Below are 57,671 nucleotides of genomic sequence, written 5' to 3' on the forward strand. Positions count from 1 at the left end.
TTTGTAATACATGATGGTGAAAAATGCATTTTTCAGTTTATTAAAAACCATTACAGGTAAATGGAAATATTTCAACTAATATATCTTAGAATGTCCTATATTCCCCTTCTCTGAAGGGGTGGCTTTTTTGCAGAGCAAAAAGATGGGGTAGTTAAACTGAAACAAATTTCAATCAAAAACAGGAACTACAATCTTTCACAAACGCAGCCTGTCTCCAACCTCCAATCTATTAGCCTTCTCATCTCAACATAAAAAAAACCACTTCAAAAATTGAAGTGGTTCTTATATTGTGAGAAATTCTCTGTTGCTTATTAAGCTTCTTCAGATTTAGCTTCTTCCTTCTTAGCAGCAGGAGCAGCTACAACTGGAGCGTCAGATACGATATCGAATTCGAAATTGTATTCAACGTTTCTGTGTAATCTGATGTTTGCAGTTACTTTACCAGTTCTCTTGATAGTGTTACCTGGGATTTTGATATATTTCTTCTCTACAGAAACTCCAGCTTTAGCAAGAGCAGCAGAAAGATCTGCATTATTGATAGATCCGAATAATTTATCACCAGAACCTACTTTTGCAGGGATAGTAACAGAAGTTTTCTTCAATTGCTCAACTACAGCGTTAGCAGCAGCGATTAATTTAGCTTCTTCTTCTTTTCTAGCTTCTAAAGTAGCTTCTAAAGCAGCTTTGTTTTTAGGTGTAGCTAAAAGTGCAATTCCTTTAGGTAGTAAGAAGTTTCTTGCATAACCTGGCTTTACACTTACTGTATCAAACTCAAGTCCTAAGTTTTCTACGTCTTGTTTTAGGATGATATCCATTGTTGTTGTCCTTTTTTTAGATTTTAGAGTGATCCAAAATCAAGTTAGAATTAATTATTTATTCAGCAACAAAAGAAGAGATTACTCTCTTCTTTTATTTATTTTTTGTCTTATTTTAATAAGTCAGCTACGTAAGGTAGTAAAGAAAGGTGTCTTGCTCTTTTGATAGCAGCAGAAACTTTTCTTTGGTATTTTAAAGAAGTTCCAGTGTATCTTCTTGGTAAGATTTTACCTTGCTCGTTTACAAATTGTAATAAGAAATCAGCATCTTTGTAATCAACGTGCTTAATTCCGTATTTTTTGAATCTACAATATTTCTTTTCAGATTTTGTATTGATATCAAGTGGAGTAAGGAATTTTACTTCTGATTCTCCTCCAGCTGAGGCTTGTTTAGCCATTTCATCTATTGCCATGTCTTGTCTTTTTTAAAAAATAGGGTTAATTAATTAAGCTTTAGCTGATTTTACTTTAGCTCTTCTAGTTACAGCGTACTCAACAGCGTGCTTGTCAAGTTTTGTAGTAAGGTAACGGATTACTCTCTCGTCACGCTTGAATGCTAATTCTAAGTCAGCTACTACAGAACCTTCTCCTTTAAATTCGATTAAAGTATAGAACCCATTCTTTTTCAATTGGATTGGGTAAGCTAATTTTTTTAATCCCCAGTTTTCTTTAGCAACGATTTCGCAGTTCTTTTCTTTGATAAGATCTACATACTTGTTCACTGCTTCCTCTACCTGTGACTCAGATAGAACGGGAGTTAAAATGAAAACAGTTTCGTAATTGTTCATAATGTTAAATGAATTTGTTAATTATTTCGAGGTGCAAAATTAGAAATTATATTTGTAATATGCAAACGTATTGATGAAATAATGGAGTGTTAATCGTTGAAGTTTGAGTATTGATGGCATTTTTTATACCTTTACTGGAAGAATTTTTTATTTCATGAAAACTAAAATTTATACGCTGCCGCTGTTGCTGATGGGAATTGTCTGCTATTCACAGGATAAGATTTCCAAGAAAAATGGAACTTCTTTTGATGCTAAAATTATAGAAGTCGGAGCTTCAAATATTACTTACAAAGAATTGGATTATCTGGATGGGCCTAGCCACTCATTAAACAAATCAGAAATTTACAAAATCACTTATGCTAACGGAAAGGAAGATCTTCTGGGAAAATATCATAATGTGGATGAAGTGAAGGCTTTTATTGCTGATAAAATTAAAGTATTTGGAGCAGATAGGGATAATGGAATGCTAAGACTTGCTGCTGAATTCGAAGGAAATAATATTAGAGTAAATTCGGTAGATAAAAATGGGAAACTCTATTATGAAGGAGATTTGTGGGATTTGAGCAAAGTTGTAGAGTTTCATAAAGTATCCAAAAGGAAAAATGGGGATGCATTTTTAAATATAGTAACCTACAAAGTGAAAAGATCAAGTGAAAAACTGGATAAGCTGGTGATTAGAGTCATAAATTATGAAATAGCTGAAGAACTATCGGAAGCCTTTAAAGACCTAAATATAATGCTAAAAAAAGATCTGTAAACAACAGGTCTTTTTTATTATAGGAAGTTTAGTCTTTTCTGAGTTCCGTTAAAAAATTCACTTTCAATACATCGTACAAAGAATGTCTGCTTACTAAGATAGAAGCAATGGAAGAAACCATGCCGGCAAGCATCAGATGAAAAATCAATGAATGCCTGTCAGTCATTTCCAGTACAATAATGGCTGATGTAAATGGAGCTCTGGTAATTCCGGTAAGAAAAGCAACCATTCCCCCTAAAACGACTACGTTGGTTTCATTGGGAGTTAAATGAATCACTCCTGAAATAACAGATCCGATACTTGCTCCTGCGGATAAAGCTGGAGCGAAAATACCACCGGCACCTCCGGAAGTAAAGGATAGGGCAGGACCAAGCATTCTTAAAATAGGAACATACCAATCTTCATGTTTATCCTTTGTAAAAAGTACCCGTTCCATGATTTCCTTTCCTGAACCCAAAATTTCACGATTAATGAAATAGGCGATAGAGGCAATAATTAAAGCACATACAACCAGAAATGCAACATTAGCTCTATCTGTTTTCAGCGTTTTCCTTTTCCAGCCATTGATTTTAAGCATAATTACGGAAAGCTGACTTGCCATAATTCCGGCAGTAGCTGCTACCAGTATGATAGGAAACATCACCATGAGAGAAACATCATTGGTTTTTGGATACCCTAAATACAAATAAGATCCGGCTAAAGTTTGGGCTGTAAGACCAGCGATAATGACCGCTGTAAATAAAGCTGTTTTAAAGTAATTGATATGTGTTTTTGATAATTCCTCTACGGCAAAAACAATCCCGCCAAGAGGAGTGTTAAAAGCCGCCGCAAGACCTGCTGCTGCACCTGTCATAATCATATTCTTCTTAGATATTTTCGGCCACCAATCTGGAAGGTATTCATTTACTTTTCTGAAAACAGAGCCTGCAATCTGGATGGTAGGACCTTCGCGGCCTACGGCACCACCACCAATCACCAAAATTACAGACGAAATAATTTTGAAAATAATGATTTTTAAGCTTAAAAGGCTTCTGATCTTTTTATGCTCTTTCGGATTAGCGAGTTCTACTGCCGCCATCACTTGGGGAATGCCACTTCCTTTAGCATTGGGTGCAAATTCCTTTACCAGCCACCACGAAAGCACAAATCCTATGGGAGCAATAATGAAAATCATCCATGCATGCCACTCAAAAATAAAGTTCATGAGATGTTCACCCCAGGCAAATACCTCTGCATACAATACTGCAAAAAAACCGGTAATCACAGATCCAATCCAAAAGGGAATGGCTTGCAAAAGATTGTGCTTCAGCTGTTCATTCCGGATGTTGTCAAAGGATTTCTTTATGGATTGGCGAATAAGGATGAGGATTTTCAGCATTTATTATTTTTGAGAGATGAAATTACAGCAAATTTTTGAGAATTATATTTCTTTTAAAGATTTTTGAAATGATTTAAAATATAATCAGGAATATAAAAATACATGATTTTTTTATAAAGTTTATAATTGTTGAAAAAAGTTTGGGAAAATAGAAGGCCTTGACTTTTAGTCAAGGCCCCCTATTTTTAGACTCAATATTTTAGGACAAAATTATTTCTTTTTCGTCAGATCCTCTATTTTATTAATCATTTTTAGAGCATTGGTATTTTCCGGATTTAATGCTAATGATTTTTTATAATTTTCTAATGCTAAAGCATAATTTTTGGCTGAAAAATATCCTTCACCCAAACTGTCAAAAGAATTTGCTGATTGTGGATTTTCCTTAACGTTGATTGCGAAAACTTTAACTGCTTCATCAGTTCTTGAGTTTCTCAATAAAATATAACCTATGTCGTTCAGTGTATTTTCAAAATTCCATTTTGGATTTTTGGCTTTTAGGGAATAATAGATTTTCTCAGCATCAGGATTGTTTTTTTTAGAAAACTCGGAGATGATGGTTTCTTCTGCTGATGAATAGTCGTCTGTTAAAGTTTTATCAATCATAGCAGCAATGTGATTAATAATGCGGTATTGGATAGGGAATAAGCTGTACCCATTAGACATCATAACGATTGCCATATTATTTTGTGGATAAATTTTATAAGCACTTACATTTCCACCAGAAAAATTGTATGAGGCTATATTATTCACTCTACTGATGTCCCATCCATAGGTGAAAACATCTTTTTTATTACCAAAGTCAAAGGGCTGCCACATCATGTCTTTTGTTTTTTGATGGAGGAAATCGTTTTTACTAAGGTGGCTGCTCCATTTTAAAAATGCCGGAAGGGTTATGGCTATTCCATTGGCAGAATGTGCTCTTGTTCCACTAATGTCCGTAGATTTTTCATATTGTTTTCTTTCAGAATTGTAGTTGTATTTTACAACACGGTGAGGAATTTTTTCAAGAGCATTTGAAGAAAAAACAACTTGTTTTTTAGAATCTGAAAACTGATTGTTCATAATGAAGTTTTCAAAAGACTGTCCCGTTATTTTTTCAATAATCATGGTAAGAAGAAAATAGTTCGTTTGATTATAACTGAATTGATTTCCTGTTTTAAATTCCATTTTTTCCTTAGCCAGCCGTTCAATAACCTTGGTATTAGAATCATCTATGGAGATCTCATTAAAGGCGATAAGGTTTGGAATTCCGGAAGAATGGGTTAACAGGTTTTTTACTTTAACCTCCTGCCATTCTTTAGGCAGGTTTTCAATATATTTTGAAATATTGTCTTCCAAAGATAATTGACCTTTTTCAATCAGTTGAAAAGCGCCAACATTTGATATTAACTTAGAGGTTGAATATATCCTGAACATTGAATTGGAATCAACCTTTTTATCATTTTCCAGAGTTTCCTTACCATAATACTGTTGAAAAACGATCTGGTCATCTTTGATAATTCCAATAGCCAAACCTGGGATCTGATTGATTGTCATCACTTCTTTCACGTACCGATCAATTAATGCAGATTGTTCAGTTTTCTGTGTGTAGGCCATTATCGAAGTGCTTAAAGCAAATGTGGTTAAAATGAATTGTTTCATATATAATTTGGTTCTGTTTTATAAAAGACAATTTGAACCCAGGTTATATTACCTCGTAATTCAAATACACACAGATTAGTCCACAAAAAAACCTCCGATTAAAAATCGAAGGTTTTATATTTGTTATAGAATCAGTGGTAAGAAATTACTTATTGCTGATTACTCATGACTTATATTTCTGTGTTCAGATCCCAGTTTTCTAGGTAGTCATGAACATGTTTCAGCATCATTCCACCTAGAGAACCGTCTACCACTCTGTGGTCATAAGAGTGAGACATGAACATCAGGTTTCTGATTGCAATTACGTCACCATCAGCTGTTTCAAGAACTGCAGGTTTCTTAACGATAGCTCCGATAGCAAGGATTGCAACCTGTGGCTGAGGAATAATTGGTGTTCCCATAAGGTTTCCAAAGCTTCCAACGTTAGAGATGGTATAAGTAGCTCCCTGAGTATCTTCCGGTCTTAATTTCTTGTTTCTGGCTCTGTAAGCTAAATCATTGATTGCTTTAGCAAGACCTGAAAGAGATAACTGGTCTGCATTTTTAATTACAGGAACAATAAGGTTTCCGTCTGGTAGAGCAGTTGCCATACCGATGTTGATGTTTTTCTTTTTAATGATGTTTTCACCACTTATAGAAACATTAATCATTGGGAAATCCTGGATTGCTTTTACTACAGCTTTCACAAAAATAGGCATGAAAGTAAGCTTTTCTCCTTCACGTTTTTCGAAGACCGCTTTGTTTTTATTTCTCCATTTTACAACGTTGGTAACGTCTGTTTCAATGAAAGAAGTTACGTGTGGAGCAATTTGTTTTGCTTTCACCATGTTTTCAGCGATGATCTTTCTCATTCTATCCATCGGAATGATTTCGTCACCTGCAGCGGCAGTAATTGTTGCAGCTGGTGCTGAAACAGGAGCTGGAGCAGAAACTGTTTGCTGAACCGGAGCAGCCTGTTGAGCAGGTTGGCTTCCTCTGTTAGCAACGTAAGCTAAAATATCTTCTTTAGTAATCCTTCCTTCTAAACCGCTTCCTTTGATAGATTTCAGTTCAGCTTCAGAAATATTTTCCTGTTGTGCAATTGATTTTACAAGTGGAGATAAATAAAGGTCTCCTGAGAATTCTACATTGGATGCAGCTACAGTTTGTAAAGGCTGCTCAATAGTTGTTAAAGTTTCAGTATCCGGAGTCGCTGCTGGTGTTTCAGAGGTTACTTCCTCAGAAGCAGAACCTTCTCCTTCAATTTCTAAAATAGCAATGGCCTCACCTACTTTTGCAACTTCATCTTTTTGCTTTAAAATTTTTACGATTTTTCCCGAAACTGGTGTCGGAACGTCTGAATCTACTTTATCTGTTGCAATTTCTACTACAGAGTCATCCTCTTTTACGTTATCACCTTCATTGAATAACCAAGTGATAATTGTCGCTTCCATAACCCCTTCTCCCATGGAAGGAAGCAATAATTTGTATTCTGCCATTTTTGATTTTTAGATTTTGACAAATATATAAAAAAAATCGGTTTTTTTATGAAATATATAATTTTACGTGAATTCAATGTAGATATTTTCTCCTACATTCAGTCCAAACAGGCTTTTAGCTCCGTTTTTCTTGCTACCTTTATAGATAGTAAGCTCCAATAACTGACTGTCATTGAAGATTGCTGCGGACTGCCCATGGAATTCCGTCTCCCTTTCCCAGTCTGAAACTACTTCCGTGTGGCTGGAAAAGATCCTTGAAAGACTCAGGTTTCTGAATTTTATGGTAAATCCATTGTATCCTTTGCTGATATTTTCAAAGAAATCTTGATTGATATTTGAGATTATATTTCCGAAATTATCAATATAAGTAACTTCACCAATAATCATTCCTTCAGATTCATTATAAACAGCTCTTGGGAACATGAGTTGCTTAACAGTATCTATTTTTCTTCCGATTACTTCCGGAAGGCCGCCATTCGCCAGATGTACAGCAGCAGGAACAAAAATGTCTGTAGAAGTGAAATTGATGACATCATCAAAACGATTGTTAAGTGTGATCTCATAGATTGCTTCCGGTTTAATATCAAAAAAGATTAGGCTTAAAAGACCGTTGTCTGCTGTCAAAAAGTAAGAGCCATCAGCTTTATAAAGGATATTTTTTCTCGATTTATGGTAAAAACTGTCCACAGAAATAATATGGATGCTTCCTTTTGGAAAATATTTATAAGCGTTTCTTACAATATAAGACGTTTGTATAAGATTGAATGCCTGGATGTCGTGGGTTATATCAATAATATTAACCTCAGGATTTAGAGACAGAATTTTGCCTTTCACAGCGGCAACTCTGTAATCTAAATTTCCGAAATCCGAAGTAAGGGTAATAATTGACATGAGCAATTTATAGAATAGTGTAGTCTTGCAAAGTTATTTAAAATAAAAAGAAAGCCCGAAAGATTGTTGAAAAGAATTTGATATAAATTTGAAAAAAAGCTTTAATTTTAAAATCTAAAATAAAAATACTGCATGTTTGAATTGACCTATGATCTGGAAGATATCGATGCGAAAATCTTCTATGGAGTTAATAACCAATATTTCAACTTAATAAAATCAAGTTTTCCTACCATTAAAATTACTGGAAGAGACCATTATATTTTTGCAATGGGAAATCAGGAAGCTTTAGATATACTGAAACAAAAACTGAATGACATTGTAAAATTTATCTCAAAAAACAATTCGATAGCTCTGAAAGACGTTGAAAATATCCTGAATATTAAAGATGAAAATGAGAAACAACTGATTTTTGATCAGGATATCATCGTAAAAGGAGTCAATGGAAAAGTTATTAAGGCTAAAACGACCAATCTTAAAAAACTGGTAAAGGAAACCGAGAAAAAAGATATGGTATTTGCCATTGGCCCTGCAGGAACCGGAAAAACATATACCAGCGTTGCATTGGCCGCAAGAGCTTTAAGAGATAAGGAGGTGAAAAGGATTGTTCTGACAAGACCGGCGGTAGAAGCAGGGGAGAGCCTTGGATTCTTACCGGGAGACCTTAAAGAAAAGCTGGATCCGTACTTGCAGCCATTGTATGACGCGCTTCGTGATATGATCCCGCATGAAAAACTGGAAGGATTTATGGAAAAAAAGGTCATTGAAGTGGCTCCGTTAGCTTTTATGAGAGGGCGTACTCTTGATGATGCCTTTGTAATTCTTGATGAAGCACAGAATACAACCCATGCTCAGATGAAAATGTTCCTGACAAGGATGGGAATGAATGCGAAGTTTATTATTACAGGAGATCCAAGTCAGATTGACCTTCCGAAAAACCAGCAATCCGGATTGAAAGAAGCTATGAGAATATTGAATGGCGTGAAGGAAATTGGTTTCGTGCATCTTACAGAGGAGGATGTAGTGAGACACCCTGTCGTAAGAAAAATTATCTTAGCTTATAATGATGAAGAAAAAAGACAGAGAAATGAATAATCCTGAATGGATAAAAGTTCCGTTAACCTTTTGTTAACCTTAAATTTTCTCTTAAAATTTGTTAATTTGAAAAAATTAATTAGTTTTGCAGTCCTTAAATGTATAACTAATTAACAATGAAAAAAACATTACTTATTGCAGCGGTAGCTGTATTGGGAATCAACGCAAACGCTCAGGAATTTAAATTTGGACCTAAAGCTGGTTACTCTTTATCAATGCTTAAGGCAACTGGTGAAGGAACTACTTACAAATTTGATGCAAAATCTACTTTCTATGCTGGTGCAATGGCTGAATATAAGTTCAGTGATAAATTTGCTGTGCAAGGGGAGGTTTTATATTCTCCACTTGGAGGTAAGCAAGAAGAAGCTGTTGCTTTTACCGAAGCAGGAGTAAATGTAACAGGTACTGAAAAAACAGACTGGAAACTGGGAACTGTACAAATTCCTATCAGTGCTAAATATTATGCTACTGAGAATTTAGCTTTCGGAGTAGGTCTTAATGTAGGTGTTATCATTTCTGCAAAAGTGAAATCAACATTAGAATTATCGGGATCAGCTCTAGGAGAAGCATTTTCTGAATCGGAAACAACAACTACAGATGTGAAAGATAACATGAATAAGCTAAATTTAGCTCCATTTGTTGGTGCTGAATATACACTTGAAAACGGATTGTTTTTTGATGCAAGATATAACTTAGGTGTTTCTAACCTTGCTAAAAAAGAAGACGGAGAAAATGGAACATTAAAAAACAGCTTCATTCAAGTAGGTGTAGGTTTCAAATTTGGAGGGAATTAATCCTAAAGATTTAAGAAATAAAAGCATATAAAAAAACAGGACATAATTTGTTCTGTTTTTTTGTTTTTAATGAATGGAATATGTCTGGATATGTTCTTTTGATAAAAATAATTAGTACTTTTGGACCGTAAAATTTAAACTTAAAAAATGAAAAAGCTATTATTAGTAGGTGCTTTTGCACTTTTAGGAGGTGCTGCGCAGGCGCAGGAAGGTTTAAAATTAGGAGGACACATTGGTGTTCCTGTATCTGATGCAAGCAATGTATCTTCATTTACACTAGGAGTAGATGGAGCTTATATGTGGAATATTGCTAAAGGTTTTGACCTTGGGGTAGCAACAGGATACTCCCATTTCTTCGGGAAAGATCACTTTGATGATTTCGGATTTATTCCTGTAGCAGTTTCTGGTAAATATAAATTTAAAGGAGCGCCTATTTTTGTAGGGTTAGACTTAGGATATGGAATTTCTACTAAAGACGGTGTAGATGGTGGTTTCTATGCACAACCTAAATTCGGATACCAGATGTCTAAAGGAGAATTGTACATAGGATATCAGTCTATCAGCAACAGACGTGATCACGGTTGGTACAGAGAAGACTGGAATGTAGGTGCTGTTAACTTAGGATACAACTTCTATATTAAATAAGCACATATTGCAATAATATAAGAAACTCCGGTCAAAAGCCGGAGTTTTTTTATTAGACCATGCTGTATAGGTATTATAGAATTTAGCTATGTGGCTCTGTTGTACCACTTTGGGACGGTAATATTAACTATAATTATAAACATTTGTTTGATTTTTTTAAGTTAATTCCTTAAAAATTAACATTTTAGCAAGACTGTTTTTGCTGTATTTTGCCAATTTAAGCTGATTTCACTAAAGTCTTTATATTTTAAAAATCAAACATATGAGGCTCTGGGTGTCAAATTGAGATTTTTTTATTCATAATATTGTGAAAAACTCAAAAGACTCTCCTTGATATGATTTATTATTATAAAACCTTAAATTTTAACAATGATATTAATCACATTAACAAATTTTAATATTAGTGGATACCACTGTAAATTTGCCTCCAGAAAGTATTAAAATTTTTTAAAATGAAAAAAATATTATTAGCGGGTGCTGTTGCACTTTTCGGATTATCAAATGCTCAGATTGCTAAAGGTACTACATATGTTTCAGGACAATTAGGGTATACTCAAAATGAAAATAACAATACAGATGTTAAAGTTGAGAGCTTCAAAATTCTTCCAACTGTAGGTTATTTCGTAAACACTAACCTAGCTGTAGGTGTAGGTGTAGGTTATAAAAACGATAACACTAAAAAAACTGAATCTACAGGAACTAATCCTTTAACTATTACTGAAGGTAAAGTAACTGAGTCTGCAATCGTTGTAGCTCCTTTCGTAAGAAAATACTGGACTATTGGTGAAAAATTATATATCTTCGGACAATTAGAAGTTCCAATGGCATTTGGTCAAAATAAAGTTGAAGGTACTTCAACAACTACATTGACTACACCAGCTGGTACAACTACTTCAGTTTCTTCTGTATCTGATAAATCTAACTTCACTTCAATCGGAGTTAACATTAAGCCAGGTTTAGATTATTTCTTAAACAAAAACTGGACTATCGAAGCTACTATCGGTGAATTCGGATACAACACTTACAAGCAAAATGTTGACGGAGCTAAGAGAGTTAATGATTATAACTTCGGTTTAAACTTAACTTCTGTAACTTTCGGAGTTAAATATGTGTTTTCAAAATAATAAACAAAGCATATAGTAATATAGAGCCCTAGGATTATTATCTTAGGGCTTTTTTATTTTACACTATTAAAAATATATAATAATCCATGAAAAAGATCTTATTAGCATCTGCAATCGTTCTGTTTGCAGGGCTTAATGCACAAACAAAATTCGGAGTAAAAGCAGGATATGCTTTATCAACATTAAATTCTAACAGTGATAGTTTTGAATTTGAAGGGTTAAAGGCTAATCTAGAATCAAAATCCGGCTTTTATGTTGGAGGGCTGGTTGAGCATAAACTCAATAATAAGTTTGCATTGCAGGGAGAAATTGAATATGCAAATCTGGGTGGTAAGGCTGTTGTGAGCGCTAATGGTGTTACCGTTACAGAAAAGCTTAACTTCAACAGAATTGTAATCCCTGTGTCAGCAAGATATTATGCAACACCGGAATTAGGGCTTTATGCAGGTCCATATGTGAGCTTTAGAACCAATACAAAAGTGAAGATGGAGGTTAGTGGAGCGGTTTCTAATCAGGAAGCTTTACATGAAGGAGAAAAATACCTTGAAAAATACTTTGATGATGGTCTTAAGTCTACAGAGTTCGGTTTATTCCTTGGAGCGGATTATAACATTTATAAAGGTCTGTTTTTAGATGCTCGTTATAGCTTTGGTCTGACGAATATGATTAAGGATCCTGTAGATGGAGAAAAACTAAAAATGAACTTCTTACAACTTGGAGTAGGATATAAATTTTAATCATTCAATTAATAATCATGAAAAAACTATTATTAGCGGGTGCAGTAGCACTTTTCGGGCTTTCTAATGCCCAAATGACTAAAGGAGACTGGGTAATCAGCGGAAACACAGGAATGGGTTTTAACAACACTACAACGACTGTAAAAGTAGGAGGTAACTCTACTGATGGCCCAAAAGTAAACACATTTTCAATTACTCCTTCCGTAGGGTACTTTGTCATAGACAAATTAGCGGTTGGTATTGATTTAGGATATGTTAACACTACAACTAAATATCAAGGTCTTAAATCTACAAATTCTACTTTTTCTGTAATGCCTACGGCTACTTATTATTTTACTAATTCCAGTAAGTTTGTACCCTTCTTAGGGGCAGGGATTGGATATGCATCCAATAAGACAAAGTATTCTTTTTATAATGACATCAATAATGAAGGGCTTGATCCTTTATTAATGAAAGATACAGAGGCTACTACAGATGGTTTAGCGTGGAAAGTAAAAGGAGGGGTAACTTATATGGCTACTTCGTCTTTAGGAATCAATTTAGGAGTTTCTTATGACCAGTTTTCAAATAAGGAAACTATTATGAATACAGATGTTAAAACGAATATTAAAACTTTCGGGGTTAATGTTGGTTTTTCTTACTTTATCAAGGGGAAAGCTCAGAAATCTGATAAATAATAAGCCTATTTAAAGATAAAAAACAAAAAAATCCGACTCAAAACTGAGTCGGATTTTATATGTAACGGAATCTGGTTCTGAATTATTTTCCAAACATTCCACCCATTCCGGGCATATTTGGCATTTTGCTCATCATCTGCATCATCTGCTTTCCTTGAGGTCCTTGCATCATCTTCATCATTTTACCCATCTGATCGAATTGTTTCATCAATTGGTTCACATCTTCAATCTTTCTTCCTGCGCCTCTTGCAATTCTGTTTTTTCTCTGAGTATTGATAATAGAAGGTTTTCTTCTTTCTTCCGGTGTCATGGAGTAGATAATTGCTTCAATATGCTTGAATGCATCATCACTGATCTCTACATCTTTGATGGCTTTTCCAACCCCAGGAATCATTCCCATCAGGTCTTTCATGTTACCCATCTTCTTGATCTGGTTGATCTGCTTTAAGAAATCGTCAAAACCAAACTCGTTTTTAGCGATTTTCTTGTGAAGTTTTTTAGCTTCTTCTTCGTCAAACTGCTCCTGAGCTCTTTCTACTAAGGAAACAACGTCTCCCATTCCTAAGATTCTGTCGGCCATCCTTTCCGGATAGAAAACATCAAGGGCTTCCATTTTTTCTCCTGTAGAGATAAATTTGATCGGTTTTTCAACTACAGAACGGATCGTTAAAGCGGCACCCCCTCTTGTATCACCATCTAATTTGGTAAGAACAACCCCGTCAAAATTCAATGCATCGTTGAAGGCTTTAGCAGTATTCACAGCATCCTGACCAGTCATGGAATCTACTACGAAAAGAGTTTCCTGTGGTTTGATGAAATAATGTACGGATTTGATCTCGTTCATCATCTGCTCATCAATTGCTAAACGACCTGCGGTATCCACAATTACTACATCGTGGTTGTTAGCCTTTGCAAAATTGATTGCATTTTCCGCAATAGTAGAAGGGTTTGTAGCTCCTTCTTCAGTATAAACAGGAACATTAATTTGCCCTCCTAATACTTTCAGCTGGTCAATCGCAGCAGGACGGTAAACGTCACATGCCACTAATAAAGGCTTTTTATTTCTTTTTGTTTGTAAATAATTAGCAAGTTTTCCGGAGAAAGTAGTCTTACCAGAACCCTGAAGACCTGCAATAAGGATTACAGATGGTTTTCCTGAAAGATTAATCCCTTCCTGAGAACCTCCCATCAAATCCACAAGCTCGTCATGAACAATTTTCGTCATCAGCTGTCCCGGAGTAAGGGAAGTAAGAACGTTTTCTCCTAAAGCTTTATCCTGAACTCTTTTAGTAAGATCTTTTGCAACTTTATAGTTAACATCGGCATCTACCAATGCTCTACGGATCTCCTTTACGGTTTCCGCTACATTGATTTCGGTAATTTTTCCACGTCCGGAAATATTATGTAATGCCTTGTCTAATTTATCCTGTAAACTATTAAACATATTTATTGTAAATTATAGGTTTGCAAAAATAAGGAATTTTTAAGAAACCTGAGTATGATAGACTTAATATTATAGGGATTTGATTGAAGTTGTGTGCTGGAAGCGGGGATAAATAAGTTTTTTTGGGTCGATAAAACCCAATGAGATTCTTTAATAAGGTGTTTTTTTAAAATCTAAGAGTTACAAAGTCACTTTTAATAAAATGAATTAAAAGTGTAACTCTATGCAATAGTGCTTCCTTCTTCCAGCTCCCTACCTTATATATAAGAATTCTTTTGTTTCAAAAATTATAATCTTATTTTTGCAGCATGAATTTTCTTGATAGTTTTATTATTATAGTATTAATAGCATTCCTTAATATAATAGTATATACAATATTTAAAAAATATTTGTACGGTAAACAGGATGCAGGAATGAAATTTCTGGTCATTAACCTCTCTAAGGATTTAATATGGCTTATTATTTCTTTAATTATAATTGAAAAGACGAAAGCTAATTTTCTCTTTATAGTGATCTGTTTTCTTATCGCATCTTTCCTTATTTATTTACCCATAATAAAACTCATTAATAAGTCTTGATTTTTTTGATGATAAAAATCAATTTTTAGTATTGGTAAAGTTTAATAAAATCGATATATTTGCACACGATTAAAAAAGAGATATGAACAGAAAAATTTCTTCATTATTTTTCACATTTTTATTTGTGTTTATAAGCAGTTTAGCTTCTGCTCAGCACGAATCTGAAGGAGAGAAATCAGCGGAAAAAGTAGAGAACAAAGAAGTGAAAGACGGCTTCAATGCGACCACGATGATCATGGAACACATTGGTGATTCTAATGAATGGCATTTATGGACTACAAAAGATGACAGTGGTGAAGAACATCACGTTTCTATCCCTTTGCCTGTTATCATCAAAGATAATGAAGGCTGGCATACTTTTCTTTCTAGTAGTATTGCTCACGGACACGAACATGATGGATATACTTTAGAACACGGGCAGGTAGTTTCTACTAAAGGTGTTGAAAAAGCTACATTATTTTCAATCATCAGTGGGAAGCAAAAATCAAACGAAGTGTTTTTTGATCTTTCAGTAACAAAAAATGCAGCTTCAATGTTCTTGTCAGTACTTTTTATGGCGGTAGTGTTCATAGGAATGGCAAGAAACTATAAAAAATCACAACTTCCAAAAGGTATTGGGAGATTTATGGAGCCAGTGATTGTGTTTATCAGAGACGAGGTGGCTATTCCAAATATCGGGTCTGTTAAATATAAAAGATATATGCCTTATTTATTAACTGCATTCTTCTTTATCTGGATTAACAACCTTTTTGGATTAATTCCATTCTTCCCTTTCGGAGCAAACCTTACAGGTAACATTGCAATCACAGCAGTATTGGCAATTATTACATTATTAATTACATTATTCAGTGCAAATAAAGATTACTGGAAGCACATCTTTATGCCGCCGGTTCCCATCTTATTGTACCCAATTATGGTTCCAATTGAGATTATCGGAATCTTTACAAAGCCTTTCGCTTTAATGATGCGACTTTTCGCTAACGTTACAGCGGGACACATTATGATCTTGGCGATCGTTTCATTGATCTTCATTTTCAAAACTCCATTATTAGGATTTGCATCTGTACCATTAGCATTATTCGTTTCAGTATTGGAATTATTGGTAGCAGCATTGCAAGCATATATCTTCACTGTATTATCCGCACTATTTATCGGAATCGCAGTTGCAGAACACGAACATGAGCACGGTCACGAAGAGCACGCTCACTAATTAAAAGAAAGAATTTAAAAATAATTTTTTAACTAATATAATTTATTTATTATGGATTTATCAACAGGAGCAGGATTAATTTACGTAGGTATCGGTTTAGCAGTACTAGGTGTAGGTCTAGGTATCGGTAAAATCGGTGGTCACGCAATGGACGCTATCGCTAGACAACCAGAACAAGCTGGTAAGATTCAAGGAGCAATGCTTATTGCTGCTGGTCTTATTGAAGGTGCTGGTCTTATCGCGATCATCTTTGGTGCTTTCATCAAGTAATCTATCCTCAAAAAACATTCTTAGCAGTAAAGCGGTTGGCTGCTGCTAAGAATTTTTAAAAAAACAATCCATAAAATAACATTTAAAAAAAGAATTTACAGATATGGGAATTATTGAACCTGGAATTGGACTTTTGTTTTGGATGACCCTTACTTTTGTTATCCTATTATTTCTTCTAGCTAAATTCGCTTGGAAACCGATTGTAAATGCTGTTAATGAAAGAGAAACTTCTATCGTTGATGCATTGAACCAAGCTAAATTGGCTAAAAAAGAGATGGAAGATCTTAAAGCTGACAACGAAAGAATCATTCGTGAAGCTAAAATCGAAAGAGACGCTATCCTTAAAGAAGCTAGAGAAATTAAAGACAGAATCGTAGGTGAAGCTAAAGATGTTGCTAAAGCTGAAGGAGATAAACTTATTGAAGCTGCTAAGCAAACAATCAACGCTGAGAAAAATGCTGCAATGGCAGACATCAAAACTCAGATCGGTGCTTTATCTGTAAACATTGCAGAATCTATCTTGAAACAAAAGCTAGATAACACTGAAGCTCAAAACGAATTAGTTCAAAATTATATCAACAAATCTAACCTTAACTAAGAATGCTTACATCTAAAGTAGCGAAAAGATACGCACAGGGTTTACTTGATTTCACTAATGAATCAGGTCAGACAGCTGCCGTGTTTTCTGAAATGAAAGATGTAGTGAAGATCATGATTGAATCTAAGGATTTAAACAAATTCTTCCTTACACCTTACATTGATGCAAAAAAGAAAATAGAGGTAGCAAACGAAATTTTCAAAGGTTTATCAGCATCTTCCCAGAATTTGATCAAATTGGTTATTAAACACGGACGTGAGAACCAATTAAAAAATATCGCTCAGGAATTCATCAAGAAAGTTGAAGATATCAACGGAGTACAGAGAGTAACGCTTACCACGGCTACTCAGCTTTCTAAAGAGAATATTGATCAGATTCTAAGATCCACCAACTTGGTGAATGCCAATTCAAACTTCGATTTGAAAGTAAACATCAACCAGGATATTTTAGGAGGATACATCCTAAGAGTAGGAGACCAGCAGGTAGACGCGTCTGTAAAGACCAAATTGAACCAAGTTAAAAAAGATTTCCAATTAAATTAAGAAAAACAACCATACAATGGCAGAAATAAATCCGGCAGAAGTATCTGCGATCTTAAAACAGCAATTGGCCAACTTCGATACTCAATCAAATGTTGAGGAAGTAGGTACAGTTTTAACCATCGGTGATGGTATTGCTCGTGTATACGGGTTAGAAAACGTACAATACGGAGAGTTGGTGAAATTTTCTAGTGATGTAGAAGGTATTGTACTTAACCTTGAAGAAGACAACGTAGGTGTTGCTCTACTTGGTGAAAGTAAATTAGTAAAAGAAGGGGATACAGTAAGAAGAACAAACAGAATCTCTTCTATCAAAGTAGGAGAAGGTATGTTAGGAAGAGTAGTTGATACTCTTGGTAACCCTATCGATGGTAAAGGTCCTATCACAGGAGATTTATACGAAATGCCATTAGAAAGAAAAGCTCCTGGAGTTATCTTCAGACAGCCGGTAACTGAGCCTTTACAGTCAGGTATCGTTGCAATTGATGCGATGATTCCTGTAGGAAGAGGACAAAGAGAGCTTATCATTGGTGACAGACAAACAGGTAAAACTACTGTTGCGATTGATACGATCATCAACCAAAAAGAATTCTTTGATGCAGGTAAGCCTGTATATTGTATATATGTTGCGATCGGTCAGAAAGCTTCTACAGTAGCACAAATCGTTAAAACTCTTTCTGATAAAGGAGCTTTAGCATATACGGTAATCGTTGCAGCTAATGCATCAGATCCAGTTCCAATGCAGGTATATTCTGCAATGGCAGGAGCTTCTATCGGTGAGTTCTTCAGAGACACTGGTAGACCAGCATTGATCGTTTATGATGATTTATCTAAGCAAGCTGTTGCTTACCGTGAGCTTTCTCTACTATTAAGAAGACCACCGGGCCGTGAAGCTTACCCTGGAGACGTTTTCTATCTTCACTCAAGACTATTGGAAAGAGCTGCAAAAGTAATTGCTGATGATAACATCGCTAAGCAAATGAACGACTTGCCAGAATCTCTTAGACCAATCGTGAAAGGTGGAGGTTCATTAACTGCTCTTCCAATCATTGAAACTCAGGCAGGTGACGTTTCTGCGTATATCCCAACTAACGTAATCTCTATTACTGATGGACAGATCTTCTTGGAGTCTGATCTATTCAACTCAGGGGTTCGTCCGGCGATCAATGTAGGGATCTCTGTATCAAGGGTAGGAGGTAATGCTCAGATCAAATCAATGAAAAAAGTATCTGGTACATTGAAACTTGACCAGGCTCAATATAAAGAACTAGAGGCGTTTGCTAAGTTTGGTTCTGACCTTGATGCTTCTACTTTAGCCGTAATCTCTAAAGGAGAAAGAAACGTAGAAATCCTTAAGCAGCCGGTAAATGCTCCGCTTCCTGTAGACAGTCAGGTAGCAATCGTATATGCTGGAACAGAAAACTTAATGAGAAACGTTCCATTGAACAAGATTAAAGAATTCCAACACGAATATATCGAGTTCCTAAGATCTAAGCACCCTGATACTATGGCGGCTATTAAATCTGGGAAAATTGATAACGATATTACTAGCGTTCTTAAGCAGGCAGCTAATGATTTAGCTTCTAAATACAACTAAAAAAATTCAATGTTTAAGGTTTAAAACATAGCTTTTAAGCCTTAAACTTTAGACCTTAAACTTTGAACCCAAATTAATGGCAAACTTAAAAGAAATACGAGGCAGAATTACGTCAATTTCATCTACGATGCAGATTACACGTGCTATGAAGATGGTTTCCGCTGCGAAACTTAAAAAAGCACAGGACGCAATCGTAATGTTAAGACCTTATTCTGAAAAATTACAGGAGCTTATCCAGAATGTAAATTCTAGCTCAGATCCTGATCAGATTTCTGTATATGCTCAGAAAAGAGAGGTTAAAAGAATACTTTTCATCGCTGTTACTTCAAACAGAGGTCTTGCGGGGGCTTTTAACTCTTCAATTGTAAAAGAGCTTAACCTTCAGTTTCAGAACAATTCTCAGTACGAGATTGAAGTTCTTCCTGTAGGTAAAAAAGTATATGATGCTGTAAGAAGAAATCGTTCAGTATATGCTAATGGAAGTTCTGTGTATGATAACTTGAACTTTGATGCTGTTGCTCATATTACAGAAGGAGTAATGGCTAGCTTCAAAGAAGGTAAATTTGACGAAGTTTACGTTATTTATAACAAATTCGTTAATGCTGCTACTCAGGAAGTGACTACAGAACAGCTTCTTCCCATCTCAATGCCTGAAGAAACTACAGAGCCACAGGTTGAAACAGATTACATCTTTGAACCTAACAAGACTGAGATCTTAGATAACTTAATTCCAAAGTCTATCAAAACTCAGGTTTTCAAATCAATCTTAGATTCTGTAGCATCTGAGCACGGAGCTAGAATGACTGCAATGCACAAAGCAACAGATAATGCAGAAGCTTTGAGAAATGATCTTAAGATCTTCTATAACAAAGCAAGACAGGCTGCAATTACCAACGAAATCTTGGAAATTGTTTCCGGAGCAGAAGCTTTGAAAAATTCGTAAAGAATTATTTTAACATACAACCAAAAGCATCGATTTTATCGGTGCTTTTTTATTTTTAAAGGTTAAAAAACACAATTAAGCGCCCAAAAATCTCCCTTTTCGTATAGAAATGAAAGGTATGTCCAATTATTTTTTTTATTGCAATATAGATGGACTTTAAGAAGTTGTTTTTCTTCTCAAAAATTCCTTTATTGAAATAATCTATCCCAGATTCAGGTTATTTTTATTTTGCATATCTTTGTACCTAATAAAATTTATACAACTTCTAAATGGACTCGGACATAGTCAGGCTTTTGCTGGCCTTATTTCTTGTATTACTAAATGGCTTCTTCGTAGCCGCAGAATTTTCAATTGTTAAAGTTCGTTACTCTCAAATTCAATTAAAAGCCGCAGATGGGGATTCTATGGCAAAACAAGCAGAACATATCATCAAGCATTTGGATGAATATCTTTCGGCTACACAATTAGGAATTACATTGGCATCCCTTGCCCTTGGTTGGGTAGGAGAGAGTGCCCTGCATCATGTTGTTGAAAATATTTTTCACTCTTTAAATGTAGAATTAACCCAAACAACAATTACCACCGTTTCAGTGGTGACTAGCTTTGTGTTGATTACCATTATGCATATTGTATTTGGTGAACTTATCCCAAAATCAATAGCCATCAGAAAATCAGAAGCTACAACAATGGCTACAGCTGTACCATTGAGAGTTTTCTACACAATTTTTAAACCGTTTATCTGGTTGATGAACTCCATGTCTAATGGTTTCTTAAGACTGATAAAAATTCATCCTGCTTCAGAGCAGGAAATCCACTCTACAGAAGAGCTTCAGCTTTTGGTAAAACAAAGTGCAGACAGTGGTGAAATTGAAGAAGAGAACTACGAAATCATTAAAAATGCATTTGATTTTACAGATCACTCTGCAAAACAGATCATGATTCCAAGACAGAATATTACTTCCATCGACTTTGAAGAAGATGTGAACGATATTATCAATACAATTATGGATAGCGGTTATTCCCGTATTCCTGTATATCTTGATTCTATTGACAATATAATCGGTATTTTCTATACAAAGGAAATTATAAGAGAATTTGTTAAAAGAAAAGGAGCTTTAGATCATGAAGATCTTAAAGACCTGATGCGTGATGCCTTTTTCGTAGTGGAAAGCAAGAAAGTTTCAGACTTATTGAAAATTTTCCAACAAAAAAAACAACACCTTGCCATTGTTATTGACGAATTTGGTGGAACAGAAGGTATTATTACGCTTGAAGATATTCTGGAAGAATTGGTAGGAGAAATTCAGGATGAAGAGGATGAAGAAGAGAAAATTGTTGATAAAATTGCTGACAATACCTACTGGGTAAAGGCAACACAGCCTCTGGATGAAATCAATGAATTCTTGCCGAAAAGGCTGCCTCTTTCTGAAGAAAGTGAATACAACTCATTAGCAGGATTTATTCTTTATGAATTGGAAGATATTCCCGAAGAAAACCAGGAATTTGATTTGGATGACTATCATTTTAAAATTCTGAAGATGAACAATAAGAGTGTGGAACTGGTTGAATTGATATATCAGGAACCCAATGCTATTGATAGTTTAGCAGAAAAAATTGGTGAAGTTTAAAACAACTAAGAATGAATTTTTATAATACGATAAAAGACTATGAAGATCCGAAACGTCAGTATGAAGAAGACGTTCTGGTACTGGACGATACGGATGATGTCTACAAGTTGGTTTTGCATAATGATGATATTCACACCTTCGATTATGTTATCGATAGCCTGATTGAAATATGCAAACATACATGGGAACAGGCAGAACAATGTACAATGCTTGTCCATTATAAGGGCAAATGTACCGTAAAAACAGGCTCATTAGATCTTTTGAAGCCTATGCACGAAAAATTACTTTCACGCGAATTAACAAGTGAAATCCTATAAAATAAGAACCGGCCAATACATTGGTCGGTTTTTTTGTGAAAATCTTCAATCAGTATTCAAAGATAATCCACTGTCATTCCGAGGCAGAAGGAATTCAAGAATACAAAGCATGGAGTCAATTTCATTCATTTCTCTGAAGCAAAAGCATACCCATATCACTTCATCAGCGACAAAGTTGTTGCCTTGGCTCACTAAAGTAAAGCGTCAGATTATTTTTCTTTTGCGTTAAAAAATAGAATTACTGTTTTAAAGACGAAAAAAGATTGATTTTTTATCTTCAAATCAATCCAAATTTTGGTATTATCATAATTTTTTAGACTATTTACTTTAACTTCAGGATGTACTAATTTCTTAATTGGTCAATTTCTCTCTCCGCATTGCCACATTTTATCTAAAATAGTATATTTGTACCAACTATAAAGAAACAAAAAACAATGCTTGTAATAGGAATTGCCGGTGGGACAGGATCCGGCAAAACTACAGTTGTTGATAAGATACTTCAGCAGCTTGATATCGAAGGAATGAATATCCTTTCACAGGATAATTATTATCACGACAACCAAGGTCTTACACTGACAGAAAGAGAGGCTTTAAATTATGACCATCCGAAGTCAATAGATTTTGAACTGTTGATAAAACACGTAAAAGCTTTAAAAAATAATGAGCCGATAGAACAGCCGATTTATAGCTTTGTGACGCATTCCAGAACAGGAGATCACGTAACTGTAGAACCTAAGAATGTATTGGTAGTAGAAGGAATTCTGGTTCTTACCAACAAAGAATTACTGAAAGAATTTGATCTGAAAGTATTTGTTCATGCAGATTCTGATGAAAGGCTGATAAGGAGAATCAGGAGAGATACCCAGGAAAGAGGAAGAGATCTGAGCGAAGTATTACACCGTTATCAGACCACATTAAAACCAATGCACCAGGAATTCATTGAGCCATCTAAAAATGATGCAGATCTTATTATCCCAAATATGAAACAGAATTCCGTAGCGATTGATTTTTTAACTACTGTTATTAAGAACTCGTTGAAAAAACATTAAAAAAATGGAAGAAAATAACCTTATCAAAGACATTCAGCCGAAATCTGAAACATTCAAACTTATCCAAAAATATGTGTTGAATAAGTATACCATTACGATCTGTCTGTTTTTGGTATGGATGATTTTCTTCGACAAAACCTCATTTCTTGTAATTAACGAACTGAATGGTGAGATTCATAAATATGAAGATCAATTGGAGTATTACAAAAAAGAATACGAAAAGAATGATGCTTTCTATAAAAAATTGATGAACAACAAATCAGAAAAGGAAAAGTACGCAAGAGAAAACTATTTTATGAAGAAACCGAATGAAGAAATCTTCATTTTGGTGGTCGACAGTACAAAAGTTGATAAGAAATAATAATAGGATACGTCAATAGGGAGAAGTTCATCAATTCGCCATTGCCCATTCACAATTTAAATAAAACTAATGTCAAATACAGTTACACTTCCAAATTGGGAAAATCTAGTAAAAAAACAGCTTAAAACAGAGGATATTTACTCAATTCTGGAAAAGGAAAACCTGGAAGGAATAGAAGTGAGACCTTTTTATACGGATGTTAAAAAGCCTTTGGTAAATCTGCCAAGAGTTGAAGAAAGTACTCATTTGGTAGCCCAATATCACGAAAGTCTGGAAGAAGAAGTATTTGCATTTTTACTTGATCAGAATGTAGAAGATCTGAGCGAGAAAACCCTCTTCATCAACAATAAAGAACTTGCAGGACATATTACACCTCAGGATGAAGACCAATATTTTTCTTTAGTTGACGTCTTCAATGAAAAAGATGCAATGATTGACGATCAATTGGCAAAGGAATTATTGGCAAAAGGATTCAAAAGAAGTATTTGTGTAGATATTTCACTGCATCAGAATGCAGGTGCTGCAATTTATCAGCAACTAGGGATTGCTTTGGCAAAAACAAAAGAGCTGATAGAAGTATATGGAGCTGAAATTCTCAATAAATTAATCTTCAGAATTGCTGTAGGAGGTAATTACTTCTTTGAAATGGCGAAGTTAAGAGCCTTTAAAATGGTTTTTAACCAGCTTTCTAAAGAATATGGTATGGACGAAATTCCTTACATCTTTGCAGAGACTTCCCTTAGAAATAAAGCGGTTTCTGATAGTGAAAACAACCTGATCCGTTCTACGTTGGAGTTGGCTTCAGCAATGATTGGTGGGGCAGATGCTGTTTTTACTAACAATTATCTTGTAGCCAGAAGTACTGATAACTCTGAAGAAATTTCTTTCAAACAACAGATTGTATTGGCTTACGAAAGTATTATCAATGTATTTGAAGATGCTGCTAACGGGAGTTACTATATTGAAGATATCACTCAACAGATTGCAGACAAGTCATGGGCATTATTTGTTGAAATGGAGGAAGCAGGAGGTTATCTTGAGCTTTTAAAGCAGGGAGTTGTTCAGAAAAAAATCTACAATCATGCCATTGAAGAGCAGCAATGGATTGAAGAAGGAAAAATAAAACTGATAGGAGTTAATTTATACCCGAAATTAGACGTTAAAAAGTCCATCAGTGAGCTATACAATGAAAAAGAAATAAAAGCCGTTCGTTGGGCAGAAATGTTCGAATAGAACGCTTTAAAATAACTGAGATCCTTCGGCTCCGCTCAGGATGACACTGTTAAAATATACTGTATTAATTTCCAAAACGGTAATTAAATATCTGGTATTAGCGCTGTCATGCTGAGCGGAGTCGAAGCATTTTAACCAAATGAATGTAAAATCTGAGATAATCAGTGGGAAATAAACTACTAAATAAAGAAGTTCAAAACTATATTAATGCAAATCTAAAGACAGATTTGCACTCATTACTATTAAAAAAATCCCCATTTCCTGAGGTTTCTATGCAGGAAATTGTGCAGCAGATCAAAGGAAAACAGGTAGCAGAGAAAAAGTTTCCTTTCTTATTGAAGGATGGAATTATTTTTCCGCCACAGCTCAATATGGAGCAATCATCATCCGAAAAGACTGCTCTTTATAAATCAGAAATTTTAAAAGGTAAAAAGTTTATTGACCTAACCAGCGGTTTTGGAATTGACGCCTATTATTTATCTCAAAACTTTGAAAATATTACTTTAATAGAGCAAAATGCAGAGCTTTTAGAGATTGTTGAACATAATTGGAATACCCTTGGGAAGAAAGCAAGATTGATTAATCAGAAAATGGAGGATTTTTTGAATGAAAATCAGGAAAACTTTGATACCATTTATCTTGATCCGGCCCGAAGGGATCAGAATAAAAACAAAGTTTTTCTTTTGGAGGATCTTTCCCCCAATATCCTTGAAATCCAGAAAAAATTGATGTCAATATCAGATCAGGTGATTATTAAACTCTCTCCATTGATTGATCTGAAGTATCTTGTTTCAGTTTTGCCTCATATTTTCAGACTTGATATTATTGCTCTTAAAAATGATGTAAAAGAGGTGGTAGTCTTTTTATCTGAGGAAAATAATAAAGGGATTATTTGTAATTGTGTAAACCTGGAAAGTGGAGAATCTGACTTTAGTTTCACATTTGGGGAAGAAGAAAATGCACAATCGGAGTACGCTGAACCCGAAAAATTCATTTACATTCCCAATAATTCCATTTTAAAGGCCGGAACTTTTAATTTAATTTCAGAGAAATTCGGGGTCAAAAAATTACATCCCAATACTCATTTATATACTTCTTCTGAACGGATTACCAACTTCCCGGGAAGAATTTTTGAAATGGAAGTGGTTGATTCTAAAAAGATTAAAAAGAAAGAGCAATACAATATTATTTCAAAAAACTATCCCTTAAAACCTGAGGAAATCAAAAAGAAATACGGATTGAAAGATGGTGGAAATGACTACCTTATTTTTACACAGTCCAAAAAAGGGAAAATTATTTTAAAATCAGTATAAAAATGTTGCCAAAAGAAACAGGATTTCTTAATTTTGGGCAATCAAAAATTAGAGCATGAAATCGCTCGCTGTTTAGCTTAATAAAATAGACTAAAATAGTGCGGTTCCATATGACATTTAAAAAATAAATTTTACATATGAAAAAATTAGTTATATGTTTAGCGATTGCGACGGTAGCTGTAAGCTGTAAAAAAGTACCGCAGGGTGGAAATAAAGGTACTTTGAAACTTGAAGAAGGAGTAGAAAGATATTCTGACGATGCTCAGGGTGGTGAAGCTCATGCTAAACATGAGGCTGCTGCTGAACACAAGGAAGAGGCTGCAAAACCTGAAGCTCCTAAAACAGATAGTACTGCTGCTGCAAAGCCTGCTGAAACAAAAGAAGAGGCTCCAAAAGCTGGACACTAATTAATTAGTATACAATATAAAAATGCTCTGTTTTGTACAGGGCATTTTTTATTTTTGAAAATGACTAATGGGGCAATCATCAGGAAATAATCTTTTTCTTTAGAAAATCCTGTGTTTTTACTTGGTCCAGCGGTGCATTTTTTTTAATTTTAACAAAATAAAATTTTACAATGCAAGAGACATTAAATTACATCAACGAAAACAAGCAGCGTTTCGTGGATGAATTATTTGAGTTATTGAGAATCCCTTCTATTTCTGCAGATCCGGCATATAAAGATGATGTATTGAAGTGTGCGGATGTATGTGCAGAATACCTTAAGAATGCAGGAGCTGACAATGTTGAAATATGTGAAACTAAAGGTTACCCTATCGTTTTCGGAGAAAAAATTATAGATACAAACCTTCCAACGGTATTAGTTTACGGACACTATGACGTGCAACCGGCAGATCCATTGGAGCTATGGAAAAAACCTCCTTTCGAGCCTTATATCGAGAAAACTGAACTTCACCCAGATGGAGCTATCTTCGCAAGAGGATCAGCAGATGATAAAGGACAGTTCTTTATGCACCTGAAAGCGTTTGAAGCAATGATGAGAACAAATACGCTTCCTTGCAACGTTAAATTTATTCTGGAAGGAGAAGAAGAAGTAGGATCTGTAAGCTTAGGAGACTTTGTGAATGAAAACAAAGAAAAACTATCTTGCGATTGTATTTTGATTTCAGATACACACATTTATAGCAACGAACAACCGACTGTTACAACAGGATTAAGAGGATTAAGCTATGTAGAAGTAGAAGTGGAAGGACCAAACAGAGACTTGCACTCAGGACTTTATGGTGGCGCAGTTCCAAATCCGATTCACGTATTGTCTAGAATGATTGCTAACCTAATTGATGAAAACGGGTATATCACTATTGATGGTTTCTATGATAATGTTGAAATTGTATCTGATGCAGACAGAACAGAAATGAATAAACTGAAGGATAACCCTGAAGAATTCAAAAAGTCAATCGGATTGAGTAATATTGAAGGAGAAAAAGGATATACAACCTTAGAAAGAGCTTCTATCCGTCCTACTTTAGATTGTAATGGTATTTGGGGTGGATACACTGGAGAAGGAGCTAAAACAGTAATTCCTTCCAAGGCTTTCGCTAAAATTTCAATGCGTTTGGTTCCTTATCAGACTCCTGAAGAAATTACAGAGAAATTCACGAAATATTTCGAAAAAATTGCTCCGGATACCGTAAAAGTAAAAGTAACACCTCACCACGGAGGAATGCCTTACGTATTACAAAGCGATACCAAAGAATTCTTAGCGGCTAAAAAGGCTATGGAAACAGCATTTGGGAAAGAAGTATTACCTTACAGAAGTGGTGGAAGTATTCCTATTACATCAATGTTTGAGAAAGTTTTAGGAGCTAAGTCAGTATTGATGGGCTTTGGATTGGATTCTGATGCAATTCACTCTCCAAACGAGCACTATGGATTATTTAATTTCTACAAAGGAATTGAAAGTATTCCATTGTTTTTTGAAAATTATTCAAAATAAATATTGATTTTATATCATAGAATCTTATAAACGATGTGTTTCTTTACAGAAACGCATCGTTTTTTTTGGAAATAATGAGAAGTAATGAAAAATAATCTTGATTGAGATTGTATTTTATTGTTTTTAAGGATGATTATTATTTTTTATCGCTAAAACTTTGTTTTCTCCATTTAGAGAAATAATTTTGAATGTAAAGTGTAATGATTCAGTGTTTTATTTGAATCATTTTCCTTTGTTTTATTTTAATAATAATCTTTAATAAACACTCTATGAAAAAATCATTATTTTTTACTGTATTTGTATTAGTGAGTATAGTTTTCAAGTTTAACGCCCAAACTGTAATTCTGGAAGAAAATTTCGATTCTTCAGTAGTTGGAACACTGCCTGCGGGCTGGGAGACTGTTAATAGAAGTGGAACTTCTATAACTTGGAGGGTTACGAATGAAGATCCGAATGTAGATGCTATTGGTTTTTTTGGGAAAACAGCTGGAATGTTGGTTTTAGACACATCTTCTGATCAGTTGTTGGTTTCTTCTGCAGTCAATCTGCCAATTGGAAATTCTTTTTCTTTAACGTTTTTGATAGGAACATATACAGGAGCTGGGATATATCCTTCGCAGCAGCATTATGCAGTATATGCTTTACCGGAAGGAGAAACATTTACTGGCTCAGAAACACCTATTCTGGAGGAAGATATAACAGTTGAGGATGTTGCACATTCTAAAACTGTTGATTTATCTGCGTATGCAGGGCAGAATGTTAAGATTTATTTCAGACAATTTAATTCTACAGGAGATATTGGAATACTTCTTTTGGATACCATCCAATTGACTCAGCAGCCTCAGCTTGGAACTTTAGAGGTAGAATTAACTCAAGAATTAGAAGTTTATCCTAATCCATCCTATGATTATGTATCTTTAAAATCAAAATCCAAAATTGTAAAGGCAGAAGTTTTTGATTTGGCAGGAAGGAAAGTTCAGGAAGAATTAACAGATAATAAAATTAATGTGCAGCAACTGCCCCCAGGAACCTATCTGATGAAAATTACTACCGTAAGTAAAACATACTTTCGTAAAATAATTAAAAAATAGAAATTGCCCTCCAAAAAGTGCTTCGAACGAAGCACTTTTTTTATGGAATAATAGTGTTAAATAGTACCGTTTTTTAAGCATTTAAAAATAAATTGATTGATAATAAAAGCTTTATTTTTTATTTGTAGATAGTTATTTCATCATTCAAGGAAAGTTCATATTTTTATTCCAAACTTGAAATCTAATGAAAAAAATCTACTCAATTGTTTGCTCCTTATTGGCAGTGTTTTCCTTTGCGCAGCAAGCAATTTCCTTTGAAGATAACGAAGGGTTTATGGCCGGAAATATTCACGGACAAGGAGCGTGGATCAGTACTCCTACAGGAGGAAATCCCGAAAATATTACCCATCAGACCATCAGTACAGATGTTGCTACCGATGGAAGTAGTGCTCTGAAAATTGTTAGGGAATCCATGTATGGTGTTCAGTCGGAGCCTATTATTGGTGGCTTTTATAATCTGATAACCCCACTTACCAGCACCAATTTTTCCGTTTCATTTGATATTAACATGTCCCAGCTTAACGGATCTGTGTTCGGGTTTCAGGGAGTAGATAATATTAATGAGAAGACTGTTGTAAGGGTGGACTTTGACAAAACAGGGACAATAAAAGTGTTAAATAAGGATCCAAATGTACAGAATATGGTTTCTACACCCGGAGCCTGGTCTCCCAATATATGGTATAGATTTAAAGTAGTAGGCACAGCAATGGAGACCAGATATTATCTTAATGATACTTTAATTTATACCGAATCCATTTCAAGCCCTCTTGCTATGGATCAACTTCGGTTTGTTCACAATAATGGGTTAAGTACAGCTTATTTTGATAATATTAAGATTAATGATGAACTGATACTGTCTGTAAAAGAAACAAAGTCAAATGATAAAGCATTCATTGTATATCCCAATCCGGCAATTGACGTTCTTCATATTCAATCTAAAGAAAAAATAAACAAAATTGAAATCTACGATATCAGCGGAAGAAAAATATCTGCTGATTTAGATGGAAACCAAGTTAATATTAAAAACCTCAATCCGGGAAGTTATATCATCAGTATTGAAACCCGTGAAGGGAAAGCTACCGAAAAATTCATCAAAAAATAAGACCTGATAAATCTTAGTATCAGTAAAATGCTCCAATTGGAGCGTTTTTGTTATTTTAGAGAAATAAATTTTGAAGAGAATGTCAGAAAATAAAACAGCATATATAACAGGAGGAACCAAAGGAATAGGTTTCGGGATTGCGAAAATTTTGCTTGAAAATGGAATTTCAGTAGCATTTTCAGGAAGAAAGAAGGAAGATGTCTTGAAATCTGAAGAAGATCTTAAGCAGTATTCTGATAACGTTCTGGGAATTGTTTCTGATGTAAGAAGTTTGGAGAGTGAAGCAGAAGCGGTAAAATATATTATTGAAAAATTCGGAAGACTGGATTATGTGATTGCCAATGCTGGTTTAGGGATATTCAAGCCTGTAGATGAACTCACTGCTGAAGAATGGAATGAAATGATAGAAACCAATCTCACCGGTGTTTTTTACACCTTAAAAGCTTCCATAGAAGAGCTTAAAAAGACAGAGGGCTATTATATTACCATTTCAAGTCTGGCAGGGGCTAATTTCTTTGAAAACGGGACAGGGTACAACGCTTCAAAATTCGGAGTTGTAGGATTTACACAGGCAGCTATGATTGATTTAAGAAAGTACAATATCAAATCTACCGTAATTATGCCGGGATCAGTAGCCACTTATTTTAACGGAAATGTACCTTCAGAAAAAGACAGTTGGAAGATCCAGCCTGAAGATATGGGGAATCTGATATTGGATATTGTAAAGATGAATCCGAGGGTTTTGCCTAGTAAAATAGAGTTTAGAGCAACAAAACCAGCTAAATAAGTACATTTAATGTATTGAATAATAATTTAATAAGTATTATGCATGCATAATATATTTTTTATTTATATTAGCAAAAATTAATTCAAACAAAATCTCTGCATAAAGTGTCATGATTTTATGCCTGAAAGAGAAAAAATAAAATAGTACACATGAAAATATTAGTTTGTATTAGTAGTGTTCCGGATACTACTTCCAAAATTAACTTTACAGCAGATAAATCTGCTTTCGACAAAAACGGAATTCAGTGGGTCATCAATCCGCTAGATGAATTTGCGTTGACAAAAGCGGTTAAACTTCAGGAATCTCAGGGAGCAACTGTAACAGTAATCAACGTAGGAGATGCTGGTACAGAACCTGTAATCAGAAAAGCGTTGGCAATTGGTGCTAATGATGCAGTAAGAGTAAACCTTGATCCAAAGGATAGTTATTCTACAGCAAAAGAAATTGCTGCTGTAGCTCAAAACGGAGGATATGATTTGATCCTTTGTGGTAAAGAATCTATCGATTATAACGGTGGTTCTGTACCGGGAATGGTAGCTCAGTTATTGAACCAGCCTTTCGTAAACGCATCTGTAGGATTAGATGTAAACGGAAATGAAGCTACTGCAATAAGAGAAATCGAAGGTGGAAAAGAAACTATTTCTGTTAAATTGCCAGCAATTATTGCAGGTCAGAAAGGATTAGTAGACGAGAAAGACCTTATCATTCCAAACATGAGAGGAATTATGTCTGCAAGAACAAAACCTTTACAGGTAGTAGAGCCTGCTTCTTCAGAAGTTAAAGTTCTGGGAGTATCTTATGACAGTGTTCCTCCAAGAGCAGCTGTGAAAATGGTTTCTCCGGACAATTTGGATGAATTGGTAAGATTGCTTCACGAAGAAGCTAAAGTGATCTAATTCTTGTAATCCTTTAATTTTTAATCTTTAAATTTAAGAAAATGGCAGTATTCGTATACGCAGAAAATATAAATGGAGTTTACAAAAAAGCAGCTTTTGAAGCAGTTTCTTACGCTAAAGCTGTTGCAGATAAAGCAGGAGATACTGTTACAGCGATCTCTGTAAACCCTACTGATTCTTCAGATTTATTATACAAATATGGAGCATCAAATGTTATCAATATCAAAGACGAAGGTCTTAAAAATTTTTCAGCAAAAGCATTTGCACAAGCTGTAAATGAAGTTGCTAACGGAAATATCATCGTTTTCCCTCACACTACAGATGCTTCTTCGGTAGCTCCTATGTTAGCGATCATGAAGAATTATTCTTTAATTACTAATGCATTAGAGGCTCCAGAAAGCCTTTCACCTTTCCAAGTGAAGAGAAGAGCATTCTCAGGAAAAGGATTTATGCATGCAAAAGCAGAAGGAAACGGAGTAATCGTTACAGTTTCTCAAAATGCTTTTGGTGTTAAAGAAAACGCTGTATCAGGTTCAGAAGAAGTGAAAAACTTATCTGTAGCTAATGATGATACTAAAGTAATTTCTCATGAACAAAGCTCTGGGAAATTAGATCTTAAAGAAGCTGAAGTAGTTGTTTCTGCAGGTAGAGGAATGAAAGGTCCTGAAAACTGGGGAATGGTTGAAGAATTAGCTAATGTTTTAGGAGCAGCTACAGCATGTTCTAAGCCTGTTTCTGACATTGGTTGGAGACCCCACACAGAACACGTAGGACAAACAGGTAAAGCAATTTCACCAAACCTTTATATTGCAATAGGGATTTCAGGAGCTATTCAACATTTAGCTGGGGTGAACTCTTCCAAAACTATCGTAGTAATCAATAACGACGCTGAAGCACCTTTCTTCAAGTCTGCTGATTATGGAGTAGTAGGAGATGCTTTCCAGATTATTCCTGCTTTAACAGAGAAAATTAAAGCAATCAAAGGATAAAATGTAATGGTGAATTGTCAATTTACTTTGCTTTTCAATTCTTAATAATTTACTTGCAAAGAAAATTCATGATTAGCCATTGATAATCATATACAATACAATAAAAGCTCGGCTTTCCGGGCTTTTATTTTTGTGTAAAAAAGTGAAATCACAATAAAAAATTAATCTATATTTGTAGCTATGGATTATAAGCAGCTAATTATTCGCGGAATATCGTACAGTCAAACCCAATCGGGGGCGTACGCATTGTTACTGGAGCATGAGGAAACACACATAAAATTACCTGTTGTTATAGGAAATTTCGAAGCTCAATCTATCTCTCTTGGACTGGAAAAAGATATCCATCCACCGCGCCCACTTACCCACGACTTATTCTCAAAATTTATTGTTTCGACCAATTATGAGTTGGTTTCTGTAATCATTTATCAGATTGTAGATGGGGTGTTCTTCTCAAATATCAACTTTAAAAATAAAGTCACTGAAGAAGAACTGATCCTTGATGCAAGAACTTCTGATGCCGTTGCTATGGCTGTAAGATTCGATGCACCTATCTTTACCACACAGCAGGTTCTGAATGAAGCCGGAATCTTATTGGAACTGGAAGATGTATCAAAAGAAGAGCAGACCTTTTCAGAAACAGTGCAGTCTGAAGACAACTTAAAATCCCTTTCTATGGAGGAACTTCAGAAATTACTGGATGATGCCGTTAAAGAAGAAGATTATGATACCGCCCTTGAAATTCAGGAAGAAATCAAGAGGAGGAAAAAGAAAATTGACTAAAAAGAGATACTTTATATAAAAATGAATTTAAAATTACGACTGACCATCCTCAGTTTTCTCCAGTTTTTTGTGTGGGGAGCATGGCTGATTACGATGGCAAACTTCTGGTTTGGTACTAAACATTGGGAAGGAACACAGTTTGGTGCTGTTTTCGGAACCATGGGAATTGCTTCTATCTTTATGCCAACCATTACTGGAATTATTGCTGACCGTTGGGTAAATGCCGAACGTATTTTTTCAGTATTACACATTCTTTACGGGGCTATTCTTTTCGTTTTGCCACACTCTGCAGATCCTAATTCTTTCTTTTCGGTGATGCTTGTTGCAATGTGTTTTTATATGCCTACTATTGCTTTAGCCAATTCAATTTCCTACACTATTTTAAAGAATAACAACATGGATGTGGTGAAAGACTTCCCTCCAATCCGTGTATGGGGTACCATCGGCTTTATTGTAGCCATGTGGATCACTAACCTTAGTGGAAATAAAGCAACAGAAGGACAATTTTATATTGGTGGAGCAGTAGCAATATTCTTAGGGATCTATGCTCTTACCTTACCAAAATGTCCACCACAGAAACTAATCGATAAAAGCTCTCCACTATCCGAGCAATTAGGATTAAATGCATTTAAGCTTTTTGGAAACTATAAAATGGCTTTGTTCTTCTTATTTTCAATGCTTTTGGGGGCGGCGCTTCAGTTGACAAATGCTTATGGAGATGTATTTTTAAGTGAGTTTGCTCATTTCCCGAAATATGCTGATTCATTTGTAGTACAGAGATCTACAATCATCATGTCGATTTCTCAGGTTTCTGAAACCTTATTTATCCTGGCAATTCCTTTCTTCCTGAAGAAATTCGGTATAAAGAAAGTAATGTTAATGTCTATGCTGGCATGGGTATTAAGATTTGGTTTCTTCGCTTATGGAGTGCCAGACGGTTTCGGTTTATCATTAATTATCCTTTCGTGTATCGTATACGGAATGGCCTTCGATTTCTTTAATATTTCAGGTTCCCTTTTCGTAGAAACTACAACAGATAAAAATATCCGTTCTTCTGCTCAGGGATTATTTATGATGATGACCAATGGTTTCGGAGCCGTTTTCGGCAGCTATATCGCAGGTTGGGCTATTGATAAATTCTTTACCCATAAATTTACTACCGCTACAGAACTGTCAACATATCTGGAAACAACATCGGATAACCCTACATTCCTGGGAATTTTAAAGAATAGCTTTAGCGCAGTCGTAAACTCAGACGGGACACTCTCTTCTGTTGTTATGGTAAAAGACTGGCAGCAAATTTGGCTGTCGTTTGCTATCTATTCATTGGTTTTAGCTATATTTTTTGCTGTTTTGTTTAAACATAAGCATAATCCTGAAGATGTTTCTTCAGTTAAACATTAATTCAATTAATAACAATACAATATAAAATTGCACTTTCGGTAAGGAAGTGCAATTTTTTTTATTTTAAATCATATCATATGTTAAGTTAAACTGTTGATAAGTATAAAATGTGATTAGAAAATTGTTATTATGATGATATTGAATTTTAAATATATTAATGTAATGGATATATTATTGATAAATATTTAAAATTAAAAGCATTTTATTGTGGCTAATGACTGTTAGGGAGTAAAAATATTTGTTTGATAACAGATGATTTGGAACTGTGTTTTTTTTCGTATTTTGGCACTTTAGTAAATATGAAAAATATTCAATTATTAGGATTGTTATTAGTGGTTGTAGGGAGTTTTCTGCCTTTGGTACATGTACCTATCATTGGAAACTGGAATTATTGGAAACTAGACCATTATTTGGCTATTGCATGCTGGATTCTTGCTGCATGTGCAGTCTTTGGAATTGTCAATAACAGTGCAAAAATCGTAAGATTTTTTGGCATCCTGCTTATTCTTTTATTTGCATTCACTTTAGTGGCTGTTAAATTACAGTCTTTAGATTACTTCAGTTTTTTGCCTTTTAAAACATGGAGAGAAGCTTTTGCAGGAATTGTGAAACTGAAGTGGGGCTGGATAGTAGAATTTTTAGGAGCCTTTCTGATGGTTTTTGCAGGAAATAATAAAAAAGTAAATCAACGAAATCAAATATAATATGAACCTTTTAAAAGTATCTTTAGCTGGGCTATTATTGTTGATGGCCACACAGGCCAAATCTCAGAAAACAGAGCAGAAAAAACCTGATAATCCGGTAAAATGTGCCAATATAAAAGAAGGGAAATTTCTACGCGCTAATTATCCTGAATCTATCTGGCATATGACCATTAAGGATAATGTTCAAACTGAATATTTTAATAATGGGAAAGATTACATAAAATCTACTTTGGTTTTTATTGATGATTGCAATTACAAGTCAATCGTTATGGAGAAGTCAGATAAGAATGATCCCATAAAGATTGGAGATGTTTTCAATAATAAAGTGATAGCAACCCAGGATAATCTGTTGAAAGTTAATACAAAAGTTGAAGATTCTCAATTTGATGTTGTATACGTAAAAGTAAAATAAATTGAATTATAAAGATGAAGCTCAGGCTTCGTTTTAGTTAAAATAAAAATTATATACATGAAAGAAGTATTCATTGTTTCCGCAGTAAGAACACCTATGGGGAGTTTTATGGGAAGTTTGTCAACAGTTCCGGCTACTAAATTGGGAGCTACTGCTGTAAAAGGAGCATTAGATAAAATTGGTTTAGATCCTGCCAATGTACAGGAGATTTATATGGGGAATGTGCTACAGGCAGGAGAAGGTCAGGCGCCGGCTCGTCAGGTAGCGTTAGGAGCAGGGCTTTCTATCAATACCCCTTCCACTACCGTAAATAAAGTGTGTGCTTCAGGAATGAAGGCTGTAACAATGGCTGCACAGGCAATTAAAGCTGGTGATGCAGAAGTAATTGTTGCTGGAGGTATGGAAAATATGTCTTTAGTTCCTCACTATTATAATGCAAGAGTAGCTACAAAGCTGGGAGATATCAAAATGCTTGATGGTATGGTGCTTGACGGTCTTACAGACGTATACAACAAAGTACACATGGGAGTATGTGCAGAGAAATGCGCTGTTGATTATAACATTACAAGAGAAGATCAGGATAACTTCGCTGTAGAATCTTATAAAAGATCTGCAAAAGCTTGGAGCGAAGGAAAATTCAACAACGAAATTGTACCGGTTTCTATTCCACAGAGAAAAGGAGAGCCTGTAATTTTCGCCGAAGATGAAGAGTACAAAGCAGTAAACTTCGACAGAATTACAACCCTTCCAACGGTTTTTAAAAAAGAAGATGGCACAGTAACAGCAGCTAACGCATCTACATTAAATGATGGAGCATCTGCATTAATCCTTGTTTCTAAAGAGAAAATGGAAGAACTAGGATTAAAACCATTAGCAAAGATTGTTTCTTATGCTGATGCAGCACAGGAACCTGAGAACTTTACCACTGCTCCAGCTAAAGCTTTACCTATCGCTCTTAAAAAAGCAGGATTAGAAGTATCGGATATCGATTTCTTCGAATTTAATGAAGCTTTCTCAGTAGTAGGATTAGCAAACAATAAGATCTTAGGATTAGACGCATCTAAAGTAAACGTAAACGGTGGAGCGGTAGCATTAGGACACCCACTGGGAAGTTCAGGTTCAAGAATCATCGTTACATTAATCAACGTATTGAAACAAAATAACGCCAAATACGGTGCTGCAGCTATCTGCAACGGAGGTGGAGGTGCTTCTGCAATCGTTATTGAAAATATATAATATTCTGTTTTAGAATACATTACCATTAAGAAATGGATAATTTTTTTAAAAACTTATCCATTTCTTAATGGTTTTTCTATTTTTGTGCTACATTTAATATTTATTTGAAATGTCTGAAACTGAGAATCGACAACCCAACAACATAAAAAATAATCCGAAGATTATGAAAGCTTGGGCTGTATATGACTGGGCAAACTCTGTGTATTCCCTGGTTATTACTTCCACCATTTTCCCCATTTATTACTCTATTCTTACTACTGCGTATGAGAAAAAAGAATTTGTGACGGAAACAAAAAAATGGATTGATGTCCCGGTGAGGCATTCGATCAAAATCTTCGGAAACGAATATCAGCCGGATGCCGTGTATGGATATTCATTAACCATCTCATTCTTTATCGTAGTATTATTGTCTCCGTTTTTATCTTCGTTGGCAGATACTATCGGAAATAAGAAATCATTTCTGCAGTTTTTCTGTTACCTGGGAGCAACATCCTGTATGGGATTAGCGATGTTCACAGGAATGCATAATGTTTTTCTGGGGCTCTTATTTAGTATTACAGCAAGTGTCGGATTCTGGGGAAGTTTGGTGTTTTATAATTCCTTCCTTCCGGATATTGCGACGCCAGACAGGCAGGATGCACTTTCTGCAAAAGGATATGTCTATGGATATCTTGGCTCTGTGGTATTAGTGGTATTGTGCTTAGTTCTGATTCAGGTTTTTGCCAAAGGAGCAGCACAGCAGCTTTTATTTACAAGAATCAGCTTCCTGTTGACTGGAGCATGGTGGTTTGGATTTTCTCAATACACTTTTAAACACCTTCCTCAATTTGGAGATGTAAAAGATAAACTTCCTAAAGATCTTGTATTATTAGGATATAAAAACATCTTCAAAAAACATGAAGAGCAAGGAGGATTCTTCGAGGTGTTAAAAGATAATATGAGCTTTTACAAGGATATTGCCAAAGAAAGTTTTCATGAACTGTATAAAGTAGGAGGAGAACTTTTCAAGGATAGAAACCTGAAGTTCTTCTTATCCAGCTTTTTCTTTTACAGTGTAGGGATGCAGACGATTTTCCTTATGGCTACCTTATTTGGAAAAAGTGAGATCAATTTAGCTCAGGATAAACTGATTGGAACGCTTTTAGTAATCCAGATTGAAGCTATTATCGGAGCGGTGATTTTCTCAAGGCTATCAAAAAGAATAGGAAACAGAAACGTAATTTCAATCGCTATTTTCTTATGGATTATTGCTTGTATTTGGGCATATTTCCTGAACAAGGAAAATCCAACAGTAGAATATCAGTTCTATGGAGTGGCAGCAGTAGTAGGATTGGTAATGGGAGGTCTTCAGGCGATGTCCAGATCTACTTACTCTAAGTTGCTTCCGGAAAACTCTATGGAAAACACCACTTATTTCAGTTTCTATGATGTATTGGAAAAAATCGCGATCATTATTGGTACTTTCATTTTTGCTACATTAATTGAGCATTTTAATAATATGCGAATTGCAGCTTTGTCCATGACATTGTTCTTCGGCGCAGGATTGATATTAATCCGATTCCTGAAGGTAAAAATGAGACAAGACAGAGAGACATTATAAAAACAAAAAGGCGTTATTTTTAACGTCTTTTTTTATGGATAAAAAAAGAATAGATTATACACTTAAAAAGAAATTTTGCATTAAAATAACCCCTGGTTGATAAGCAATGGATTTTATCTTTTAAATTATGTTTAATTATCATTTTTTTTTCGTAATTTTAATAGAAGAACTGAAGAAAGTAAAATAGAAGACAATTCGGCCTGAGTTTTGCTTATATTCATTGGAATAATTTTTAACTTTGCAAAAAAGATTTATTGTCAATATGACCAACCCTTTATTTTATGCAAAAATAATCCTGTTTGGAGAATATGGAATGATTGAAGATTCCCAGGGGCTTGTAGTACCTTACAGCTTCTATAAAGGAGCTTTAAAATTTTCAGATCTGGCTTCAGAATTTGAGCTTAATTCTAACAGGCATCTGCAGAAATATTCAAAATATCTTACAACGCTTGATCTTTCTGATGATTTTACATTGGATATTGAAAGCTTCAAAAAAGATATTTCAAACGGACTTTTCTTCGATTCCAATATTCCACAGGGATATGGAGTAGGAAGCTCTGGAGCTTTGGTTGCTGCTATTTTTGAAAAATATTCAATCAGTAAACTGAATCCGGAGAATATCTCTAAGGAAAATCTTAAAAAATTAAAGGCCGTTTTCGGTGAAATGGAAAGCTATTTCCATGGAAAAAGTTCAGGAATGGATCCATTGATCTGCTACATGAACCTGCCCATACTTATCGAAAATAAAGAAAATTTAGACAGAGTATCTATTCCTGAAGGACAGGAAGGAAAAGGAGCTATTTTCCTTATTGATTCCGGAATTACAGGAGAAACAGGACCTATGATTCAGATCTTCTTTGAAAAAATGAAGACAGAAGGTTTCCGTAAAACGCTGAAAGAAGAATTTATCCGTTACAATAATGCTTGTATAGAAACTTTCCTTAAAAAAGATATGAATCCTTTCTTCAGAAACCTTAAAAAACTTTCTCACTGGGCGTATGAACATTTTCGTCCAATGATCCCTGAAAGTATTTTTAAGATCTGGAAAAAAGGTCTGGATTCCAACGCTTATTACTTAAAACTCTGCGGAAGCGGTGGTGGAGGCTATATTTTAGGTTTTACCCAAGACTACGAAAAAGCAGAAAAAATGCTTGAGGGTTTCCAAAAAGAAGTGATTTATAGATTTTAAACAGGTTGGAAATGAATTCTGAAAAAGAAACTTTCCAATCTGAAAAATATATCTCAAAATCTCTATATTACAGATTTTCACAATTCGTGGGCTTTTTACTCGGAGCGCGTTTTTTTGTGGCTGCTCTCTTGACATTTGCCCTATATGTATCCACTTTTTTTCTTTTTAATCAGGAAGAATCTTTCAGAAACTTTGTCTTTGATTTTAAAGTACACGGGATTATTTTCTGTACCGTTCTTACAATTTTGGCAGGTGGAATTATCAATCAGTTTTATGATCTGGAGAAAGACCATATTGTAAAACCTTTTAGAACCAGGATCCAAAGCTTCATCAAACAGAAGTATTTTTTATATGCTTATCTGGGATTAACCGCCATTTCATTAGGAGTAGCCTGGATAATTTCCCATAATGTTTTCATCTTTTTTGTGGTGTATCAGTTTTTTATGTGGCTGTACAGTCATAAATTAAGCAGAATATTAATACTGAATAACCTCACTTTTGTAAGTCTTACTCTGTATCCTTTCTTTGGAATGATGGTGTACTACGAAACTTTTTCCAAGAAGGTTTTTCTGATGGCTGTTTTTCTTTTTCTAATCCTTTTATGTATTGATATTGTAAAAGACACCCTTACCAGAAGTGTAGATAAGGCTTTTGGGTATATCACTATTCCCAATTATTTTAAAAGTAGAAACACAAAGATCATACTTATATCTTTATTCCTGATAACAATGGGTGTTTCTATGAAAATTATTACCAAAACCGGAGTCACTGGATTTATGGCTTACTATTTTGCAGGAACTCTATTTGTAATGATTATTTGTATCTATCTCTTTTTAAATTCCACCAGAAAAAGTAACTTTCTCACCCTTAGTATATTACGGCTGTGGGTTTTTGTAGGAATTATAGCTATGCTTTTAAACGGAATTGAACATAAATTATAATAAAAATTCTTTAAATAAACTAAGGTTATTATTACCTTTGCATAACTAAATTTAATAAATAGGAATGCCCATTTTTAATGATACTAAAGTTGCATTTGCAGATAAGACAGATGCGCAGTTGAGAAAGGCTTACTGGATGTTTAAAATGATTGAACAGCCTGCTCTTACCAGCCTTGGAACATCCGTTCTTAATTTTACAGTACATAACAACTTTCCATTCGTTACCGGAATTGTAAAAAGCACTTTGTTTGAGCAGTTCTGCGGTGGAGAAACCCGTGAGGAAAGTATGAAGGTTGTAAAACAGCTTTTCAAAAGAGGAGTTGGAAGTATTTTTGATTATTCCATTGAGGGGAAAGAAGATGAACAAACGTTTGATGCAGTATGTAAAGAGATTAAAGATATTGTGAGGTTTTCCGTAGGGAATCCGGCGATTCCTTTTATCGTATTCAAACCTACAGCATTTGGAAGAATAGATTTGTATGAAGCAGTTGGAAAGGGGGCAGAGCTTACGACCAGCCAGAAGGAAGAATGGGAGAGAGTAGTAAGAAGATTTGATGAAGTATGTGCTCTTTGCTATGAAAATGACAAAAAAGTAATGGTGGATGCAGAAGAAACCTGGATGCAGGATTCTGCAGACCAGCTTTGTGAAGAAATGATGGAGAAATATAACCAGGAGAAACCTATCGTTTGGAACACCATTCAGATGTACAGAACGGGAAGGCTGGAATATATGGAAGCAAATCTTAAGAGAGCAAGAGAAAAGAACTATTTTATCGGTTATAAGATTGTTCGTGGAGCTTATATGGAGAAGGAAAGAGCAAGAGCAGCTGAAAAAGGATACGCAGATCCAATTCAGCCTACTAAAGAAGCTTCAGATAAGAACTATAATGCCGGAATTGACTTTGTGATGAACCATTTGGATAAAGTATCTGCATTCTTTGGAACTCACAACGAAATTTCTTCCGAATTGATTATGGATAAAATGAAAGCCAAATCTTTGGAAAATGGTAATCCACACGTTTATTTTGGACAGCTTTACGGGATGAGTGATAATATTTCCTTCTATCTGTCTGATAAAGGTTATAATGTGGCCAAATATCTTCCGTATGGACCCGTAAAGGATGTTGTGCCATATCTTACAAGAAGAGCCCAGGAAAACACTTCTGTAGCCGGACAGACCGGAAGAGAACTTGGACTTATCAAAAAAGAACTGGAAAGAAGAAAAAAACAATAATAATTGTTATATAATTAAAGGAAAGACCCGCATATTCTGCGGGTCTTTTTATTTGAGTTATTTTAATAAAAACATCATATTTATTGTAAATTTTTCAATTTTTAATTTTTTTTTAATCATTAATAATTAAAGATTAATTTTTGTTTAATATTAATTATTTTTTAAAATAATTTAATTTCCATTGCTGATTTAATTTTTAATTTCTATATTTGATAAGACTATAAAAAACTAATGCATGAAAAAAAATCATCTGCCACGGTTCTACTTTAATGTGACAGAATTCTCTTGCTCTGGAAGAGACTATATCCTCAGAATTCACCTAAATTTTAAAAATAAATAAAGCAAATAGCTTTAGTTTTCTTCTTCAAATATTTTTTAGCCTGGCCACTTTCCTTGGTCAGGTTTTTTATTGATTATAGATTTCTGCTTAAAGATGAATAATGATTTAATTTTATTTCAGCGTCTTTAAAAATATGTCATTATACTATAAAATTTTTGTTTCAAAAAGATTCTCATTTGCAGTTTCATAGGGCGAATAATTTATTATTCTCTCACAACTCCAGAAGATTTTCTCAGATTTTGTACCTGCATAATTTGTGAAATCAGCGTGAGAAAATATAAAGAAAATAATTTTAACACTTTATTTCAGTAAGGAAAAGTATAGACTTTATGCTTAAATAAGCTGTATGGCTATGCAGCCGCTTAGAAAGAATCAATGAAATTGATTCCACCTTAGCATCCTTAAAATATGCGTAATTATTTATAAAATCTTTGCGTTAAAAAAATTCTCAGCTACGATTTTTCATAGAAATTAGGTCAATATTTTCTCAAAAATTCAGGAGATTTACACGGATTTTGGATCTGCATAATTTGCGAAATCAGTGTGAGAAGATGTTAAAAAAATAATTCTGATCCTTTATTTCAGCAAGGAAAAGGGGAGACTTTACAGTTGAATAAGCTATTGGGATATGTGCCCGCTAAGAAAAAATAATGATGTAGTATTCAATTTTACGATCAATAAGTTTTGCGGTAAATTAAAATCACCAATAGAAATTTTGTTTTTTACTTTTGAATATATTTTCAGAAGAATTTTTCAGCTATAGATCATGAGTGCTAAAGCTAAGGTTCAAAACTTTCGAATTTTCCATTTTCATAGAACAAAACAATGCGTTTTATTTTATTAGTCTGATTTCCAGTAACTTGACTTAATATTTCTTCAGGTGAAGTTTCTAATCGCTGAGAATCCGATATTTTTTCTGAGGCTTTATCCTGGGATGGTATAACCGATTCTCCAGAAGACGCCAGAGGAAGCTCTTTCTCTGTTTCATCCACTCCGAATTCATCATCTTCGTTTATCATGGTAAAAAGATCGGGTAGAGGTGTCGTTCTTATCTGATCCTCTTCAGGCTGTTCTTCCTGAATTTTTGTTTCCGGTAATTCTGACTTTAGCATTTCACCTTCACCGGTAACCAGCCAATCCCAAAGAAGTTCGGGGAATCGGGATTTTATTTTTATGATAAACTCCAGTGACGGTTTATTTCTTCCGGATGTAATATGCGAAATGGAGGAACGCTGTACATCAATCTCATCTGCAAATTCAGATGGGGTAAGTCGGGAGTACTCTATAACTTTTGAAATTCTTTCGTTTAAACTCATAAAAATAAGCCTTTAATTATTTTACAAATGTAACTCATTAAATTTACAAAAGCAAAATACAAATGTAAATAATTGAAACTTTTATCAATATACAAATGTAACATGATTATAATGTGTTATTATATAAGTATTTATATATAAATTACAAATGTACTTTATGATTATATATATTAAATTGATTCAATAGTAGAATTCAATAATGGGTTAATATTTATGGTAAATGGCCTTTAAAAATAGATTATAAATGTAAATTTTGACTGTTAAAAAACCATTTTAGATGAGTTATTTTTCATCTTTAGTTATTTACAATATTAATCTCTAGATATATTTCAAAATAGACCATTAAATCTCTAAAATATAGGATATATCGGCTTATAATGATGATTATAATCAATATACATAAGTAAATTACTCTTGTAAATATTCAATTTCCAGTAATTTTTACATTATTTACGACTATATATCTTCTGTTGAATAAGATTAATTTTCAGTTAAGTTTTAAAGCTCTTTGAAATATCAATTAGAATTCAATATCTGCCATTTCTTGAAGTTTTTCTTTGCTTTACATTTGTATAAGCATATAAACAACCAAGTTTTCCACAATTTATTTGTTTAAAAAATATATGCTCATTTGGGCTAAAACAGGTATTTATTCACTTCAAGTATTCTTACAAATAGTATTTAAATGAATTTTGTAACTAACTGAATAGTAATTAATTAAATGTATAGTATTAAATTATTCGCAATCCACAATTTTATCAACAGACATTTTGTCAATAGCAACTGTTTAACAATGTTACTCATGTTAATCCATTAACAACGAGTAAAATTCTTATTTTAACATTTGTAAATTGCATTTTGTTTACAAAAATTCTGTCAATTTTTTCTTTTTTTCTGCTATTTACAAATGTTAATGTTTATTGTCTGCCTTAAAATGGCTAAATTTGATTCCAGTAAATTATTTTCCAGCAATGAACTTTGAACTTATTTATTCTCCGACCCCCGATTTCTCAAATCGCTATATTTCCCCTGAAAAATTATTTTCTTATCTACAAGCTAATCTCAGCGATTACATTCAGGAGATCGGAACATCCTATTTAGAGAAGCCTATTTATCAATTAAGCATCGGAACCGGAAACATTCAGGTATTGGCTTGGTCACAAATGCACGGAAATGAATCCAATGCTACACACGCCATACTTGATCTTTTGATAAGCCTTGATAAAGCTCCGGAAATGAAAGAAGATTTATTCAGTAAAATCAGACTGGACTTTATCTTTATGCTTAACCCTGACGGATCTGAAAGATGGACAAGATTAAATGCCGTAGATATTGATCTTAACAGGGATTTCCATAATGAGGCTAGCAAGGAGATTAAGTTTCTTAAAAAGGCAGCCGCTTCAAAGAAATATGATTATGCATTGAATCTTCACGAACAGAGAACCATTTTTACAACAGATGGTATTCATCCGGCTACTCTTTCCTTTTTAGCCCCTTCTGAAAATGTAGAACGTACTGTTACAGAAAACAGAAAAAAATGTATGGCTGTCATTGGGAGTGTTTATAACCATTTAAAGGAAATGATCCCTAACCAGATCGGGAGATATTCTGATGAATTTTACCCAACTTCTACGGGTGATAATTTTATCAAGGCAGGAATGCCTACCATCTTATTTGAAGGCGGTCACTTTGTAGATGATTATACGAGAAAAGGAACCAGAAAATATTATACGATAGCTTTATATTATGCACTGAAAGCAATCAGTGAATTGAACTCCAATATTACAGGATGGGAAACGTATCTGGACATTCCGGAAAACAAAGAAACCCATTATGATATTATCTATAGAAATGTAAGACTGAATACGGATCATGAATGTATTTTAGATATTGCCGTTCAGTATAGAGAAATGAAAGAGGATGGAAAAGATGAAATTTCTTTTGTCCCTTATGTGATGGAAGCAGGAGATGTGAAAAAAAGAAAAGGCTGGCTGGAAGTAGATTGTACAGGAAAGAAATTTATTTCTGCCCATAAATATCCGAAGCTGGATTCAGTAGTGGATTTTACAATAGAAGATTAATAATTTCGGCAACCCAACGGGTTGCCGAAATTATTTTTTATATATTTCTAAGAATAAAAATCAAATAAAAAATAGGAGCTAAATTCTTTCAAAAATGTTACATATGAATTTATATATTTCTTATTTTTTGAAATTTGCATAATCTGCAATATCCATGAGAAATTCCGATATTTTATTCAATTGGGAAAAAGCTTAGTTTACTACCTTAATTCCGCTTGCCAGAAATCTGATTTCTTCCTTAGGTTGTACAATGGCATCAATTTCAGATTGAGGTTTTTTAGCATCTTCAGCATAATGTTTCTGCTCATCCACAGAAATTACTTTTCTTTCAGCATTTCCTTCCAGAACTACATTCTTACCTTTTAAAGCGGTAGGAACAAAGAAGGCATAGTCTTTCATTTTTACAAAAAACTGTGAGTTATCATCAGTCTGAATAGTCAGCCAGCATCCTTTTTTCTCACAAACATCAGTCACCTTTCCTTTGATAGCTACATTTTCCAGTTTTTTATTTTCTTTTTTAAGCCTCTTGCCCAGCTTGTCTACTGTAATTGCTTTAGACTCCATAGTCGTTGCAACGCCTGCTCCATAAGTATCACCTAACAAAGCATTTCCTGCTGGTGGTGAAAATTTCTTTTGTGATGTCTCTTGGGCAAACGCCAGCGTAGAAGCACTTACAGCCGCTGCAAATAGAATAGCTTTAAATTTCATGTTTAATATTTTTTTCAAAAATACTAATTAATATTGAATCATAAATCGATAAAATTTAATAATAAACAGGTGCTTGTGTAAATTTTTAATAAAATTCAAAATGAAAGGTAGATTTGTTTATATTTGAAACCTATACTTGACTATGCATAAAAAACTGAAACTATGGGATGCCATTATGCTTGTGATGGGCTCTATGATTGGAAGCGGAATCTTTATTGTAAGCGCTGACATGATGCGTAATCTGGGCTCCGGTTACTGGCTGATTGTGGTCTGGATCATCACAGGAATAATGACAGTAGCTGCTGCAATAAGCTATGGTGAACTTTCTGCCCTGTTCCCAAGGGCTGGCGGACAATATACTTACCTGAAAGAGATCTTCGGTAAAAGAATGGGATTTCTTTACGGTTGGGGACTGTTCACAGTGATACAAACAGGAACAATTGCTGCCGTGGCAATGGCTTTCGGTAAATTTACAGCCTATCTGGTACCATCACTTAATGATGCCGCACCTATTTTCCAAAGTGGAGAATTTAAAATTACATGGATACAAATTTTAGCTATCGCAGTTATTCTTCTGCTTACTTATATCAATACAAGAGGCGTAGAAAGTGGAAAGTTTTTACAGAATATCTTTACAGGATCTAAAATTTTAGCTTTATTAGGATTGATTGCTGCAGGATTTATTCTTGTAGATTTTTCTCATTTATCTGAAAATTTCAGCTTGGGAATGGACTCTTTTAATAATCTGAAAAAGGATCTGAGTGGAAATTTCCTGAAAGAAGGCTGGGAATCTATTGGTGGAATGACTTTGATGGGCGGTATTGCTGCTGCGATGGTGGGATCTGTTTTCAGCTCTGTGGCATGGGAAAGTGTAACGTTTGTTTCCGGGGAGATTGAAAATCCAAAGAAAAATGTTGTAAAATCAATGATCTACGGGACTTCTGCCGTGATGATTTTATATATAGCTGTTAATTTTGTGTATTTAAATGCTCTGGATAGAGACAGTATTGCCTTTGCTACTAATGACAGGGTAGCCGTAGCAGCGTCACAAAATATTTTTGGAAATGCAGGAACCATTATTATTGCCGTATTAGTAATGATTTCCACTTTCGGATGTGATAACGGATTGATCTTAGCTGGAGCAAGGGTCTTCCAAACGATGGCCAAAGACGGAATGTTCTTTAAATCTGCAGAAAAAAATAATAAAAATGAAGTGCCGGAAAATGCATTGTGGATGCAGGGAATCTGGGCTTCCTTGCTATGTTTGAGTGGACAATACGGAAATCTGTTGGATATGATTTCTTTCGTAATCGTTCTGTTCTATATGATTACGGTTTTTGGAGTTATTTATTTAAGAATTAAACAACCCACTTTGGAAAGACCTTATAAAACATGGTTATATCCTGTGACTCCTATCATATACCTTATTATAGGAACTGTTTTCTGTATCCTATTATTAATATATAAGCAACAATACACCTGGCCAGGATTTTTACTGGTACTGCTAGGACTTCCGGTATATTATTTCATCAACCGGAGAAAAGCAGATCAATAGAGTAACATAATGAATACAATACAGATAATAGTTTCAGGGCTTTCAATTCAGTTTGAAGGCCCTGGCTTTTGAATAATATTTTAATTTATTATAACAATTATTTAGTGAAAATGTGTATTTTGGTATTCCGTTTTTAAGTAAACGAAACCATGAAGTAAAAAACAATAAGTTATGGATACACCAAATTACAGAATGCCCTTTGTACCGTCTACACTAATGACAGAAGGGGGAAGTATCGATACCTGCGGTATGGGAGAAAGTATTGCTCACAATATTATGCTGCTGATCACCACCAAAAAAGGGGAGAACAGATACGATGAAAACTATGGAAACGATGTTTGGAATCTGGAATTCGATAATGGAGTAACCAGTGCCATCTGGGAAAACGTTTTTGTAAAAAGTCTCAGAAGACAGATTCTGGAATATGAACCAAGAATTGTACAGCCACAGATAGATGCCAATATCCAATTTGTAGAGCACAGTTACGATACCAAAGAACACACCGAAATCAAAAAGAAAGTAAGAATTGCCATCAATGCGAAGATGGAGGAAACAGGAGAACGTTTCAGTTTTTCAACAGAACTGTTCCTGAGCCCAATGTCTATTGATTAATATTTCTAACAGCGAAAAAAAATTATGAACCTAGATCAAAATATTTATTCCAAAGAATCTGTAAAAGCAAGAATGCTTCAGAATGCAACTAAAGTATGGGGATTGAAAAGTCCGCAGTCTTTAGATCCATTTGTAAAACTATTAATTGATGCATTCAGTACAGAAGTTTTTAAAGCGAATAATGAAATACAAACAGTAAATGCCCGAATTCTTGAAAAACTGGCAAAGCTGTTAACTCCATCTATTTATACTCATCCTATTCCGGCTCATGCGGTTGCTTTTACACAGCCTTATGATTCTACCGAAGTTTTATTGGAGCACACGGAGTTTTTCTTCCGTAAGCAAATGACTTCCACAGTAAAATCAGAGTCGGATAAACAATTAAATATTCCTTTTACTCCAGTAGGGAATGTTAGGATTAATAAAGTTCACACTTCCGTAATGTTTGTAGGGAATACCTGTTACAGTATTGATGACAGATTCAATAAAATCCCTATTTCAAGATTTAACGGTAGACCTGAAGATTACAGAAAGGTTACGGTAGGGGTTGATGTCAGTAAATATGTCAGTGAATATTTTCCTAAATACATGAGCATATTCTGCTCCAATCCGGCTTTCGAGCATCTTGATTTTGTATATAAGCTATTACCTTATATTAATGTTTCAAGTAATGGAAACCCTTTGTTTGTAAGAGAAGGATTAAGCTATCTTACAGAAAGTGCTACGGATGGTTATGAGCAGATGTTTAAAGAACAATCTATCCGAAGCAAGGTAATTGAAGATATCAAAAGTATCTACCGTCATAAATTTATCGAAATAACCGGACTTTCCAGCAGCTTGTTCTCAGAACCGGGGCAGCTTCCACAAAACCTTGATTTCCTTGCCGGAAAAGAAGAGATTGTAAAATATCTTGATAATAAGCGCTATTTATGGCTTACTTTTGAGTTTCCACCACAATTCTCAGCAGAAATTCTGGATAACTTCTCCTTTGTACTGAATGCTTTCCCAATCTATAACAGAGGCTGGAAAAAAACAGAATACAGTCTTGATATTATGGGAAACAATATTCCTTTAGTAACAGACGAAGGAGAACACTTCTTATATGTAGATGAGGTACAGGATGGAGACGGAAGAAAATACACCGAAATACCATTTACTCCTGCAGATGATCTTAAAAAAGGATTATACACTGTGAGAAAAGGGGGAATGGAACGTTTCACCAGCAGAAATGCTGTAGATATGATTGCTAACGTGTTGGAACTGACAAGAGATGAGATTGCTGCATTTTCCCTTTTAAACAGAGATAATGTAAAAGGAGTTCTCAGCGAAATGTCCGACAAGATGAAGTCCATGGTGCAGAAAGTGAACAATGCCAAGAGAAATATCAGACAGGAACTTAATTACGTCATTATGGAACCTGTAGAAAAAACAGACCACACGTATGCTTCTTTCTGGATCACGCATTGCACATTAGCTAACCATATGCGCCCAGGAACTGAACTTTCCAATCAGTTGAAATCTCAGACTGTTGTATTGCTTACAGAAACCTTAGGTGGTGCTGAAGAACAAAAAGGAACCGACAGTATTCAGGCTTATAAATATGCTTTGACAACAAGAGACAAAATTATTTCCCTTGAAGATGTCAAAAACTATTGCCGAATGATCCTGAAAGATGAATTGAGAGAAGTAAGAGTGAGAAGAGGAACAATGATTAGTAACAAACCTAAAGAAGGTTTCGTAAGAACCGTTGAGGTAGAAATTGTTCCACAGAATTATTCTTTCTATGGAAGAGCGTATTGGGAAAATATGGCTAATATCACCAGAAACCAGATCATTGCCAAAGCAATTGACGGTATTGAATATCTGGTGAAAGTAACCAATGAGGACGTCGAATTCCAGGATATGTAAATTAGAAAATTAAAACAAAAAATATGAAGAAGATTATTGTACTTGCAATGGCCCTGTCTTTAACTGCTACTGTGGTTAGCTGTAAAAAAGGTGCAGGAAAATTTGGGAATGCAGTTTTAAACCTGGGAGGCGAGGCAGATGCAAATGCTATTATTGATTTTAATAACAATTTTATAGACTCTTATAAAAGTACATCAAAACATATTGAGAGAATCTTAAAATATGCAGATGCAGTAGTGGCCAAATCAAAAGGTGAAAATGGATTGATCATACCAATTACATTAACCTCAATGGATTATTCCTTTTCAAAGATTAAGGAAATCCCATCTGGATTTGATAAAGACAAAGCCGCTATTGAAAAAGAATTCAGTATTTATAAGGCTAAAAAAGAAAATATAGACAAAAAGGTTGAAGAGCTTAAGTCCTATATGACTTCGGAAGATTATAAAGATGATAAAGGAGCAAAAGCAGAAGCCATCAGAAAAGAAATTGAGGGCGATGTGAATGCTTTCTATGCTGCCGGAGAAAATATTATGATCAAGATCAAACCTGCTACAGACGCTGCAGAGGAAGTTATTTTGAAAGATCACCCGATGAAAGAGTATATTATTTCTTCCAAAAACGTGATGAATTCAATGGACTCTGTAGTCGATCTTTTGGGGAGACAGTATTCCGGACAATTTAATGAAGTGGAAGCCCAGAAAAAATATGACGAATATGCCAAAGCAGTAGAAGCCAATGCCAAGCTAAACTTTGATGTGAAAGATCAGCAGTATTCTTATAAAAAATCTCAGTTTGAGACCTTTAATAAAAATGCTTCTAACTTTTTAGATCTTTACAGAAAACTGATAAGAGATGCTAAAGAGAAAGGAAAGATTCAGGATAATGATATCCAGCAGATCGATTCATCCTATGAAAGTGTATTGAGTGCTTACAACATCTTTGTGAAGTAACCTCTTTGATTCGTTACAATATCAGCAATCAATTTTAAAATATGAAATGCCGTAGGAAATACGGCATTTTTTATATACACTCTACAAAAATTTAATGCATTAAAAACTAACCTAGTTAAATGAGAAAAGCATCCCTTTTTATATCAATTTGTCTTTTTAGTATTCAGTTAAAAAGCCAGTCGATGCAGGATCTGAGAAGTAAGATTAGCACGATCATATCAATGAAAAATGCAACCGTTGGAGTTTCTTTAAAAGGAATTGAAGATAAAGATACGCTGAGCATCAATGGAAATAAAGAAATGCCGATGCTGAGTGTTTTTAAATTCCATATTGCATTGGCTGTTTTAAATCAGGTAGACAAAGGAAAACTAAAACTGGATCAGAAGTTTTTGATTAAAAAAGAAGAATTGCTCCCCGAAACATGGAGCCCGATCAGAGAAGAATATCCGAAAGGAAATATGTATCTGACACTAGATCAATTATTAAGATATACTGTCTCTCACAGCGATAATAATGGTTGTGATATTCTTTTGAAGATGGTGGGAGGAGCTCCTGTTGTTCAGAAATTTATCAATCAGCAGGGCATTAAAAATTTCACCATCCGATTGAATGAACAGCAAATGAACACCTTTGAATCCTATTTTGTCAACACATCAACCCCTTTAGCGACGACAGATCTTTTAGAAAAATTCTATAAAGGAAAAGTACTGAAAAAGGAAACCACAAAATATTTATATCAGATCATGGTAGAAACATCAAGAGGATTAACCTGGATGAAAGCGGGGTTACCGGCAGGAACAGAATTAGCTCATCGTACAGGAATTTCAGGAAGAAACGAACAGAATATAAGAGCTGCGATGAATGATGTTGGAATTGTAAAACTTCCCAATGGAAGACACTTCATTTTATCCGTCTACCTGAAAAATATCAATGAAGAAATGAAAGACACAGAAAAAATCATTGCGGATATAGGAAGCGTAGTTTGGGAATACTATGTAAATAAACCATAAAGACTTTAGCAGATGATGATAACATAAAAACAATTTTAAACTAATCTTGTCATCAATTTATTATACAGTGTCATGCTGAAAGAAACGAAGTGAAATGAAGAATTCCAACGATATATAAAACTCGTTATCTATCAGAAAAAAAATGAAATAAAGCTGTATATCATCATCAACACTCAAACATACACCATTATAATCTCCACAATCATCTGTAAAAATCAGGGTAATCCGTGGGAAAATAAATTCAATATAAACGGGCTTCAGTCCGTTTTTTCAATAATAGCCTATTCATTGGCTTTAGCCCAAACCTATAAAGAACATTTATAATAAATATTGTGATAACATCCGGAAAATAAACTTCTATTATGAAAATTTTAACCCAGTCAGAATAAAAAAAAATTCATAAAATTTCCGTATTTTTGCACGTCGTGATTTTCAGGCAAAGTCACTCCGAATTATGAGCAAATCAACAGAATATATAGAAGTTTACGGAGCACGTGAACACAACCTAAAGAATATTAATGTTAAGATCCCGCGCAACGAACTGGTAGTAATTACCGGGCTTTCCGGGAGTGGAAAATCTTCACTGGCTTTTGATACTATTTTTGCAGAAGGCCAGCGTCGTTATATAGAAACATTCTCTGCGTATGCCCGCCAGTTTCTGGGTGGATTGGAGCGTCCCGATGTAGATAAAATTGAAGGACTTTCACCCGTTATTGCCATTGAGCAGAAAACAACCAATAAAAATCCGCGTTCTACTGTAGGAACTGTTACAGAGCTTTATGACTATCTTCGTCTTTTGTATGCAAGGGTTTCGGATGCTTACTCATTGTCTACAGGGCAGAAACTGGTAAGTTATACTGAAGATCAGATCCTTGATACCATTAAGAACAACTATAAAGGAGAAAAGATTATGTTACTGGCACCTGTTGTACGTTCCAGAAAAGGACATTACCATGAACTTTTCGTACAGATGGCTAAAAAAGGCTATGGGCAGGCTAGAATTGATGGTGAGTTACAGGATATTGAATACGATTTAAAACTTGACCGTTATAAAACCCACGATATTGATATTGTGATCGATCGTTGGATTATCGGGGAAAGTGCTTCAGAAGGAAGAATGGAAAAATCTCTGCGTACCGCAATGGAAATGGGAGAGGGAATCATCGGAATTCAGAAATTGGGAAGTACAGATATTGAATATTTCTCCAAAAACCTGATGGATGCTGAAACAGGACATTCCTTAGCCTTACCGGAACCGAATACTTTTTCATTCAACTCTCCAAAAGGAAGCTGCCCGAACTGTAAAGGACTGGGAACGATCAAAAAGATCAATACTGATTATTTCATTGATAATCCGAAACTATCTATCAACCAGGGAGGTTTACTGCCACTGGAAGATATTAAGTCCAATAAATGGATTCTTGCACAAATCAAGAACATTCTTGAAATCTTCGGATTGGGAATGACAACGCCATTACAGGATATTCCGGAAGAAGCTTTGGACTATATTTATAACGGATGTCACAAAGAATTCAATAAAGACCTGAAATATGCGGGAATCACCAAGAAGATCAAGATCAGCTTTGATGGTTTGATTGCCTTCATGGAAGAAATTATTGATGAAAGAGAATCCTACGAAGCTATTTTATTAGAAAGACATTTCACCACAGAAGAAACATGCCCGGAATGTGGCGGAACCCGTCTTCAGCCTTCAAGCTTAAGTTTTAAAATTGATGGAAAGAATATTGCTGAGGTCAATGGGCTAAGTTTAGCAGATTTGAAAGATTGGCTGGCCGATGTTAAAGATAAATTTTCAGAGAAAAATAAAATTATTGCTCACGAGATCTTAAAAGAAATCGAAACCAGACTTCAGTTCTTACTAGATGTAGGATTGGACTATCTGAGTTTAAGCAGAAGTTCAAAAACCCTTTCAGGAGGAGAATCACAAAGGATTCGTCTGGCAACCCAAATTGGGTCCCAGCTTGTGAATGTTCTGTATATTTTAGATGAACCAAGTATCGGGCTTCACCAGAGAGATAACGAAAGACTGATTCATTCTTTAAAGAATCTTAGAGATATTGGTAACTCTGTTTTAGTAGTAGAACACGATAAAGACATGATTCTGGAAGCCGATGAGGTATTGGATATTGGTCCAAGAGCAGGAAAATTTGGAGGTGAAATCCTTTGGCAGGGAAAACCAAAAGATCTTTTAAAAGCAGATACCATCACCGCTCAGTATATCAATGGGAAAAGAAAAATTGAAATACCGGCTGAAAGAAGAGCAGGAAGCGGAAAAAATATAGTTCTGAAAGGAGCCACAGGAAATAACCTGAAAAATGTAACTCTGGATGTTCCTCTTGGAAAATTGGTCGTGGTAACCGGAATTTCAGGAAGTGGAAAATCTTCTTTAATTAACGGAACACTATATCCAATCCTTAACAAACATTTTTACAGAGCAGTTCAGGAACCTTTACCATACAAAAAGATCGAAGGGCTAGATAATATTGATAAAATTGTAGATGTAGACCAAACTCCGATCGGAAGAACACCACGTTCAAATCCGGCAACTTATACAGGAATGTTTACAGATATCCGAAACCTTTTTGCAGAATTACCTGAAAGTAAGATCCGCGGGTACAAACCGGGAAGATTCTCTTTCAACGTAAAAGGCGGAAGATGCGAAACCTGTCAGGGTGGTGGATTAAAAGTGATTGAAATGAACTTCCTTCCGGATGTATACGTTCATTGCGAAACCTGCAACGGAAAACGTTTTAACAGGGAAACACTGGAAGTTCGTTACAAGGGGAAATCAATTTCCGATGTGTTGGATATGACCATTGATGAAGCGGTAGATTTCTTTCAACCGATTCCAAAAATCTTTGCTAAAGTAAAAACTTTGCAGGATGTAGGATTAGGATATATTACATTAGGGCAACAATCTACAACACTTTCTGGAGGAGAGGCCCAGCGTATTAAGTTAGCTACAGAACTGGCAAAAAGACAAACCGGAAATACCCTTTATATCCTTGATGAACCTACAACAGGGCTTCACTTTGAAGATGTAAAAATCCTGATGGATGCCATCAATCAATTGGTAGAACTAGGAAATTCATTCATCATTATTGAACATAATATGGATGTGATTAAACTGGCAGACCATATTATTGATGTAGGTCCGGAAGGAGGAAAATATGGTGGACAGATTGTTGCACAGGGAACTCCCGAGGAAATTGTGAAGTCTAAAAAGAGTCTGACAGGGAAGTTTCTGAAGAGAGAATTGGAATAAAAACTTTATATGAAGACATTGACGCAAAAAAGCGGGAGAAATACAACCTACTTTGAAATTAAGGAAGATGGAGTCTTTGTAAAAAATAGCTTTATCAAAGAGTTACATGAATATAAAGTGCATTTCGCAGATATTTATGATGATGAAACAGTGCTTAGAAAGAAAAAAGATTGGGTGCTGGTGCTCATCAGTATATCTATGGTGTTTAATTCGATATTGCTTACTATCGTTATTAATCAATCTTACAATTTTTCAGTATCATCAGGAATGATTGTTTTTGTTTTGGCTATGCTTCCTACTCTCATTGTAGGTGGATTGTGCAATAATGAATTTAGAGCAGAAAGTTCCAAAAGTCTTGCAGCAGCAAAACCCCTCAATTTTTCATACTCAAAAAAAGAAATGGAAAAGGTAGATGCCTTTATAGCTGAAATCAGGAAGAGCAAGAAAGATTATTATCTGAAAGAATATTATAGGATAGATAATTTGATTCCTATCCAGACACAGGTAGCAAGGATTCATTGGCTTTATGAATGTAAATATATTACAGAAAGTGATGCACAGTTTATCCTTGACGAACTTGAAACCAGAAGGATAATTAAAGGATTATAATCTAATAAATAGATTAATGAATTATACAAAAGAATTTGCGATAGCAGATTCTTTTTTTATTTTTATCCCTCAAATCCAAGCTATTCAATCATGAAAAAATATATCATCCTTTCAGTATTTCCACTTCTTTTATCATGCAAAAAAGAGAAAGAAGTAGCTGTACCTACAGAAGTAACAGTTCAAAAAAAGAATAATGTTACAGTAGTTGAGCCAGAGTATAAACCGGATAAGAGCACTATTTTTGGAGTCTATCAGCTTACCGATAAAGATATAGCGATATGTATTCCTGTTCAGTTTGGTGATCAGGATGATCCACTATCAAAAAAATATGAAAATTTCCTCGTCAAAGATTCTATCCCGTGGATATATGGCAGGGATATGAAGGATTATAAATATTATGATACCATATCTGTAGGCCCGTTGTACTACAATAAAAGGTTTGAAGATACCTTTAAAAAAGAAATGAAAGACTCATATTTTGTGTATGGTACCAAGTCTTTTCAGGAGTGTACCATAAAGCGGGTGGTGTTCCAGTCTACAGAATGTGGAAACGATTATATCGCTTATATCCTAAACGTTGATAAAAATATTGTTGGAAACCCGCTTATTGCTTCAGAAAAAGAAATTCCGCTGAAATATGAGAATAATTATTCAGAGATCAATAAGTCTATTAAAAAATCAGCGGCTAAAGAAAGTACGGAAAATAACTATGGGTTTGGAAACTACAATCCAATCGTTTATGGAAACTATAAAAATCTGTATTTCACCTACTATGATGATTTCAAATGGCATGATAAGAAATCAGGTTCCAATTGCCAGTTTCCGGAAAGAGCCGTTTTTGAATTAGATGATAAAGAAAAAGTGAAGCTGCTTTGGAGTTCCGAAATGGACCTTCTTGGATTGCCATGTCTTTAATGGTGGGAATTCTAAGGCTTTGAATGTCAATAGATGTATTTCTTAAACTCATAAAATATAATATTTTCAGACAGGATTTTTCAGGCGTAAAAGTGTGAATAATGAAAATTTTAACCATTAAATTATAATAATGTATAACAATATTCGTTTTAATTTTAC

At 34.7% G+C, this 57,671-nt stretch carries 54 protein-coding genes; 44 read left to right on the forward strand and 10 right to left on the reverse strand.

Going from position 1 to position 57,671, the window contains the following annotated elements:
• Nucleotides 1–311: 311 nt before the first annotated feature.
• The 3 genes from rplI to rpsF all read right to left on the reverse strand — a co-directional run bounded on the left by rplI (nt 312) and on the right by rpsF (nt 1,603).
• A complete protein-coding gene (gene rplI, locus J2772_RS02630; RefSeq protein WP_209913027.1) occupies nt 312–815 on the reverse strand; it encodes a 50S ribosomal protein L9 in 504 nt (167 codons plus the stop codon).
• Between the two features lie 110 nt (nt 816–925).
• Nucleotides 926–1,228 (reverse strand): 30S ribosomal protein S18, encoded by a 303-nt coding sequence (rpsR, locus tag J2772_RS02635; RefSeq protein WP_034706728.1) that lies wholly within the window; start codon nt 1,226–1,228, stop codon nt 926–928.
• 33 nt (nt 1,229–1,261) lie between these two features.
• Nucleotides 1,262–1,603: a 30S ribosomal protein S6 gene (gene rpsF / locus J2772_RS02640; RefSeq protein WP_045497373.1), complete on the reverse strand. Its 342-nt coding sequence runs from the start codon at nt 1,601–1,603 to the stop codon at nt 1,262–1,264.
• 154 nt (nt 1,604–1,757) lie between these two features.
• Between rpsF and J2772_RS02645 the strand changes: the two genes are divergently transcribed.
• Entirely contained in the window at nt 1,758–2,360 is a 603-nt protein-coding gene (locus tag J2772_RS02645) for a hypothetical protein (protein ID WP_209913029.1), read from the forward strand.
• Nucleotides 2,361–2,388: 28 nt separating this feature from the next.
• Here J2772_RS02645 and J2772_RS02650 read toward each other — a convergent pair whose 3' ends face one another.
• The 4 genes from J2772_RS02650 to J2772_RS02665 all read right to left on the reverse strand — a co-directional run bounded on the left by J2772_RS02650 (nt 2,389) and on the right by J2772_RS02665 (nt 7,748).
• A complete protein-coding gene (locus J2772_RS02650) occupies nt 2,389–3,738 on the reverse strand; it encodes a chloride channel protein (protein ID WP_209913031.1) in 1,350 nt (449 codons plus the stop codon).
• Nucleotides 3,739–3,948: 210 nt separating this feature from the next.
• A complete protein-coding gene (locus J2772_RS02655; protein WP_209913033.1) occupies nt 3,949–5,379 on the reverse strand; it encodes a serine hydrolase domain-containing protein in 1,431 nt (476 codons plus the stop codon).
• A gap of 170 nt (nt 5,380–5,549) precedes the next feature.
• Nucleotides 5,550–6,857: a dihydrolipoamide acetyltransferase family protein gene (locus J2772_RS02660; protein ID WP_209913035.1), complete on the reverse strand. Its 1,308-nt coding sequence runs from the start codon at nt 6,855–6,857 to the stop codon at nt 5,550–5,552.
• A gap of 63 nt (nt 6,858–6,920) precedes the next feature.
• Entirely contained in the window at nt 6,921–7,748 is an 828-nt protein-coding gene (locus J2772_RS02665; protein ID WP_209913037.1) for an S-adenosyl-l-methionine hydroxide adenosyltransferase family protein, read from the reverse strand.
• Nucleotides 7,749–7,880: 132 nt separating this feature from the next.
• Here J2772_RS02665 and J2772_RS02670 point away from each other — a divergent pair, with 132 nt between their 5' ends.
• The 6 genes from J2772_RS02670 to J2772_RS02695 all read left to right on the forward strand — a co-directional run bounded on the left by J2772_RS02670 (nt 7,881) and on the right by J2772_RS02695 (nt 12,817).
• Nucleotides 7,881–8,840 carry a PhoH family protein gene (locus J2772_RS02670; RefSeq protein WP_045497354.1) on the forward strand — a complete coding sequence of 320 codons (960 nt, stop codon included), beginning with the start codon at nt 7,881–7,883 and terminating at the stop codon, nt 8,838–8,840.
• Nucleotides 8,841–8,956: 116 nt separating this feature from the next.
• Nucleotides 8,957–9,634, forward strand: a complete 678-nt coding sequence (locus tag J2772_RS02675) for a porin family protein (protein ID WP_209913039.1) — start codon at nt 8,957–8,959, stop codon at nt 9,632–9,634.
• 147 nt (nt 9,635–9,781) lie between these two features.
• Complete coding sequence (locus J2772_RS02680; protein ID WP_045497348.1) at nt 9,782–10,279, forward strand: hypothetical protein; 498 nt, start codon at nt 9,782–9,784, stop codon at nt 10,277–10,279.
• Between the two features lie 452 nt (nt 10,280–10,731).
• Entirely contained in the window at nt 10,732–11,403 is a 672-nt protein-coding gene (locus tag J2772_RS02685) for an outer membrane beta-barrel protein (protein WP_209913042.1), read from the forward strand.
• An 86-nt stretch (nt 11,404–11,489) separates the two neighbouring features.
• Entirely contained in the window at nt 11,490–12,140 is a 651-nt protein-coding gene (locus J2772_RS02690) for a porin family protein (RefSeq protein WP_209913044.1), read from the forward strand.
• A gap of 17 nt (nt 12,141–12,157) precedes the next feature.
• Nucleotides 12,158–12,817, forward strand: coding sequence for an OmpW family outer membrane protein (locus J2772_RS02695; protein WP_209913046.1), 660 nt, complete (start codon nt 12,158–12,160; stop codon nt 12,815–12,817).
• An 82-nt stretch (nt 12,818–12,899) separates the two neighbouring features.
• On the opposite strand, the gene ffh is transcribed toward J2772_RS02695, so the two are convergent.
• Entirely contained in the window at nt 12,900–14,261 is a 1,362-nt protein-coding gene (gene ffh, locus J2772_RS02700; RefSeq protein ID WP_045497337.1) for a signal recognition particle protein, read from the reverse strand.
• 660 nt (nt 14,262–14,921) lie between these two features.
• Here ffh and atpB point away from each other — a divergent pair.
• From atpB to J2772_RS02840, 28 genes are all read left to right on the forward strand, one after another.
• Nucleotides 14,922–16,049, forward strand: coding sequence for a F0F1 ATP synthase subunit A (atpB, locus tag J2772_RS02705; protein WP_209913048.1), 1,128 nt, complete (start codon nt 14,922–14,924; stop codon nt 16,047–16,049).
• A 51-nt stretch (nt 16,050–16,100) separates the two neighbouring features.
• Nucleotides 16,101–16,319 (forward strand): ATP synthase F0 subunit C, encoded by a 219-nt coding sequence (locus J2772_RS02710; protein WP_007844726.1) that lies wholly within the window; start codon nt 16,101–16,103, stop codon nt 16,317–16,319.
• 103 nt (nt 16,320–16,422) lie between these two features.
• Complete coding sequence (locus tag J2772_RS02715) at nt 16,423–16,917, forward strand: F0F1 ATP synthase subunit B (RefSeq protein WP_045497327.1); 495 nt, start codon at nt 16,423–16,425, stop codon at nt 16,915–16,917.
• A gap of 2 nt (nt 16,918–16,919) precedes the next feature.
• Nucleotides 16,920–17,459, forward strand: coding sequence for an ATP synthase F1 subunit delta (atpH, locus tag J2772_RS02720; RefSeq protein WP_209913050.1), 540 nt, complete (start codon nt 16,920–16,922; stop codon nt 17,457–17,459).
• Nucleotides 17,460–17,475: 16 nt separating this feature from the next.
• Entirely contained in the window at nt 17,476–19,053 is a 1,578-nt protein-coding gene (atpA, locus tag J2772_RS02725; RefSeq protein ID WP_076550217.1) for a F0F1 ATP synthase subunit alpha, read from the forward strand.
• Between the two features lie 76 nt (nt 19,054–19,129).
• Nucleotides 19,130–19,996, forward strand: a complete 867-nt coding sequence (gene atpG / locus J2772_RS02730) for an ATP synthase F1 subunit gamma (RefSeq protein ID WP_209913051.1) — start codon at nt 19,130–19,132, stop codon at nt 19,994–19,996.
• A 269-nt stretch (nt 19,997–20,265) separates the two neighbouring features.
• Nucleotides 20,266–21,624: a hemolysin family protein gene (locus J2772_RS02735; protein ID WP_209913054.1), complete on the forward strand. Its 1,359-nt coding sequence runs from the start codon at nt 20,266–20,268 to the stop codon at nt 21,622–21,624.
• An 11-nt stretch (nt 21,625–21,635) separates the two neighbouring features.
• Entirely contained in the window at nt 21,636–21,941 is a 306-nt protein-coding gene (locus J2772_RS02740) for an ATP-dependent Clp protease adaptor ClpS (RefSeq protein WP_045497312.1), read from the forward strand.
• Between the two features lie 434 nt (nt 21,942–22,375).
• Nucleotides 22,376–22,990 carry a uridine kinase gene (gene udk, locus J2772_RS02745; RefSeq protein ID WP_045497309.1) on the forward strand — a complete coding sequence of 205 codons (615 nt, stop codon included), beginning with the start codon at nt 22,376–22,378 and terminating at the stop codon, nt 22,988–22,990.
• Between the two features lie 4 nt (nt 22,991–22,994).
• Nucleotides 22,995–23,351: an FtsB family cell division protein gene (locus J2772_RS02750; protein ID WP_209913056.1), complete on the forward strand. Its 357-nt coding sequence runs from the start codon at nt 22,995–22,997 to the stop codon at nt 23,349–23,351.
• Nucleotides 23,352–23,420: 69 nt separating this feature from the next.
• The gene (locus J2772_RS02755) at nt 23,421–24,584 is read left to right on the forward strand and encodes a methylmalonyl-CoA mutase family protein (RefSeq protein ID WP_209913058.1); all 1,164 of its coding nucleotides are present in this window, start codon (nt 23,421–23,423) and stop codon (nt 24,582–24,584) included.
• Nucleotides 24,585–24,748: 164 nt separating this feature from the next.
• Nucleotides 24,749–25,897 (forward strand): class I SAM-dependent methyltransferase, encoded by a 1,149-nt coding sequence (locus J2772_RS02760; protein WP_209913060.1) that lies wholly within the window; start codon nt 24,749–24,751, stop codon nt 25,895–25,897.
• Nucleotides 25,898–26,034: 137 nt separating this feature from the next.
• Complete coding sequence (locus J2772_RS02765; protein ID WP_209913062.1) at nt 26,035–26,304, forward strand: hypothetical protein; 270 nt, start codon at nt 26,035–26,037, stop codon at nt 26,302–26,304.
• 170 nt (nt 26,305–26,474) lie between these two features.
• Nucleotides 26,475–27,854 (forward strand): dipeptidase, encoded by a 1,380-nt coding sequence (locus J2772_RS02770; RefSeq protein WP_209913064.1) that lies wholly within the window; start codon nt 26,475–26,477, stop codon nt 27,852–27,854.
• Between the two features lie 269 nt (nt 27,855–28,123).
• Nucleotides 28,124–28,945 carry a T9SS-dependent choice-of-anchor J family protein gene (locus tag J2772_RS02775; RefSeq protein ID WP_209913066.1) on the forward strand — a complete coding sequence of 274 codons (822 nt, stop codon included), beginning with the start codon at nt 28,124–28,126 and terminating at the stop codon, nt 28,943–28,945.
• Between the two features lie 184 nt (nt 28,946–29,129).
• On the forward strand, nt 29,130–30,047 hold the full coding sequence (locus tag J2772_RS02780; RefSeq protein ID WP_209913068.1) for a T9SS type A sorting domain-containing protein: 918 nt from the start codon (nt 29,130–29,132) through the stop codon (nt 30,045–30,047).
• A gap of 79 nt (nt 30,048–30,126) precedes the next feature.
• Complete coding sequence (locus J2772_RS02785; RefSeq protein WP_209913070.1) at nt 30,127–30,834, forward strand: SDR family oxidoreductase; 708 nt, start codon at nt 30,127–30,129, stop codon at nt 30,832–30,834.
• Between the two features lie 149 nt (nt 30,835–30,983).
• Complete coding sequence (locus J2772_RS02790; protein WP_209913073.1) at nt 30,984–31,730, forward strand: electron transfer flavoprotein subunit beta/FixA family protein; 747 nt, start codon at nt 30,984–30,986, stop codon at nt 31,728–31,730.
• A 41-nt stretch (nt 31,731–31,771) separates the two neighbouring features.
• On the forward strand, nt 31,772–32,719 hold the full coding sequence (locus J2772_RS02795) for an electron transfer flavoprotein subunit alpha/FixB family protein (protein WP_209913075.1): 948 nt from the start codon (nt 31,772–31,774) through the stop codon (nt 32,717–32,719).
• 180 nt (nt 32,720–32,899) lie between these two features.
• Nucleotides 32,900–33,499, forward strand: coding sequence for a bifunctional nuclease family protein (locus tag J2772_RS02800; RefSeq protein ID WP_209913077.1), 600 nt, complete (start codon nt 32,900–32,902; stop codon nt 33,497–33,499).
• Nucleotides 33,500–33,520: 21 nt separating this feature from the next.
• Entirely contained in the window at nt 33,521–34,903 is a 1,383-nt protein-coding gene (locus J2772_RS02805; protein ID WP_209913079.1) for a nucleoside permease, read from the forward strand.
• A gap of 299 nt (nt 34,904–35,202) precedes the next feature.
• Nucleotides 35,203–35,607, forward strand: coding sequence for a hypothetical protein (locus tag J2772_RS02810; protein WP_209913081.1), 405 nt, complete (start codon nt 35,203–35,205; stop codon nt 35,605–35,607).
• Between the two features lies 1 nt (nt 35,608).
• Nucleotides 35,609–36,019, forward strand: a complete 411-nt coding sequence (locus J2772_RS02815; RefSeq protein ID WP_209913082.1) for a hypothetical protein — start codon at nt 35,609–35,611, stop codon at nt 36,017–36,019.
• Nucleotides 36,020–36,076: 57 nt separating this feature from the next.
• On the forward strand, nt 36,077–37,255 hold the full coding sequence (locus J2772_RS02820; RefSeq protein ID WP_209913084.1) for an acetyl-CoA C-acyltransferase: 1,179 nt from the start codon (nt 36,077–36,079) through the stop codon (nt 37,253–37,255).
• Between the two features lie 109 nt (nt 37,256–37,364).
• On the forward strand, nt 37,365–38,855 hold the full coding sequence (locus J2772_RS02825; RefSeq protein WP_209913086.1) for an MFS transporter: 1,491 nt from the start codon (nt 37,365–37,367) through the stop codon (nt 38,853–38,855).
• 262 nt (nt 38,856–39,117) lie between these two features.
• Entirely contained in the window at nt 39,118–40,044 is a 927-nt protein-coding gene (locus J2772_RS02830) for a mevalonate kinase (protein WP_209913088.1), read from the forward strand.
• 11 nt (nt 40,045–40,055) lie between these two features.
• Nucleotides 40,056–40,985 (forward strand): UbiA family prenyltransferase, encoded by a 930-nt coding sequence (locus J2772_RS02835; protein WP_209913090.1) that lies wholly within the window; start codon nt 40,056–40,058, stop codon nt 40,983–40,985.
• 64 nt (nt 40,986–41,049) lie between these two features.
• Nucleotides 41,050–42,219 carry a proline dehydrogenase family protein gene (locus J2772_RS02840; RefSeq protein ID WP_209913091.1) on the forward strand — a complete coding sequence of 390 codons (1,170 nt, stop codon included), beginning with the start codon at nt 41,050–41,052 and terminating at the stop codon, nt 42,217–42,219.
• 1,119 nt (nt 42,220–43,338) lie between these two features.
• Here the strand turns inward: J2772_RS02840 and J2772_RS02845 are convergent.
• Nucleotides 43,339–43,875 carry a helix-turn-helix transcriptional regulator gene (locus tag J2772_RS02845; RefSeq protein ID WP_209913093.1) on the reverse strand — a complete coding sequence of 179 codons (537 nt, stop codon included), beginning with the start codon at nt 43,873–43,875 and terminating at the stop codon, nt 43,339–43,341.
• Nucleotides 43,876–44,846: 971 nt separating this feature from the next.
• On the opposite strand from J2772_RS02845, the gene J2772_RS02850 reads away from it, so the two are divergent.
• Nucleotides 44,847–45,956 carry a M14 family zinc carboxypeptidase gene (locus J2772_RS02850; protein ID WP_209913095.1) on the forward strand — a complete coding sequence of 370 codons (1,110 nt, stop codon included), beginning with the start codon at nt 44,847–44,849 and terminating at the stop codon, nt 45,954–45,956.
• A 192-nt stretch (nt 45,957–46,148) separates the two neighbouring features.
• On the opposite strand, the gene J2772_RS02855 is transcribed toward J2772_RS02850, so the two are convergent.
• Nucleotides 46,149–46,664 (reverse strand): DUF4920 domain-containing protein, encoded by a 516-nt coding sequence (locus J2772_RS02855; protein ID WP_209913097.1) that lies wholly within the window; start codon nt 46,662–46,664, stop codon nt 46,149–46,151.
• A gap of 142 nt (nt 46,665–46,806) precedes the next feature.
• Between J2772_RS02855 and J2772_RS02860 the strand changes: the two genes are divergently transcribed.
• From J2772_RS02860 to J2772_RS02895, 8 genes are all read left to right on the forward strand, one after another.
• Complete coding sequence (locus J2772_RS02860; protein WP_209913099.1) at nt 46,807–48,219, forward strand: APC family permease; 1,413 nt, start codon at nt 46,807–46,809, stop codon at nt 48,217–48,219.
• A 171-nt stretch (nt 48,220–48,390) separates the two neighbouring features.
• Nucleotides 48,391–48,831: a GPW/gp25 family protein gene (locus J2772_RS02865; RefSeq protein WP_209913101.1), complete on the forward strand. Its 441-nt coding sequence runs from the start codon at nt 48,391–48,393 to the stop codon at nt 48,829–48,831.
• Nucleotides 48,832–48,855: 24 nt separating this feature from the next.
• Nucleotides 48,856–50,739 (forward strand): type VI secretion system baseplate subunit TssF, encoded by a 1,884-nt coding sequence (locus J2772_RS02870; protein WP_209913103.1) that lies wholly within the window; start codon nt 48,856–48,858, stop codon nt 50,737–50,739.
• 23 nt (nt 50,740–50,762) lie between these two features.
• Nucleotides 50,763–51,692: a DUF3829 domain-containing protein gene (locus J2772_RS02875; protein ID WP_209913105.1), complete on the forward strand. Its 930-nt coding sequence runs from the start codon at nt 50,763–50,765 to the stop codon at nt 51,690–51,692.
• Nucleotides 51,693–51,811: 119 nt separating this feature from the next.
• Complete coding sequence (bla, locus tag J2772_RS02880) at nt 51,812–52,702, forward strand: class A beta-lactamase, subclass A2 (protein ID WP_209913107.1); 891 nt, start codon at nt 51,812–51,814, stop codon at nt 52,700–52,702.
• A gap of 454 nt (nt 52,703–53,156) precedes the next feature.
• Nucleotides 53,157–55,988 (forward strand): excinuclease ABC subunit UvrA, encoded by a 2,832-nt coding sequence (gene uvrA / locus J2772_RS02885; protein WP_209913108.1) that lies wholly within the window; start codon nt 53,157–53,159, stop codon nt 55,986–55,988.
• A gap of 9 nt (nt 55,989–55,997) precedes the next feature.
• Nucleotides 55,998–56,597, forward strand: coding sequence for a hypothetical protein (locus tag J2772_RS02890; protein WP_209913110.1), 600 nt, complete (start codon nt 55,998–56,000; stop codon nt 56,595–56,597).
• Between the two features lie 90 nt (nt 56,598–56,687).
• Nucleotides 56,688–57,512: a hypothetical protein gene (locus tag J2772_RS02895; protein ID WP_209913112.1), complete on the forward strand. Its 825-nt coding sequence runs from the start codon at nt 56,688–56,690 to the stop codon at nt 57,510–57,512.
• The last annotated feature ends 159 nt before the right edge of the window (nt 57,513–57,671 follow it).

Source organism: Chryseobacterium jejuense (assembly GCF_017877355.1).
Classification (GTDB): Bacteria; Bacteroidota; Bacteroidia; order Flavobacteriales; family Weeksellaceae; genus Chryseobacterium; species Chryseobacterium jejuense_A.

What these genes read in the sequence shown, in the direction of transcription:
- atpA (WP_076550217.1), top strand. Translation starts at nt 17,476, where the DNA reads ATGGCAGAAATAAATCCGGCAGAAGTATCTGCGATCTTAAAACAGCAA.
- J2772_RS02870 (WP_209913103.1), top strand. Translation starts at nt 48,856, where the DNA reads ATGAACCTAGATCAAAATATTTATTCCAAAGAATCTGTAAAAGCAAGA.
- J2772_RS02850 (WP_209913095.1), top strand. Translation starts at nt 44,847, where the DNA reads ATGAACTTTGAACTTATTTATTCTCCGACCCCCGATTTCTCAAATCGC.
- J2772_RS02750 (WP_209913056.1), top strand. Translation starts at nt 22,995, where the DNA reads ATGGAAGAAAATAACCTTATCAAAGACATTCAGCCGAAATCTGAAACA.
- J2772_RS02890 (WP_209913110.1), top strand. Translation starts at nt 55,998, where the DNA reads ATGAAGACATTGACGCAAAAAAGCGGGAGAAATACAACCTACTTTGAA.
- J2772_RS02830 (WP_209913088.1), top strand. Translation starts at nt 39,118, where the DNA reads ATGACCAACCCTTTATTTTATGCAAAAATAATCCTGTTTGGAGAATAT.
- atpH (WP_209913050.1), top strand. Translation starts at nt 16,920, where the DNA reads ATGCTTACATCTAAAGTAGCGAAAAGATACGCACAGGGTTTACTTGAT.
- J2772_RS02710 (WP_007844726.1), top strand. Translation starts at nt 16,101, where the DNA reads ATGGATTTATCAACAGGAGCAGGATTAATTTACGTAGGTATCGGTTTA.
- J2772_RS02895 (WP_209913112.1), top strand. Translation starts at nt 56,688, where the DNA reads ATGAAAAAATATATCATCCTTTCAGTATTTCCACTTCTTTTATCATGC.
- uvrA (WP_209913108.1), top strand. Translation starts at nt 53,157, where the DNA reads ATGAGCAAATCAACAGAATATATAGAAGTTTACGGAGCACGTGAACAC.
- J2772_RS02770 (WP_209913064.1), top strand. Translation starts at nt 26,475, where the DNA reads ATGCAAGAGACATTAAATTACATCAACGAAAACAAGCAGCGTTTCGTG.
- J2772_RS02865 (WP_209913101.1), top strand. Translation starts at nt 48,391, where the DNA reads ATGGATACACCAAATTACAGAATGCCCTTTGTACCGTCTACACTAATG.
- J2772_RS02810 (WP_209913081.1), top strand. Translation starts at nt 35,203, where the DNA reads ATGAAAAATATTCAATTATTAGGATTGTTATTAGTGGTTGTAGGGAGT.
- J2772_RS02840 (WP_209913091.1), top strand. Translation starts at nt 41,050, where the DNA reads ATGCCCATTTTTAATGATACTAAAGTTGCATTTGCAGATAAGACAGAT.
- J2772_RS02690 (WP_209913044.1), top strand. Translation starts at nt 11,490, where the DNA reads ATGAAAAAGATCTTATTAGCATCTGCAATCGTTCTGTTTGCAGGGCTT.
- rplI (WP_209913027.1), bottom strand. Translation starts at nt 815, where the DNA reads ATGGATATCATCCTAAAACAAGACGTAGAAAACTTAGGACTTGAGTTT.
- J2772_RS02735 (WP_209913054.1), top strand. Translation starts at nt 20,266, where the DNA reads ATGGACTCGGACATAGTCAGGCTTTTGCTGGCCTTATTTCTTGTATTA.
- ffh (WP_045497337.1), bottom strand. Translation starts at nt 14,261, where the DNA reads ATGTTTAATAGTTTACAGGATAAATTAGACAAGGCATTACATAATATT.
- J2772_RS02785 (WP_209913070.1), top strand. Translation starts at nt 30,127, where the DNA reads ATGTCAGAAAATAAAACAGCATATATAACAGGAGGAACCAAAGGAATA.
- J2772_RS02795 (WP_209913075.1), top strand. Translation starts at nt 31,772, where the DNA reads ATGGCAGTATTCGTATACGCAGAAAATATAAATGGAGTTTACAAAAAA.
- J2772_RS02660 (WP_209913035.1), bottom strand. Translation starts at nt 6,857, where the DNA reads ATGGCAGAATACAAATTATTGCTTCCTTCCATGGGAGAAGGGGTTATG.
- J2772_RS02800 (WP_209913077.1), top strand. Translation starts at nt 32,900, where the DNA reads ATGGATTATAAGCAGCTAATTATTCGCGGAATATCGTACAGTCAAACC.
- J2772_RS02695 (WP_209913046.1), top strand. Translation starts at nt 12,158, where the DNA reads ATGAAAAAACTATTATTAGCGGGTGCAGTAGCACTTTTCGGGCTTTCT.
- atpG (WP_209913051.1), top strand. Translation starts at nt 19,130, where the DNA reads ATGGCAAACTTAAAAGAAATACGAGGCAGAATTACGTCAATTTCATCT.
- J2772_RS02740 (WP_045497312.1), top strand. Translation starts at nt 21,636, where the DNA reads ATGAATTTTTATAATACGATAAAAGACTATGAAGATCCGAAACGTCAG.
- J2772_RS02765 (WP_209913062.1), top strand. Translation starts at nt 26,035, where the DNA reads ATGAAAAAATTAGTTATATGTTTAGCGATTGCGACGGTAGCTGTAAGC.
- J2772_RS02845 (WP_209913093.1), bottom strand. Translation starts at nt 43,875, where the DNA reads ATGAGTTTAAACGAAAGAATTTCAAAAGTTATAGAGTACTCCCGACTT.
- J2772_RS02755 (WP_209913058.1), top strand. Translation starts at nt 23,421, where the DNA reads ATGTCAAATACAGTTACACTTCCAAATTGGGAAAATCTAGTAAAAAAA.
- J2772_RS02875 (WP_209913105.1), top strand. Translation starts at nt 50,763, where the DNA reads ATGAAGAAGATTATTGTACTTGCAATGGCCCTGTCTTTAACTGCTACT.
- J2772_RS02835 (WP_209913090.1), top strand. Translation starts at nt 40,056, where the DNA reads ATGAATTCTGAAAAAGAAACTTTCCAATCTGAAAAATATATCTCAAAA.
- udk (WP_045497309.1), top strand. Translation starts at nt 22,376, where the DNA reads ATGCTTGTAATAGGAATTGCCGGTGGGACAGGATCCGGCAAAACTACA.
- J2772_RS02805 (WP_209913079.1), top strand. Translation starts at nt 33,521, where the DNA reads ATGAATTTAAAATTACGACTGACCATCCTCAGTTTTCTCCAGTTTTTT.
- J2772_RS02685 (WP_209913042.1), top strand. Translation starts at nt 10,732, where the DNA reads ATGAAAAAAATATTATTAGCGGGTGCTGTTGCACTTTTCGGATTATCA.
- J2772_RS02645 (WP_209913029.1), top strand. Translation starts at nt 1,758, where the DNA reads ATGAAAACTAAAATTTATACGCTGCCGCTGTTGCTGATGGGAATTGTC.
- J2772_RS02860 (WP_209913099.1), top strand. Translation starts at nt 46,807, where the DNA reads ATGCATAAAAAACTGAAACTATGGGATGCCATTATGCTTGTGATGGGC.
- J2772_RS02775 (WP_209913066.1), top strand. Translation starts at nt 28,124, where the DNA reads ATGAAAAAATCATTATTTTTTACTGTATTTGTATTAGTGAGTATAGTT.
- J2772_RS02855 (WP_209913097.1), bottom strand. Translation starts at nt 46,664, where the DNA reads ATGAAATTTAAAGCTATTCTATTTGCAGCGGCTGTAAGTGCTTCTACG.
- J2772_RS02680 (WP_045497348.1), top strand. Translation starts at nt 9,782, where the DNA reads ATGAAAAAGCTATTATTAGTAGGTGCTTTTGCACTTTTAGGAGGTGCT.
- J2772_RS02650 (WP_209913031.1), bottom strand. Translation starts at nt 3,738, where the DNA reads ATGCTGAAAATCCTCATCCTTATTCGCCAATCCATAAAGAAATCCTTT.
- J2772_RS02825 (WP_209913086.1), top strand. Translation starts at nt 37,365, where the DNA reads ATGTCTGAAACTGAGAATCGACAACCCAACAACATAAAAAATAATCCG.
- rpsF (WP_045497373.1), bottom strand. Translation starts at nt 1,603, where the DNA reads ATGAACAATTACGAAACTGTTTTCATTTTAACTCCCGTTCTATCTGAG.
- bla (WP_209913107.1), top strand. Translation starts at nt 51,812, where the DNA reads ATGAGAAAAGCATCCCTTTTTATATCAATTTGTCTTTTTAGTATTCAG.
- atpB (WP_209913048.1), top strand. Translation starts at nt 14,922, where the DNA reads ATGAACAGAAAAATTTCTTCATTATTTTTCACATTTTTATTTGTGTTT.
- J2772_RS02820 (WP_209913084.1), top strand. Translation starts at nt 36,077, where the DNA reads ATGAAAGAAGTATTCATTGTTTCCGCAGTAAGAACACCTATGGGGAGT.
- J2772_RS02665 (WP_209913037.1), bottom strand. Translation starts at nt 7,748, where the DNA reads ATGTCAATTATTACCCTTACTTCGGATTTCGGAAATTTAGATTACAGA.
- J2772_RS02790 (WP_209913073.1), top strand. Translation starts at nt 30,984, where the DNA reads ATGAAAATATTAGTTTGTATTAGTAGTGTTCCGGATACTACTTCCAAA.
- J2772_RS02655 (WP_209913033.1), bottom strand. Translation starts at nt 5,379, where the DNA reads ATGAAACAATTCATTTTAACCACATTTGCTTTAAGCACTTCGATAATG.
- rpsR (WP_034706728.1), bottom strand. Translation starts at nt 1,228, where the DNA reads ATGGCAATAGATGAAATGGCTAAACAAGCCTCAGCTGGAGGAGAATCA.
- J2772_RS02815 (WP_209913082.1), top strand. Translation starts at nt 35,609, where the DNA reads ATGAACCTTTTAAAAGTATCTTTAGCTGGGCTATTATTGTTGATGGCC.
- J2772_RS02715 (WP_045497327.1), top strand. Translation starts at nt 16,423, where the DNA reads ATGGGAATTATTGAACCTGGAATTGGACTTTTGTTTTGGATGACCCTT.
- J2772_RS02675 (WP_209913039.1), top strand. Translation starts at nt 8,957, where the DNA reads ATGAAAAAAACATTACTTATTGCAGCGGTAGCTGTATTGGGAATCAAC.
- J2772_RS02780 (WP_209913068.1), top strand. Translation starts at nt 29,130, where the DNA reads ATGAAAAAAATCTACTCAATTGTTTGCTCCTTATTGGCAGTGTTTTCC.
- J2772_RS02670 (WP_045497354.1), top strand. Translation starts at nt 7,881, where the DNA reads ATGTTTGAATTGACCTATGATCTGGAAGATATCGATGCGAAAATCTTC.